General features: G+C 65.1%; 59 protein-coding genes and 1 tRNA gene (2 of these 60 cut by a window edge). 15 read left to right on the forward strand and 45 right to left on the reverse strand.

Annotated elements, in window-relative coordinates; all coding sequences use genetic code 11:
- From OEJ37_RS15805 to OEJ37_RS15880, 16 genes are all read right to left on the reverse strand, one after another.
- Nucleotides 1-193, reverse strand: partial view of an MFS family transporter gene (locus tag OEJ37_RS15805; protein WP_072441484.1) — the 5' end (the start) only. Its footprint begins 1,112 nt before the window's first position; only the first 193 of its 1,305 coding nucleotides appear in the window; it begins with the start codon at nucleotides 191-193; its stop codon lies beyond the left edge, outside the window.
- A gap of 234 nt (nucleotides 194-427) precedes the next feature.
- Entirely contained in the window at nucleotides 428-2,107 is a 1,680-nt protein-coding gene (locus tag OEJ37_RS15810; protein ID WP_174418767.1) for a SpoVR family protein, read from the reverse strand.
- On the reverse strand, nucleotides 2,104-3,372 hold the full coding sequence (locus OEJ37_RS15815) for a YeaH/YhbH family protein (RefSeq protein ID WP_034184124.1): 1,269 nt from the start codon (nucleotides 3,370-3,372) through the stop codon (nucleotides 2,104-2,106). Before OEJ37_RS15815 ends, OEJ37_RS15810 begins: the two co-directional genes overlap by 4 nt.
- Nucleotides 3,373-3,497: 125 nt before the next feature.
- Entirely contained in the window at nucleotides 3,498-5,420 is a 1,923-nt protein-coding gene (locus OEJ37_RS15820) for a PrkA family serine protein kinase (protein ID WP_034184123.1), read from the reverse strand.
- A gap of 553 nt (nucleotides 5,421-5,973) precedes the next feature.
- Complete coding sequence (locus tag OEJ37_RS15825; protein ID WP_263344811.1) at nucleotides 5,974-7,749, reverse strand: methyl-accepting chemotaxis protein; 1,776 nt, start codon at nucleotides 7,747-7,749, stop codon at nucleotides 5,974-5,976.
- A 292-nt stretch (nucleotides 7,750-8,041) separates the two neighbouring features.
- Nucleotides 8,042-8,971 (reverse strand): ribokinase, encoded by a 930-nt coding sequence (rbsK, locus tag OEJ37_RS15830; protein WP_174418769.1) that lies wholly within the window; start codon nucleotides 8,969-8,971, stop codon nucleotides 8,042-8,044.
- Complete coding sequence (locus tag OEJ37_RS15835) at nucleotides 8,968-9,999, reverse strand: LacI family DNA-binding transcriptional regulator (protein ID WP_174418770.1); 1,032 nt, start codon at nucleotides 9,997-9,999, stop codon at nucleotides 8,968-8,970. The genes rbsK and OEJ37_RS15835 overlap by 4 nt, the downstream gene beginning before the upstream one ends.
- 34 nt (nucleotides 10,000-10,033) lie before the next feature.
- Nucleotides 10,034-11,053 (reverse strand): ABC transporter permease, encoded by a 1,020-nt coding sequence (locus OEJ37_RS15840; RefSeq protein WP_152863816.1) that lies wholly within the window; start codon nucleotides 11,051-11,053, stop codon nucleotides 10,034-10,036.
- On the reverse strand, nucleotides 11,050-12,663 hold the full coding sequence (locus tag OEJ37_RS15845; RefSeq protein WP_263344812.1) for a sugar ABC transporter ATP-binding protein: 1,614 nt from the start codon (nucleotides 12,661-12,663) through the stop codon (nucleotides 11,050-11,052). The genes OEJ37_RS15840 and OEJ37_RS15845 overlap by 4 nt, the downstream gene beginning before the upstream one ends.
- A gap of 145 nt (nucleotides 12,664-12,808) precedes the next feature.
- Nucleotides 12,809-13,759: a sugar ABC transporter substrate-binding protein gene (locus OEJ37_RS15850; RefSeq protein ID WP_263344813.1), complete on the reverse strand. Its 951-nt coding sequence runs from the start codon at nucleotides 13,757-13,759 to the stop codon at nucleotides 12,809-12,811.
- A 326-nt stretch (nucleotides 13,760-14,085) separates the two neighbouring features.
- On the reverse strand, nucleotides 14,086-14,472 hold the full coding sequence (locus tag OEJ37_RS15855; RefSeq protein ID WP_263344814.1) for a DUF805 domain-containing protein: 387 nt from the start codon (nucleotides 14,470-14,472) through the stop codon (nucleotides 14,086-14,088).
- 494 nt (nucleotides 14,473-14,966) lie between these two features.
- Nucleotides 14,967-15,893, reverse strand: a complete 927-nt coding sequence (locus OEJ37_RS15860; RefSeq protein ID WP_089500129.1) for a CysB family HTH-type transcriptional regulator — start codon at nucleotides 15,891-15,893, stop codon at nucleotides 14,967-14,969.
- Between the two features lie 75 nt (nucleotides 15,894-15,968).
- Complete coding sequence (locus tag OEJ37_RS15865) at nucleotides 15,969-17,027, reverse strand: sulfate/molybdate ABC transporter ATP-binding protein (RefSeq protein WP_175944593.1); 1,059 nt, start codon at nucleotides 17,025-17,027, stop codon at nucleotides 15,969-15,971.
- 13 nt (nucleotides 17,028-17,040) lie between these two features.
- On the reverse strand, nucleotides 17,041-17,991 hold the full coding sequence (gene cysW / locus OEJ37_RS15870) for a sulfate ABC transporter permease subunit CysW (protein ID WP_174418774.1): 951 nt from the start codon (nucleotides 17,989-17,991) through the stop codon (nucleotides 17,041-17,043).
- Entirely contained in the window at nucleotides 17,988-18,881 is an 894-nt protein-coding gene (gene cysT / locus OEJ37_RS15875) for a sulfate ABC transporter permease subunit CysT (protein ID WP_174418775.1), read from the reverse strand. The genes cysW and cysT overlap by 4 nt, the downstream gene beginning before the upstream one ends.
- 122 nt (nucleotides 18,882-19,003) lie before the next feature.
- On the reverse strand, nucleotides 19,004-20,041 hold the full coding sequence (locus tag OEJ37_RS15880; RefSeq protein WP_263344815.1) for a sulfate ABC transporter substrate-binding protein: 1,038 nt from the start codon (nucleotides 20,039-20,041) through the stop codon (nucleotides 19,004-19,006).
- Nucleotides 20,042-20,305: 264 nt separating this feature from the next.
- On the opposite strand from OEJ37_RS15880, the gene lexA reads away from it, so the two are divergent.
- From lexA to OEJ37_RS15895, 3 genes are read left to right on the forward strand one after another with little or no spacing between them, the layout of a single operon-like run.
- Nucleotides 20,306-20,953, forward strand: coding sequence for a transcriptional repressor LexA (lexA, locus tag OEJ37_RS15885; protein WP_009689103.1), 648 nt, complete (start codon nucleotides 20,306-20,308; stop codon nucleotides 20,951-20,953).
- 26 nt (nucleotides 20,954-20,979) lie between these two features.
- Nucleotides 20,980-21,315 carry a hypothetical protein gene (locus tag OEJ37_RS15890; RefSeq protein ID WP_034184111.1) on the forward strand — a complete coding sequence of 112 codons (336 nt, stop codon included), beginning with the start codon at nucleotides 20,980-20,982 and terminating at the stop codon, nucleotides 21,313-21,315.
- A 29-nt stretch (nucleotides 21,316-21,344) separates the two neighbouring features.
- The gene (locus OEJ37_RS15895) at nucleotides 21,345-22,061 is read left to right on the forward strand and encodes a DUF2939 domain-containing protein (RefSeq protein ID WP_263344816.1); all 717 of its coding nucleotides are present in this window, start codon (nucleotides 21,345-21,347) and stop codon (nucleotides 22,059-22,061) included.
- Between the two features lie 87 nt (nucleotides 22,062-22,148).
- On the opposite strand, the gene OEJ37_RS15900 is transcribed toward OEJ37_RS15895, so the two are convergent.
- Nucleotides 22,149-22,646 carry a universal stress protein gene (locus tag OEJ37_RS15900; RefSeq protein ID WP_034184109.1) on the reverse strand — a complete coding sequence of 166 codons (498 nt, stop codon included), beginning with the start codon at nucleotides 22,644-22,646 and terminating at the stop codon, nucleotides 22,149-22,151.
- Between the two features lie 330 nt (nucleotides 22,647-22,976).
- Between OEJ37_RS15900 and nodI the strand changes: the two genes are divergently transcribed.
- Both nodI and OEJ37_RS15910 read left to right on the forward strand, forming a co-directional pair.
- Nucleotides 22,977-23,891: a nodulation factor ABC transporter ATP-binding protein NodI gene (nodI, locus tag OEJ37_RS15905; RefSeq protein WP_174418778.1), complete on the forward strand. Its 915-nt coding sequence runs from the start codon at nucleotides 22,977-22,979 to the stop codon at nucleotides 23,889-23,891.
- 6 nt (nucleotides 23,892-23,897) lie between these two features.
- Entirely contained in the window at nucleotides 23,898-24,731 is an 834-nt protein-coding gene (locus tag OEJ37_RS15910; RefSeq protein ID WP_174418779.1) for an ABC transporter permease, read from the forward strand.
- A 36-nt stretch (nucleotides 24,732-24,767) separates the two neighbouring features.
- On the opposite strand, the gene OEJ37_RS15915 is transcribed toward OEJ37_RS15910, so the two are convergent.
- The 4 genes from OEJ37_RS15915 to OEJ37_RS15930 all read right to left on the reverse strand — a co-directional run bounded on the left by OEJ37_RS15915 (nucleotide 24,768) and on the right by OEJ37_RS15930 (nucleotide 28,492).
- Entirely contained in the window at nucleotides 24,768-25,190 is a 423-nt protein-coding gene (locus OEJ37_RS15915) for a hypothetical protein (protein WP_152863840.1), read from the reverse strand.
- 101 nt (nucleotides 25,191-25,291) lie between these two features.
- On the reverse strand, nucleotides 25,292-26,350 hold the full coding sequence (locus tag OEJ37_RS15920; protein WP_175944595.1) for a permease: 1,059 nt from the start codon (nucleotides 26,348-26,350) through the stop codon (nucleotides 25,292-25,294).
- Nucleotides 26,347-27,474 (reverse strand): tRNA 2-selenouridine(34) synthase MnmH, encoded by a 1,128-nt coding sequence (gene mnmH, locus OEJ37_RS15925; RefSeq protein ID WP_263344820.1) that lies wholly within the window; start codon nucleotides 27,472-27,474, stop codon nucleotides 26,347-26,349. The genes OEJ37_RS15920 and mnmH overlap by 4 nt, the downstream gene beginning before the upstream one ends.
- Before the next feature lie 64 nt (nucleotides 27,475-27,538).
- On the reverse strand, nucleotides 27,539-28,492 hold the full coding sequence (locus OEJ37_RS15930; RefSeq protein ID WP_174418782.1) for a LysR family transcriptional regulator: 954 nt from the start codon (nucleotides 28,490-28,492) through the stop codon (nucleotides 27,539-27,541).
- 165 nt (nucleotides 28,493-28,657) lie between these two features.
- On the opposite strand from OEJ37_RS15930, the gene OEJ37_RS15935 reads away from it, so the two are divergent.
- Entirely contained in the window at nucleotides 28,658-30,079 is a 1,422-nt protein-coding gene (locus OEJ37_RS15935) for a M20 family metallopeptidase (RefSeq protein ID WP_174418783.1), read from the forward strand.
- Nucleotides 30,080-30,114: 35 nt separating this feature from the next.
- Nucleotides 30,115-31,401: an MFS transporter gene (locus tag OEJ37_RS15940; RefSeq protein ID WP_263344822.1), complete on the forward strand. Its 1,287-nt coding sequence runs from the start codon at nucleotides 30,115-30,117 to the stop codon at nucleotides 31,399-31,401.
- A 77-nt stretch (nucleotides 31,402-31,478) separates the two neighbouring features.
- Here the strand turns inward: OEJ37_RS15940 and OEJ37_RS15945 are convergent, their stop codons facing one another.
- Nucleotides 31,479-32,531, reverse strand: coding sequence for an NADP(H)-dependent aldo-keto reductase (locus tag OEJ37_RS15945; RefSeq protein ID WP_263344823.1), 1,053 nt, complete (start codon nucleotides 32,529-32,531; stop codon nucleotides 31,479-31,481).
- Nucleotides 32,532-32,720: 189 nt separating this feature from the next.
- Nucleotides 32,721-33,158 (reverse strand): PaaI family thioesterase, encoded by a 438-nt coding sequence (locus OEJ37_RS15950; protein ID WP_152863854.1) that lies wholly within the window; start codon nucleotides 33,156-33,158, stop codon nucleotides 32,721-32,723.
- A 176-nt stretch (nucleotides 33,159-33,334) separates the two neighbouring features.
- Here OEJ37_RS15950 and OEJ37_RS15955 point away from each other — a divergent pair, with 176 nt between their 5' ends.
- A complete protein-coding gene (locus tag OEJ37_RS15955; RefSeq protein WP_263344824.1) occupies nucleotides 33,335-33,823 on the forward strand; it encodes a winged helix-turn-helix transcriptional regulator in 489 nt (162 codons plus the stop codon).
- A gap of 299 nt (nucleotides 33,824-34,122) precedes the next feature.
- Nucleotides 34,123-34,746: a phospholipase D family protein gene (locus OEJ37_RS15960; protein ID WP_174421891.1), complete on the forward strand. Its 624-nt coding sequence runs from the start codon at nucleotides 34,123-34,125 to the stop codon at nucleotides 34,744-34,746.
- Nucleotides 34,747-34,896: 150 nt separating this feature from the next.
- Here the strand turns inward: OEJ37_RS15960 and OEJ37_RS15965 are convergent, their stop codons facing one another.
- Complete coding sequence (locus OEJ37_RS15965) at nucleotides 34,897-35,124, reverse strand: hypothetical protein (protein WP_152863858.1); 228 nt, start codon at nucleotides 35,122-35,124, stop codon at nucleotides 34,897-34,899.
- A gap of 108 nt (nucleotides 35,125-35,232) precedes the next feature.
- On the opposite strand from OEJ37_RS15965, the gene OEJ37_RS15970 reads away from it, so the two are divergent.
- The gene (locus OEJ37_RS15970; protein WP_254624719.1) at nucleotides 35,233-35,472 is read left to right on the forward strand and encodes a diguanylate cyclase domain-containing protein; all 240 of its coding nucleotides are present in this window, start codon (nucleotides 35,233-35,235) and stop codon (nucleotides 35,470-35,472) included.
- A gap of 64 nt (nucleotides 35,473-35,536) precedes the next feature.
- Here OEJ37_RS15970 and OEJ37_RS15975 read toward each other — a convergent pair whose 3' ends face one another.
- From OEJ37_RS15975 to OEJ37_RS15995, 5 genes are all read right to left on the reverse strand, one after another.
- Complete coding sequence (locus tag OEJ37_RS15975; protein WP_152863860.1) at nucleotides 35,537-36,010, reverse strand: VOC family protein; 474 nt, start codon at nucleotides 36,008-36,010, stop codon at nucleotides 35,537-35,539.
- 165 nt (nucleotides 36,011-36,175) lie between these two features.
- On the reverse strand, nucleotides 36,176-36,715 hold the full coding sequence (locus OEJ37_RS15980) for an aspartyl-tRNA synthetase (RefSeq protein WP_174421888.1): 540 nt from the start codon (nucleotides 36,713-36,715) through the stop codon (nucleotides 36,176-36,178).
- 188 nt (nucleotides 36,716-36,903) lie between these two features.
- Complete coding sequence (locus tag OEJ37_RS15985) at nucleotides 36,904-37,137, reverse strand: hypothetical protein (RefSeq protein WP_175920417.1); 234 nt, start codon at nucleotides 37,135-37,137, stop codon at nucleotides 36,904-36,906.
- Nucleotides 37,138-37,339: 202 nt separating this feature from the next.
- Complete coding sequence (locus OEJ37_RS15990) at nucleotides 37,340-37,648, reverse strand: phosphatidylserine/phosphatidylglycerophosphate/cardiolipin synthase (protein ID WP_175920416.1); 309 nt, start codon at nucleotides 37,646-37,648, stop codon at nucleotides 37,340-37,342.
- 62 nt (nucleotides 37,649-37,710) lie between these two features.
- Nucleotides 37,711-38,094, reverse strand: a complete 384-nt coding sequence (locus OEJ37_RS15995; protein WP_175920415.1) for a VOC family protein — start codon at nucleotides 38,092-38,094, stop codon at nucleotides 37,711-37,713.
- 86 nt (nucleotides 38,095-38,180) lie between these two features.
- Here OEJ37_RS15995 and OEJ37_RS16000 point away from each other — a divergent pair, with 86 nt between their 5' ends.
- On the forward strand, nucleotides 38,181-38,924 hold the full coding sequence (locus tag OEJ37_RS16000) for a DUF695 domain-containing protein (protein ID WP_174421884.1): 744 nt from the start codon (nucleotides 38,181-38,183) through the stop codon (nucleotides 38,922-38,924).
- A 320-nt stretch (nucleotides 38,925-39,244) separates the two neighbouring features.
- Here OEJ37_RS16000 and OEJ37_RS16005 read toward each other — a convergent pair whose 3' ends face one another.
- Together OEJ37_RS16005 and OEJ37_RS16010 are read right to left on the reverse strand one after the other, a co-directional pair.
- A complete protein-coding gene (locus OEJ37_RS16005; RefSeq protein ID WP_263344826.1) occupies nucleotides 39,245-39,667 on the reverse strand; it encodes a hypothetical protein in 423 nt (140 codons plus the stop codon).
- Between the two features lie 486 nt (nucleotides 39,668-40,153).
- Nucleotides 40,154-40,552 (reverse strand): hypothetical protein, encoded by a 399-nt coding sequence (locus tag OEJ37_RS16010; RefSeq protein WP_263344827.1) that lies wholly within the window; start codon nucleotides 40,550-40,552, stop codon nucleotides 40,154-40,156.
- A 310-nt stretch (nucleotides 40,553-40,862) separates the two neighbouring features.
- Here OEJ37_RS16010 and OEJ37_RS16015 point away from each other — a divergent pair, with 310 nt between their 5' ends.
- Nucleotides 40,863-41,327, forward strand: coding sequence for a plasmid fertility inhibition factor family protein (locus OEJ37_RS16015; RefSeq protein WP_174421882.1), 465 nt, complete (start codon nucleotides 40,863-40,865; stop codon nucleotides 41,325-41,327).
- A 95-nt stretch (nucleotides 41,328-41,422) separates the two neighbouring features.
- Here the strand turns inward: OEJ37_RS16015 and OEJ37_RS16020 are convergent, their stop codons facing one another.
- From OEJ37_RS16020 to OEJ37_RS16030, 3 genes are all read right to left on the reverse strand, one after another.
- Nucleotides 41,423-41,938 carry a GNAT family N-acetyltransferase gene (locus tag OEJ37_RS16020; RefSeq protein ID WP_263344828.1) on the reverse strand — a complete coding sequence of 172 codons (516 nt, stop codon included), beginning with the start codon at nucleotides 41,936-41,938 and terminating at the stop codon, nucleotides 41,423-41,425.
- 795 nt (nucleotides 41,939-42,733) lie between these two features.
- The gene (locus OEJ37_RS16025; protein ID WP_263344829.1) at nucleotides 42,734-44,809 is read right to left on the reverse strand and encodes a hypothetical protein; all 2,076 of its coding nucleotides are present in this window, start codon (nucleotides 44,807-44,809) and stop codon (nucleotides 42,734-42,736) included.
- A 451-nt stretch (nucleotides 44,810-45,260) separates the two neighbouring features.
- Nucleotides 45,261-45,488: a phage baseplate protein gene (locus OEJ37_RS16030; protein WP_174421878.1), complete on the reverse strand. Its 228-nt coding sequence runs from the start codon at nucleotides 45,486-45,488 to the stop codon at nucleotides 45,261-45,263.
- Between the two features lie 190 nt (nucleotides 45,489-45,678).
- Here OEJ37_RS16030 and OEJ37_RS16035 point away from each other — a divergent pair, with 190 nt between their 5' ends.
- The gene (locus tag OEJ37_RS16035) at nucleotides 45,679-45,837 is read left to right on the forward strand and encodes an Arm DNA-binding domain-containing protein (RefSeq protein WP_263344830.1); all 159 of its coding nucleotides are present in this window, start codon (nucleotides 45,679-45,681) and stop codon (nucleotides 45,835-45,837) included.
- Between the two features lie 138 nt (nucleotides 45,838-45,975).
- Nucleotides 45,976-46,527: a tyrosine-type recombinase/integrase gene (locus OEJ37_RS16040; RefSeq protein WP_263344831.1), complete on the forward strand. Its 552-nt coding sequence runs from the start codon at nucleotides 45,976-45,978 to the stop codon at nucleotides 46,525-46,527.
- Between the two features lie 264 nt (nucleotides 46,528-46,791).
- On the opposite strand, the gene OEJ37_RS16045 is transcribed toward OEJ37_RS16040, so the two are convergent.
- From OEJ37_RS16045 to ssuD, 8 genes are all read right to left on the reverse strand, one after another.
- Nucleotides 46,792-46,867 (reverse strand) — tRNA-His (locus OEJ37_RS16045).
- A gap of 55 nt (nucleotides 46,868-46,922) precedes the next feature.
- Complete coding sequence (gene dusA, locus OEJ37_RS16050) at nucleotides 46,923-47,909, reverse strand: tRNA dihydrouridine(20/20a) synthase DusA (RefSeq protein WP_244130861.1); 987 nt, start codon at nucleotides 47,907-47,909, stop codon at nucleotides 46,923-46,925.
- 130 nt (nucleotides 47,910-48,039) lie between these two features.
- Nucleotides 48,040-48,285 carry a hypothetical protein gene (locus OEJ37_RS16055; protein ID WP_174421876.1) on the reverse strand — a complete coding sequence of 82 codons (246 nt, stop codon included), beginning with the start codon at nucleotides 48,283-48,285 and terminating at the stop codon, nucleotides 48,040-48,042.
- Nucleotides 48,286-48,340: 55 nt separating this feature from the next.
- Nucleotides 48,341-48,538 carry a hypothetical protein gene (locus OEJ37_RS16060; RefSeq protein WP_263344832.1) on the reverse strand — a complete coding sequence of 66 codons (198 nt, stop codon included), beginning with the start codon at nucleotides 48,536-48,538 and terminating at the stop codon, nucleotides 48,341-48,343.
- 144 nt (nucleotides 48,539-48,682) lie between these two features.
- Nucleotides 48,683-48,898 (reverse strand): molybdopterin-binding protein, encoded by a 216-nt coding sequence (locus tag OEJ37_RS16065; protein ID WP_006400187.1) that lies wholly within the window; start codon nucleotides 48,896-48,898, stop codon nucleotides 48,683-48,685.
- A 56-nt stretch (nucleotides 48,899-48,954) separates the two neighbouring features.
- Nucleotides 48,955-49,914 (reverse strand): ATP-binding cassette domain-containing protein, encoded by a 960-nt coding sequence (locus OEJ37_RS16070; protein ID WP_263344833.1) that lies wholly within the window; start codon nucleotides 49,912-49,914, stop codon nucleotides 48,955-48,957.
- Entirely contained in the window at nucleotides 49,911-50,723 is an 813-nt protein-coding gene (ssuC, locus tag OEJ37_RS16075; RefSeq protein ID WP_174421874.1) for an aliphatic sulfonate ABC transporter permease SsuC, read from the reverse strand. Before ssuC ends, OEJ37_RS16070 begins: the two co-directional genes overlap by 4 nt.
- Before the next feature lie 17 nt (nucleotides 50,724-50,740).
- Nucleotides 50,741-51,898, reverse strand: a complete 1,158-nt coding sequence (ssuD, locus tag OEJ37_RS16080) for an FMNH2-dependent alkanesulfonate monooxygenase (protein WP_174421873.1) — start codon at nucleotides 51,896-51,898, stop codon at nucleotides 50,741-50,743.
- Between the two features lie 341 nt (nucleotides 51,899-52,239).
- Between ssuD and OEJ37_RS16085 the strand changes: the two genes are divergently transcribed.
- Nucleotides 52,240-52,668, forward strand: coding sequence for a hypothetical protein (locus OEJ37_RS16085; protein ID WP_263344835.1), 429 nt, complete (start codon nucleotides 52,240-52,242; stop codon nucleotides 52,666-52,668).
- Nucleotides 52,669-52,776: 108 nt separating this feature from the next.
- On the opposite strand, the gene OEJ37_RS16090 is transcribed toward OEJ37_RS16085, so the two are convergent.
- The 3 genes in view from OEJ37_RS16090 to OEJ37_RS16100 are tightly spaced (at most 31 nt apart) and all read right to left on the reverse strand, a layout consistent with a single transcriptional unit that may run on beyond the window.
- Nucleotides 52,777-53,931, reverse strand: coding sequence for an enoyl-CoA hydratase/isomerase family protein (locus OEJ37_RS16090; protein ID WP_263344836.1), 1,155 nt, complete (start codon nucleotides 53,929-53,931; stop codon nucleotides 52,777-52,779).
- Nucleotides 53,932-53,962: 31 nt separating this feature from the next.
- The gene (locus OEJ37_RS16095; protein ID WP_011656759.1) at nucleotides 53,963-54,301 is read right to left on the reverse strand and encodes a DMT family transporter; all 339 of its coding nucleotides are present in this window, start codon (nucleotides 54,299-54,301) and stop codon (nucleotides 53,963-53,965) included.
- 3 nt (nucleotides 54,302-54,304) lie between these two features.
- Nucleotides 54,305-54,395, reverse strand: the 3' end of a protein-coding gene (locus tag OEJ37_RS16100) for a heme-degrading domain-containing protein (RefSeq protein WP_034184078.1). Its footprint extends 407 nt past the window's final position; 91 of the gene's 498 nt are visible here — the last part of the coding sequence; the start codon falls outside the window, past its right edge; it ends in the stop codon at nucleotides 54,305-54,307.

Below are 54,395 nucleotides of genomic sequence, written 5' to 3' on the forward strand. Positions count from 1 at the left end.
CGGCCGTGTTCAGCAGCTGCGTCGTCGTGTTGCCGCTCGGGAAGAACGCCGGCGCGAAGTACAGCGCGCAGAACGAGTAGATGTAGAAGTCGAACCACTCGACGAGGTTGCCCGATGAGGCGCCGACGATGGCGAACACGCGCCGCCGGGTGTCGTGCGCGGACAGCGCAGCTTGGTCGGTCTGGACGTCCATGGATTGGTCTGTTCCTTTTAATGCTTTCTGGGCGAGACGGCTTGGGGCCGCCGCGTGCGGTCGCACGTGGCACCGGTTCCGGCGGCACGACGCTACGGGATTTTAGCGAAATGTAAAGTAACAGGCTTTCCGGGTTCGTCCGGATGTAGAAGATTTTTCTCCCGCCGCGCGTTCGTCATATGAAAACGCCAGCCCGCAGGCTGGCGTCCGATGCAAACTATTCGAAAGCGACGCTCACACGCGCACCTCCGGCGGCACGTAGCGGCACTCGTAGCGCTTGCGCACGGTGCCGGCCTCGTCGACGCTTTCCAGGTACACGTCGAACTGCCAGAGCCGCGCCATGTGCTTGAGCACCTCGTCGCTGTCGTTCGACAGGTGGCGGTTGTCGGTCATGAAGTGGCGCAGCGTGAGGCTGCGGTCGCCGCGCGTGTTCACCGCCCAAACCTGGATGTTCGGTTCGCGGTGATGGATGTCGTACTGCCGCGACAACGCCTGCCGCACGTACTGGTAGCCGGAATCGTCGTGGATCGCCGACACCTCGAGCGAATCGCGCATGTCGTCGTCGAGCACCGAGAAGAGCCGCATCTCGCGGATCAGGTTCGGCGACAGGTACTGTGCGATGAAGCTTTCATCCTTGAAGTTGCGCATCGCGTAATGCATCGCCGGCAGCCACGGGGTGCCCGCGATCTCCGGAAACCACTTGTAGTCCTCCTCCGTCGGCGCTTCGCAGATCCGCCGGATGTCGCTCATCATCGAGAAACCGAGCGCATACGGGTTGATCCCGCTGTAGTACGGCTTCGTGACGGGCGGCTGGTAGACCACGTTGCTGTGCGAATGCAGGAACTCCATCATGAAGCTGTCTTCCAGCTTGCCCTGGTTGTACAGCGTGTTCAGCAGCGTGTAGTGCCAGAACGTCGCCCAGCCTTCGTTCATCACCTGCGTCTGCCGCTGCGGGTAGAAATACTGGCCGATCTTGCGCACGATGCGGATCACTTCCCGCTCCCACGGCTCCAGCAGCGGCGCGTTCTTCTCCGCGAAATACAGCAGGTTCTCCTGCGGCTCGGGCGGATAGCGGTCTTCCTGCTCCTCCATCAGCTCGGGTTTCTTGCCCGGCAGCGTGCGCCACAGTTCGTTCACCTGCGACTGCAGGTACGCTTCCCGCTCGCGCCGCAGCGCCGCTTCCTTCGACAGCGACGGCTTCTGCGGCCGCTTGTAGCGGTCGACGCCGTAGTTCATCAGCGCATGGCACGAATCGAGCAGTTCCTCGACGCGATCGAGCCCGTAGCGCTCCTCGCATTCCGCGACGTAGTTCTTCGCGTACACGAGATAGTCGATGATCGCGTGCGCGTCGGTCCACAGCCGGAACAGGTAGTTGCCCTTGAAGAACGAGTTGTGCCCGTACGCCGCGTGCGCGATGACGAGCGCCTGCATCGTCATCGTGTTCTCTTCCATCAGATACGCGATGCACGGATTCGAATTGATGACGATTTCGTACGCGAGGCCCATCTGGCCTCGGCGGTAGCTCTTCTCGGTGGAAAGGAAGTGCTTGCCGAACGACCAGTGGCGGTAGTTGACGGGCATCCCGACCGACGCATACGCGTCCATCATCTGTTCGGCGCTGATCAGTTCGAGCTGGATCGGGTAGATGTCGAGCTCGTATTGTTCGGCGACCTGCGAGATGTGCGTGTCGTATTCCTCGAGCAGTTCGAACGTCCAGTCGGACGGGCACGGCAGCGGCTTGCGTTCGGCAACGTTCATACGCGCTTCCTTTTGCCCGGAACCGGGCAAGTCGGCGGCCGGCGGCGGCGGTTCGGCCTGCGCGCGTTGCTGCGATGCGGCAGGGCCGGCCGTGTCGTCGCCGGAGGGGCGCGGCTCGTAGCCGCGCGACTCGTTGTGCAGATGGCGGGTCGTCATGACGTTTCCACCTGCTTTTCGAACAATTCGCGAAACACCGGGTAAATGTCGGCAGCCGATTCCACTTTTTTCATCGCGAGATGCGGTTGCGACAGTGCCAGTTGCGCGTATTCCAGCCACAAATTCTGCTCTTCCGGCGCGACCTGGATATACGCGAAGTAACGCGTCTTCGTGAGGATATCCTCTTCCAGGATTTTGCGACACTTGGGCGAATCGTCGGTCCAGTTGTCGCCGTCGGACGCCTGAGCGCCGTAGATGTTCCATTCGGTCGGCGAGTAGCGCTCGTTCTGCACCTTGCGCATCAGTTCGAGCGCGCTCGACACGACCGTGCCGCCGCTCTCGGTCGAATGGAAGAAGGTATCCTCGTCGACTTCCTCGGCGCGCGTATGGTGACGGATGAACACGACCTCGATGCGCTCGTAGTTGCGCTTGAGGAACAGGTAAAGCAGGATGAAGAAGCGCTTCGCGAGATCCTTGCGCTGCTCGTCCATCGAGCCCGACACGTCCATCAGGCAGAACATCACGGCCTGGCTCGACGGCTGCGGCTGCTTCACGCGGTTGATGTAGCGCAGGTCGAACGGATCGATGAACGGAATCCGCCAGATGCGCCCCTTCAGGTGATGGATCTCGGCCTCGAGCGTCGCGATTTCCGCGCGGCGGTCTTCCGGATCGCTCTTCATCGCCTCGAGCTGGGCCTCGAGTTCGCGCAACTCGTTGACGAGCGGCGAGCCGAGCGCGATGCGCCGGCCGAGCGCGCTGCGCAGCGAGCGCACGACGTCGATGTTGTTCGGCGTGCCTTCCGCCGACCAGCCCGCGCGCACGTTCTTCCAGCTCGGCACCGTCAGCAGGTGCGTCTTCACGAGGCGCGGCAGTTCGAGATCGTCGAAGAAATACTGCATGAACTCGTCGCGCGACAGCTCGAACACGAAGTCGTCCTGCCCTTCGCCCTCGTTGCTCGCCTGACTGCCGCCGCCGCCCGAACCGCCCTGCGGACGCGGGATCTTGTCGCCGCGCACGTAGTCCTCGTTGCCGGGATGCACGTATTCACGACGCCCGCCCGGCCCGTGCCGGAAATTCGGCTCCGCGATGTCCTTGCGCGGAATCGTGATGCTCTGCGTGCTCTGGATATCCTTGATGCTACGGTCGCGCACCGCGTCGGACACGGCACGACGAATGTAGTTCTTGACGCGACGCAGAAAGCGTTCGCGGTTGGCGATGCTCTTGTTCTTGCCGGCCAGCCTGCGGTCGATGATTTGATGAAGCACTGCCGGTCTCCCGCTCGAAAGTCGATATGCCGGGACGCTCGCCGCACATGCCGTCTCCCGTCATGCGGGCGGCGTCCCTGAAAGCGCCCGTGCGGACTCGCCGCACGGGCTCGGTACCGCGCGCGTCATGACGACTTGCGCACGCGCAGGTACCAGTCGCAAAGCAGCCTCACCTGCTTCGGCGTATAGCCCTTCGCGACCATCCGGTTTACAAAGTCCTCATGCTTGCGCTGCTCTTCCGCCGACCCCTTTGCGTTGAACGAAATCACCGGCAACAGTTCCTCGGTGTTCGAGAACATCTTCTTCTCGATCACGACGCGCAACTTCTCGTAGCTCGTCCACACGGGATTCTTGCCGGCATTCGCCGCCCGCGCACGCAACACGAAGTTCACGATCTCGTTGCGGTAATCCTTCGGATTGCTGATGCCGGCCGGCTTCTCGATCTTCTCCAGCTCCGCGTTCAGCGCGGCGCGATCGAAGCTCTCGCCCGTGTCGTGATCGCGGAATTCCTGGTCCTGGATCCAGAAGTCGGCATACGTGACATAGCGGTCGAAGATGTTCTGGCCGTACTCCGAATACGACTCGAGGTAGGCGGTCTGGATCTCCTTGCCGATGAAATCCGCGTAGCGCGACGCGAGCACGTCCTTCACGAAGGACAGGTACTTCTGCTCGGTTTCCGGCGGGAACTGCTCGCGTTCGATCTGCTGTTCGAGCACGTACATCAGGTGCACGGGGTTGGCCGCGACCTCGCTCGAATCGAAGTTGAACACGCGCGACAGGATCTTGAACGCGAAGCGTGTAGACACGCCAGTCATCCCTTCGTCGACGCCCGCGTAGTCGCGATATTCCTGGTACGACTTCGCCTTCGGATCGGTGTCCTTCAGGTTTTCGCCGTCGTACACCTGCATCTTCGAGAACAGGCTCGAATTCTCCGGCTCGTGCAGGCGCGACAGCACCGAGAACTGCGACATCATCTTCAGCGTGCCCGGCGCGCATACGGCCTCGGCGAGCGACGAGTTGCGGATCAGCTTCTCGTAGATCTTGGTTTCTTCCGACACGCGCAGGCAGTACGGCACCTTCACGACGAAGATCCGGTCGAGCAGTGCCTCGTTGTTGCGGTTGTTGCGGAACGCCTTCCACTCCGATTCGTTCGAGTGCGCGAGGATGATCCCGTCGAACGGAATCGCGCCGAAGCCCTCGGTGCCCTTGAAGTTGCCTTCCTGCGTGGCGGTCAGCAGCGGGTGCAGCACCTTGATCGGCGCCTTGAACATTTCGACGAACTCGAGCAGGCCCTGGTTCGCGAGGCACAGGCCGCCCGAGTAGCTGTATGCGTCGGCGTCGTCCTGCGCATACTGCTCGAGCTTGCGGATGTCGACCTTGCCGACCAGCGACGAGATGTCCTGGTTGTTCTCGTCACCCGGCTCCGTCTTCGCAATGCCGATCTGCCGCAGGATCGACGGATAACGACGCACGACGCGGAACTGGCGGATGTCGCCGTTGTATTCGTGCAGGCGCTTGACGGCCCACGGACTCAGGATGCTCTTCAGGTAGCGGCGCGGAATGCCGTACTGTTCCTCAAGGATCGGGCCGTCTTCGTCGTAGTCGAACAGCCCGAGCGGCGATTCGTTGACGGGCGAGCCCTTCAGCGCATAGAACGGCACGCGCTCCATCAGTTGCTTCAGACGCTCGGCGATCGACGACTTGCCGCCGCCCACCGGACCGAGCAGGTAGAGGATCTGCTTCTTCTCTTCGAGCCCTTGCGCGGCGTGGCGGAAATACGCGACCACCTGCTCGATCACTTCCTCCATTCCGTAGAACTCACGGAATGCGGGATAGACCTTGATGACCTTGTTCGCGAAGATCCGCGACAGGCGCGGCTCGTTGCGGGTATCGATGTGTTCAGGTTCCCCGATTGCTGCCAGCATGCGTTCACCAGCCGTCGCGTACGCGGATGGATCGTTCTTGCAGAGCGCGAGATACTCCTCCAGCGAGAGCTCTTCCTCTCGCATTTTTTCGAAGCGGTTCGCGAAGCTGCTGTAAATATCCATGCTACCTCCCTCGCCTGAGTCTGAAGACGTGCCTGCCTTCGTACGACTGCGCAGAAGCAAGCGCGTTCGAATTCATCCTAAACCCATTCTAATTTTTTTTCACGAACTCTTCGTATGAAGTTCGTCATTCTCGACAACACCGGTTGGACAACGCATTTCGTCGTTTTACAATCGACCTCCCGCGCCGCAGAAACTGCATCCATCGCGTCTCGTCGAACAACGGAACGTCTTGTGCGTTGGACACGTCCGACGTCGTCGCGCCCCCCTTCATCCCTATACGTTCGAGCCGTCGTTTACGACGACACGCCGCGCGCACCGTTACAAATTTTCTTGCCGTGCCCCTTACGGAGATACCCGTACGACGGATGCGGGAACACGACGCGCACCGTTGCGCGTATTGCGCGCATCCGTCGGTGCGGGTCGCGCGATGCATGCGACGATGCACGACCGTTCATGCACGCTGTCACATTTTGTCTGCCGCCGAAACAACGACGCCCGCAGGTCGCGGGCGTCGTTCGTCACCAAATGGGGATAGATGCGCGGCGCGCGCGAATCAGAAGGTCTCCCAGTCGTCGGCGCCGGCAGCGGCAGCGACCGGTGCCGCTGCCGGCGTTGCAGATGCTGTTGCGGGCTTGCGTGCCGGCATCGCCGCAGCCATGCGCTTCGGCGGTGCATCGCGATCGTCGCGTGCGGCAGCCTGTTGCGCGGGCACGGCAACCGCAGCCGCGGGTGCGCGCGACGCTTGACGCGCCGCGCCCGGCGCAACGGCGCCCGGGCGGGCGCCTTCGTCGTCGAGCTGGAACACCGACGCCGTTTCACGCAGGCGCGCGGCCTGCTCATCGAGCGACTGCGCAGCGGCCGCGGCCTCCTCGACGAGCGCCGCATTCTGCTGCGTGACCTCGTCCATCTGCGCAACCGCGCGCGCCACCTGGTCGATCCCGCCGCTCTGCTCCTCCGACGCCGCGGCGATTTCGCCCATGATGTCCGTCACGCGCTGCACCGCACCGATCACGTCGCTCATCGTGCGCCCGGCTTCGTCGACCAGCGTGGAACCCGACCGGATGCGCTCCACCGACGCGTCGATCAGCGCCTTGATCTCCTTGGCCGCGGCCGACGAACGTTGTGCGAGGCTGCGCACCTCGCCCGCGACGACCGCGAAGCCGCGGCCCTCTTCGCCCGCGCGGGCGGCCTCGACGGCCGCATTCAGCGCAAGAATGTTGGTCTGGAACGCGATTCCCTCGATGATCGCGATAATGTCCGCGATCTTGGCCGAGCTGTCGTTGATCTCGCCCATCGTGCCGACCACCTGGCCGACCACCGTATTGCCCTTGTTTGCAATCTCCGACGCATTCGCGGCCAGCGCACTTGCCTGGCGTGCATTGTCCGCGTTCTGTTTCACGGTGCCGGTCAGCTGTTCCATGCTCGACGCGGTTTCCTGCAGCGCAGCGGCCTGTTCCTCGGTGCGCGACGACAGGTCGATGTTGCCGGCCGCGATCTGGCGGGCCGCCGTTGCGATCGACTCGCTGCCGCCGCGCACGGTGCGAACCGTGTCGACGAGCCCCCGCTGCATCTTCGCGAGACCGTCGAGAAGCTGGCCCATCTCGTCGCGCCGGTGCACGACGATCGGCCGGCGCAGGTCGCCTGCGGAGATCGCGTCGAAATGCGCGAGCGCGTCCGCGATCGGGCGACCGATCGCGCGGCTCAGCGTCAGCCACGACAGCAGCGCGGCGCCGATGCCGGCCGCGAGCGCGACGATCGACAGCACGCGCAGTGTGTCGAACACCGATTGCGCGTGATCGAAGCCCACCTTCGCAGCGGTGAACTGGAAGTTGCGAAGTGCCTCGCTCGCCACCGCGAGGTCGTTGTAGCGTGCCTGGAGCTGCTTCGCGCCGTCGCCGATGCGATCGCGCTGGTCGGACCCGACGATGCTCGCGAACTCGTCGCAATTGCGTTGCAGCGCCTGCCGCTTTGCGGCGACATCCTGCGCCAGGCGATCCTCCTCCGCGTCGCGCGGCAGCGCGAGATACTTCTGCCACCACGCGTCGGACTGCACGCGCATCCCGCGGCTGCGCTCGATGGCCGCCGCCGAGTCGGGCGTGCCGGACAGCAGCGCCGCGCGGTCGAGCGCGAGGCGCTCGCGCGCGGCGAACATTTCCGCGACCGCCACGTCGACCGCGCTCGGCATCTGGTTCGTGAAAATCTCGCCCGTCGAATCGTTCGCACGCGTCATCCCGTACAGCCCGAGCACGCCGGTTACGCCCAGCAGCACCGCCAGAAACGCCATCGTCAAACCGATGCGCGCACGAATCGTCAGATTCCTGAAGACCATTATCCTTCCTGTGTTGCGTCGTCATGAACGGGCCGGGCCCGTTGGCTCGAAGCATTGCTTCACTTGGTGCATTTACGACCGCACGCCGCACAACTTGATGGTTTTCAAGTCATTTTTTCGAATTATTTGTCAGATTATTACAGATGACTAAACAATTGACGCGAAATCCGGTGGGTTCGACAAACAGGAGAGGACCAGGCCTGCGGGGCGCCGGCCAGTGGCAGGAGGCACGGCCGGCCGTCTCGTGCGACGGGCCGGCCGTGATGCGCAATCGGGGATCCGGAATCGGGCCCTATTCGGCCAGTTCCGCGAGCGTCGGAATCGACGGCTGCGCGCCCGCTCGCGTGACCGACAGCGCCGCCGCGCGTTGCGCGAAGCGGATGGCCGTGTCGACGTCCGCGCCGGCCGCGATCCGCGCGGAAAAACCGCCGATGAAGGTATCGCCGGCCGCCGTCGTGTCGACGGCCTGCACGGCCGGCGCCGGATAATGCCGCGCGATGCCGTCGGCCGTCAGCGCGAGCACGCCGCGCGCACCGAGCGTCACCAGCACGTTGCGCGCGCCGCCGGCTTGCAGCGCACGCGCGGCGGCTTCGGCATCGGCCGGATCGCGCACCGGCAGCGCGGTCAGCGCGGCCGCCTCGACCTCGTTCGGGATCAGGTAATCGACCAGCGGCAGCCAGCCGTCCGGCAGCGGCGCGACGGCCGGGGCCGGATTGAGCACCACCGTGCGGCCGAGCCGCCGCCCGGCCGACAGCGCCGCGAACACCGCGTCGGGCGGTGTCTCAAGCTGGCAGATCAGCACGTCGGCCGACGCCAGCGCGGCTTCGTGCCGCGCGATCGTATCGGTCGTGACCTCGCCGTTGCCGCCCGCGACGATCACGATGGCGTTCTGGCTCGCATCGTCGACGACGATCAGCGCGACCCCGGTCGACGCCGACGCACTCGTCGCGAGCCCCGTGCAGTCGATGCCCTCGGCTTCGAGGCCCGCGCGCAGCGCGGTGCCGTGCGCATCCGCGCCGACGCAGCCGATCATCGCGACCTGTGCGCCGAGCCGAGCGGCGGCGACGGCCTGGTTGCCGCCCTTGCCGCCCGCCGCCTGCGCGAACGCGTGCCCGGCGAGCGTTTCGCCCGGCAGCGGCAGCCGTGGCGCACGCACGACGAGATCCATGTTCAGGCTGCCGACCACCGTCACGCGGCCGGCGCCCACAGCGGGCGCCGTCATGCGCGACCGCCGGATGCAGCCGGCTCGCGGTAGACCGCCGTCGATTCGCGCAGCACGAGGCGCGGCGACACTACGCGACGGCGGCTCGGCACGGCCGTCGAGCCGCCGCCGATCCGCTCGATCAGCGTCTGCGCGGCCATTTCGCCGAGCGCGCGCACCGATTGGCCGACCGTCGACAGCGCCGGATACGTGTAGCGGGAAAATTCGATGTCGTCGAAACCGATGATCGAGCAGTCGTCGGGCACGCGCATTCCGCGCTCGGCCGCCGCGCGCAGTGCGCCGACGCCCATCAGGTCGTTGCCCGCGAAGATCGCGCTCGGCCGCACCGATTCGAACAGCCGCGACGCCGCGTGATAACCGCCGAGGCACGAGAAATCGCTTTCCGCGATCGCACCCGGCACGATGTCGACCCCGCGCTCGGCCATCGCGCGGATGAAGCCATGCACGCGCATCGCGCTGACGGCCGTGTCGGTCGGCCCGGTGATGCAGCCGATCTTCGCGTGCCCGAGTTCGAGCAGGTGGCGCGTCGCCAGGTACGCGCCGCGCTCGTGGTCGATCTGGACGAGATCGGCCGCGAGCCCCTCGATGTTGCGGTCGACGACGACAAGCGGCGCATGCGTGTCCGCGAGCGTCTGCGCCAGCACCGCATCCTCGCCCGCCGACGCGACGATCAACCCGTCGATGCGCTTTTCCTGCAGCACGCGCAGGTAGTTGCGCTGCTTCACGGGATCGTCGTCCGAATTGCAGAAGAACACGCAATAGCCGTTGGCCGCGCACTGATCCTCGATGCCGCGTGCAAGCTCCGCGAAGTACGGATTCGTGCTATTCGGCACGACGAGGCCGATGGTCGCCGTCGACCGCGCCTTCAGCGAGCGCGCCACGGCCGACGGCACGTAGTTCAGCTCGCGGATTGCGCCCTCGACCTTCGCACGCACATCCGCGGACACCGGCCGCGAATTGTTCACCACGTGCGAGACGGTCGTAAACGACACGCCCGCCATGGCCGCCACATCCTTGATCGTCGCCATTTCCCGTTCTCTCTGGTCTGTTCTGTCTGTCTTTCTATCGCGCGCGCGCGCGCCGGCTGCGATACGTATCGAGCACGACCGCCACCACGATCACCGCGCCGGTGATGATCCGTTTCGTCGGCTCGTTCGCGCCGACCTGCGCCAGCCCCGCGGCCAGCACGGAGATGATCAACACGCCGAAGAACGTGCTGATCACCGAGCCGCGCCCGCCCATCAGGCTCGTGCCGCCGATCACGACAGCTGCGATCACCTGCAGTTCGAGGCCCGCGCCGGCGTTCGGATCGGCCGCCTCGAGCCGCGAAATCTGGAACAGCGATGCCAGCCCCGCGAGCGCGCCCATCAATGCGAATACGAGAATTTTATACGGTCGCGGGTTAACCCCTGCAAGTCGGACGGCTTCCTCGTTCGTGCCGATCCCGACGAGATAGCGTCCGAACACGGTGCGCGTGAGCACGAATTGGGCCGCGATCATCACCGCGACCGCAATCAGGAACGCCGGCGAGATGCCGAGCGCGATCGGGTTCGACAGGAAATCGAACGCGTCGCCGATATAGGCCGTGCGTGAATTCGTCAGTTGGTACGCGAGGCCGCGCGCGGCCTCCAGCACGCCGAGCGATACGATGAACGACGGGATTCGCCAGCCGACCGTGACCGCGCCCGTCAACGCGCCCGTGGCGGTCGCGACCGCGATCCCGATCAGCGCGGCCGGCAGCGGCCCCCATTGCCATTTCAGCGCGGCGACGCTGACCATCGACGCGGCGAGCGCGAGCACCGAGCCGACCGACAGGTCGATCCCGGCAATGATCAGCACGAAGGTCATCCCGACCGACATCACGACGAGATCGGGAATCTGGTTCGCGATCGTGCTGAACGTGTCGTAGGTCAGGAAATGCGAGCTCAGCACCGAAAACAGCGCGATCATCGCGGCCAGCGCGCCGGCGAGCCCGAGATAGTTCGACAGGCCGAGCCGCGTGCCGGACAACGTACGCGCGCGGCGCCCCGTCAGGTCCTGCTGTGCGCCTGCATCGGTCGGAGATACGGGAGGCTGGGTCATTGCTGTCGTCCTGTCGTCGAAGTGCCGGGAGCGGCGCCCTGCGCCGGCCCCGCATCCGGATGCTGCGCGCCGCCCGGCGTCGCTTCGCGGCCGAAGCCGGCGAACGCCGCAGCCAGCAGCGCATCCTGGGTCCAGTTGCCGCGCTCGAACACGGCGGTCATGCGCCCGGCCGACATCACGCCGATCCGGTCGCAAATCAGCATCAGCTCGCGCAGATCGCTCGACACGACGACGAGCGCGCGGCCTTCGCGCGCGAGCGCGCCCATCAAAGTGTAGATCTCGAATTTGGCGCCGACGTCGATCCCGCGCGTCGGCTCGTCGAACAGCAGCACACCCATGTCGCGCGCGAGCCAGCGGCCGATCACGACTTTCTGCTGATTGCCGCCCGACAGCTCGCCGACCGCCTGCGCGGCGCCGTGCGTGCGGATTCGCAGCGCGTCGATCTGCCGCTCGGCGAGCGCCGTTTCGCGCGCGGTGTCGACGATGCCGCCGCGCGCGAGCCGGTCGAGCTGGCCGAGCGACACGTTCGCGGTGACCGACTGCGACAGCAGCAGCCCTTCACCCTTGCGATCCTCGGTAATCAGTGCGATGCCGTGCCTCACCGCATCGACGGGCGAACCGATCCGCGCCGGTTTCAGCGGCTGGCCGACCGCGATCATCCCGGCATCGGGCGTATCGGCGCCGTAGATCAGCCGCAACAATTCGGTGCGCCCCGCACCGATCAGCCCCGAAATGCCGAAGATCTCGCCCGCGCGCACCTCGAGCGACACGTCCTGCACGGCCGACCCGCGTGTGAGGCCCGACACCACGAGCCGCGGCGCGCCGATATGACGCTCGCCGAGATCGATGTGCTCGCCGATCTCGCGCCCGACCATCAACGTGACGAGCCCGTCGGACGTCATCGCCGCCATGTCGCCCGCATGCACGAGCCGGCCGTCGCGCAGCACCGCGACGCGCTCGGCGACGCGCGCGAGCTCCTCGAGACGATGCGAGATGTAGACGATCGCGACACCGCGCGCCTTCAGCCGGTCGATCTGCTCGAACAGCAGCGCGACTTCGCGCGCGGTCAGCATCGCGGTCGGCTCGTCGAGAATCAGCACGCGGCAATCGCCGATCAGGTTGCGCGCGATTTCGACCATCTGCTGATGGCCGATGCCGAGCGCGCCGACGGGCGTATCGGGATCGACAGTGTCGAGCCCGACCTGCGCCATCGCGACACGCGCGTCGTCGCGCAGCCGCGCGCGATCGATGATCCCGAAGCGCCGCGGCAGACGGTTCAGGAACAGGTTTTCGGCAATAGTCAGCGTCGGCAGCAGGTTCAGCTCCTGCATCACCATGCGCACGCCGAGCGCCTCGGCCTGCGTGCGGCTCGCCGGCGCATATGCTTGGCCGCCGAGCTGCATCGTGCCGGTAGTCGGTTCGACGAGCCCGCCGATGATCTTCGACAGCGTGCTCTTGCCGGCGCCGTTCTCGCCCGTCAGCGCGAGCGCCTGTCCCGCCGCGAGCGTCAGCGTGACATCGGCGAGCACGGGTTCGGCATAGGTCTTGCCGATGCCGGAAACGGACAGCACCGGGCTAGCTGAACGGGAGGGTTGGAAGGTCGGTTCCATCGCGATCCTGGTTGCGGCCGCGCGCACGCGGCGCGCGGGGGTGACGCTCACAAGTGCATGTGCATGCAGTGGCCGTGATCGCGCTCACACCGGATAACGGCCGCCGCGCCGGATTCTTGAGGACGGCGGCCGCGCCGGCGCGGCGTCACTTCGTCACGAGATCCACCGGCGTCTCGACCACGCCGGACATGTCGGCCTGCTTACGATGCTCGGAGATCGCCTTGAGCGCCGTGTCGATGCCGAACACGGCCTGCTTCGCCGCGTATTGATCGGCGGTCGCGAGCACGCGGCCGTCCTTCAGCATCGGCTTGATCGCGTTGATGTTGTCGTAGCCGACCACGGTCACCTTGCCCTGCTTGCCGGCCGCGCGCACGGCCGACACGGCGCCGATCGCCATGTTGTCGTTGCCGCACAGCAGCGCCTTCAGGTTCGGGTATTCATTGAGCATCGCGGCAGCCACCGCATTGCCCTTGTCGATCTCCCATTCGCCTGACTGCACCGACACGACCTTCATCCCGCCCGCCTTCATCGCGTCCTGGAAGCCGGCCGTACGCTGCTGCGCATTGGTCGTCGTCGACACGCCCTCGACGATGCCGACCTGGTCGCCCGCCTTCAGCTTCTTCGCGAGGTAGTCGCCGATCTTGCGCGCGCCCTTGCGGTTGTCGGGGCCGACGAATGGCACGTTCAGGTTCTTCGACTTCAGTACGTCGGGATCGAGCCGGTTGTCGATGTTCACGACGACGATGCCCGCGTCGACGGCCTTCTTCACGACCGGCACGAGCGCCTTCGAATCGGCCGGCGCGAGCACGATCGCGTCGACCTTCGATACGATCATCTGCTCGACGATGCGGATCTGGTTCGCGGTGTCGGTCTCGTCCTTGATGCCATTGGTGATCAGGTCGAACTGATTCGCGTTGTGTTTCTGGTATTCCTTCGCGCCGGTTTCCATGGTCAGGAAGAACTCGTTGGCGAGCGACTTCATCACGAGCGCGACCTTCGGCTTGGCCGAAGATTGAGCGTGGACGGCCGGTGCGGCGGCGACCGCGACGGCGGCGAGCGCGGCGGTCAGGAAGCGACGGCGAAAGCGGACATTCATACACATCTCCTGGCGACTGGCCCGAAGGGCCGGACTGTTGTTCGACTGTTGTTTTAATGTGAGCAAACGTTTGCGCCACACTACCCGGGCAATGGCCATCGATGCTGCTATCGGTACCACGGAATGGAAGCGAGGCAGACGGCCGACTGCCTGGCGCGTGCTGTCGTTTACGCGCCGCCGCCGGCTGGAAGCCGGCGGAGTGAAAGCTATGCTGTACCGATTCGCTTCGACGCGCAACCTGTCTGATCAATATTTAAGGGTTTGTTCGGAGTGCGCGATAGTGCGTCGCGACGCGCAAAAACCACACTTGCGGAAGCCGCCGCGCGTCACGCCGGGTCCCGCGGCGCCGGTTGGTCTTCATCGGCCGACGGCGGCTCGCCGAAACGGTTCGCATGCGGTGTGCCGGCGATGAAGCCGTTCATCACGAACAACGCGATCGCGCCGACGATCGGCACGAAGAGCAGCAGCATCCACCACCCCGACTTGTCGATGTCGTGCAGCCGCTTCACGCCGACGGCAATCGACGACCACACTGCGACGACCGCGATCGCGAGCAGCACGAGCATCGCCAGCAGCGGCAGATCGTCGTCCAACGAACCGTGGGAGCCCGCGTCGAAAATCGCGCTGACCAAGGCGGAAACCAGTGCGTAGATCCACCACGGCATACGCCCGATCCGGCCTTCGAAGGAAAAGAGAAACCATTTGAGATTCATTGTTTACCTCTTCTTCGTGCGTGTTGCGCGCTGCGCGAGCTGTCGTCGAATGTGTCGGACCCGGCCGGCCTTGCGCGCGTTTTTCCGAATGCGGATTGCCGGCCGGCGACGCTTTCCGCGCGTCGTCTCCGCGCTGCGCGTTGCACCGCAGGTGCTGGGGCCGACCAGTCGGGAAGGCTGCCGTTCAACGGCCCGCCCGTCAGCCGGCATTCATGCGCATTGAATCATATCTTCCGACGAGTGGCCCGTTCGATATGGCGGCAGCGAAGCGTTCGAACGTGCCGTCTTGTTTTTCTGGCGGCAGGCGAACGCATGCCGGTCGCCGTCCGCGGCGAATCGGATTCGAAAGATGGAAACCGCGACTGCGGTCGATGGTTCGATGAGTCGACCAACCATGACGGTGGCACACCCGCCGCTGCCCCGCGCATCGCCTCCGGCGAGCGCATGCCGCGCCGCCCAGGGCAACAGCCCGGACGGCGCGCGAAGCGCTGCCGTCAGACGGCTTCGCGCAACTGCCCCGCGATTTCCGCTTCGTTCAGGTGCGGCGCGAACATCTCGATCAGCCGGTATGCATACGCGCGCAGGAACGCGCCCTTGCGCAGCCCGACCCGCGTCGTGCTCGCCTCGAACAGGTGCTGCGTATCGAGCGCGACGAGGCCCGTGTCACGCTGCGGATCGTAAGCCATCGCCGCGACGACCCCGATCCCCATCCCGAGCTCGACATAAGTCTTGATCACGTCCGCATCGATCGCGGTCAGCACGACGTCGGGCACGGCGCCTGCCTGCGCGAACGCCTGGTCGATGTGCGAGCGACCCGTGAAATCCTGGTCGTACGTGATGATCGGGTACTCGGCGATTTCCTCGAGCGTCAGGTTCTCGCGGCCGACGAGCGGATGGCCCTTCGGCACGACGACCGTGTGGTGCCACGAATAGCACGGGAACGTGACGATGTCCGGATAGCGGTCGAGCGCCTCGGTCGAGATGCCGAGATCGGCCTCGCCGTTCAGGATCATCTGCGCGATCTGCTGCGGGCTGCCCTGACGCAGCGCGAGATGCACCTTCGGGAACACGTCGGTGAACTGCCGGATCACCTTCGGCAACGCGTAGCGCGCCTGCGTGTGAGTGGTCGCGACGACGAGGTGGCCGCTGTCCTGGTCCGCGAACTGGCGTGCGACGCGGCGCAGGTTCTCGGCGTCGAGCAGCATCCGCTCGATCAACTGGTGCACGGCCTTGCCGGGCTCCGTGAGGCCCGTCAGCCGCTTGCCGCGCCGAATGAAGATGTCGACGCCCAGCTCATCCTCGAGATCCTTGATCTGTTTCGACACGCCCGACTGCGACGTGTACAGCACGTTCGCGACTTCCGTCAGGTTCATGTTCTGGCGCACCGCTTCGCGCACGAACCGCAATTGCTGAAAATTCATGGGTATGCCTCTTAGGCTGTCGTTGTTTGATTGTCGAATCGGAGCGAATTCCGCCCCCTGCCCTGTATTCTCGCTTCAACGCGCGGGAAACACGCGCACCGCGCGCGGCACGGCCGTCGCGCCGTCGCCGACCCGCAGCGAAAGCGCACGCCATGCATCGCGATCGAGTTCCGCCTCGAGTGCGCCGCCCGCCCGCGCCTCGAGCTCGACGCGCACCGAACCGCCCAGCGGGATCACGCGGCGCACGTCCACGGCGATGCCGTCCCGGTGCCCTTCGCCTGTCGGCCAAAGCTGCAGGTCGTGCGGCCGCACGTAAGCGTTCGCGGGGCCCGCGAAGTCGGCGTCGACCTCGATCGGCGCAGCCGCACCCTCGGCGACGAAGCCGCGCCCGGCGACCGTACCCGGCAGCCGGTTCGCCGCGCCGAGGAACTCGTACACGAACGCGCTCTGCGGATGATCGTAGACGTCCTGCGGGCTGCCGACCTGCTCGACGTGGCCGCGGTTCAGCACGACGATTCGATCCGCCACCTCCAGCGCCTCCTCCTGGTCGTGCGTGACGAAGATCGTCGAGATGTGCAGGTCGTCGTGCAGACGGCGCAGCCAGCCGCGCAGTTCCTTGCGAACCTTCGCATCGAGCGCGCCGAACGGTTCGTCGAGCAGCAGCACCTTCGGCTCGACCGCGAGCGCACGGGCGAGCGCGATGCGCTGGCGCTGGCCGCCCGACAGCTCGGACGGGTAGCGCTGCGCGAGCCAGTCGAGCTGCACGAGCTTCAGCAGCTCGTGCACCTTGTCGCGAATCGCGGCTTCCGACGGCCGCTCGCGGCGCGGCTTCACGCGCAGCCCGAACGCGACGTTCTCGAACACCGTCATGTGGCGGAACAGCGCGTAGTGCTGGAACACGAAACCGACCTGACGGTCGCGCGCGCCGACCGACGCGACGTCGAGCCCCTGCAGCACGACCTGGCCGGCGTCCGCGTGCTCGAGGCCCGCGATCACGCGCAGCAGCGTGGTCTTGCCGCAGCCGGACGGCCCGAGCAGCGCGACCAGCTCGCCGGCAGGGAAGTCGAGCGACACGTTGTCGAGCGCCGTGAAATCGCCGAAGCGCTTCTGAAGGTTACGGACGGTGATACCCATTCTGGTTGCCTCTTTACGATTTCGACGAAACGGCGGCAGCAGGGCCGACATGTGCGGGAACGGCGTCGCGCGCGCCGGCCAGTTCGGCGGCGAGATGACGCTCGGCGAGCAGCTTCAGCGCGAGCGTGACGAGCGCGAGCAGCGCCAGCATCGACGCCACCGCGAACGCCGCCGCGAAGTTGTATTCGTTGTACAGAATCTCGACGTGCAGCGGCATCGTGTCGGTCACGCCGCGGATGTGGCCCGACACGACCGATACCGCGCCGAATTCGCCCATCGCGCGCGCGTTGCACAGGATCACGCCGTACAGCAGGCCCCACCTCACGTTCGGCAGCGTCACGCGGCGGAAGATCTGCCAGCCCGACGCACCGAGCACGCGCGCGGCTTCCTCTTCGTCGGTGCCTTGCGCCTGCATCAGCGGAATCAGTTCGCGCGCGACGAACGGGAACGTGACGAAGATCGTCGCGAGCACGATGCCCGGCACCGCGAAGATGATCTGCACGTCGTGATCCTGCAGCCACGGCCCGAGCCAGCCCTGCGCGCCGAACAGCAGCACGTATACGAGGCCCGAGATCACCGGCGACACGGAGAACGGCAGGTCGATCAGCGTCGTCAGCAGCGCCTTGCCGCGGAATTCGAACTTCGCGATCGCCCACGATGCGCACACGCCGAACACGAGGTTCAGCGGCACGGCGATCGCGGCGACGGTCAGCGTCAGCTTGATCGCCGCCCATGCGTCGGGATCGGCCAGCGATTCGAGATAGAAGCCGACGCCCTTTCTCAGCGCCTCGACGAACACCGCGGCGAGCGGCACGACGAGGAAGAACGCGAGGAACACCAGCGCGATGCCCGTGAGCAGCCAGCGCACGACGCGCGACTCGCTGACGGGGTCGAGCCGGTTCGCGGCGCGCCCTTGCGCGGCCGACGGCGGGGTTTTCAGCACGACGGTGGCCTCCTGGCTCATTGCTGGCCTCCTGCTGCGGTTGCGGTGACGGTCGAGGGCGCGGGGCCGCTTGCGCCCTTGCTCGTACGGCGCTGCAAATACCATTGCAGCGTGTTGATCAGCAGCAGCATCAGGAACGACACGACCAGCATCACGACCGCGAGCGCGGTCGCGCCCGCGTAGTCGTATTGCTCGAGCTTCGTGATGATGAGCAGCGACGTGATCTCGGATTTCATCGGCACGTTGCCGGCGATGAAGATCACCGATCCGTATTCGCCGAGCGCGCGCGCGAACGCCAGCGCGAAACCGGTCAGCAGCGCCGGCAGCACGGCCGGCAGCACGACGCGGCGGAACGTCAGCCAGCGCGACGCGCCGAGGCACGCGGCGGCCTCTTCCTGCTCTCGCTCGAAATCCTCGAGCACCGGCTGCACGGTGCGCACGACGAACGGCAGCCCGATGAAGGTCAGCGCGACCAGCACGCCGGCTGGCGTGAACGCGATCTTGATGCCGAGCGGCGCGAGATACTGGCCGACCCAGCCGTTGGTCGCGTAAACGGCCGCGAGCGAGATGCCGGCGACCGACGTCGGCAGCGCGAACGGCAGGTCGACGATCGCATCGACGAGGCGCTTGAACGGGAACGTGTAGCGCACGAGCACCCACGCGACCAGGAAGCCGAACACGGCGTTGATCAGCGCGCCGCCGAGCGCGGCCGAGAACGTCAGCCGGTACGACGCGAGCACGCGCGGCGACGTGACGGCGGTGACGAACTGGTCCCACGACAGCGTCGCGGTCTTCAGGAACGTGGCTGCGAGCGGAATCAGCACCACGAGGCTCAAATAGGCCACCGTGATGCCGAGCGTCACGCCGAAACCGGGCAGCGCGCTCGGCTTGCGAAAGGTGTACGTCGTCATCGGATGCTCTTGCTGGGTCGATGCTGCTCATGGGCCCGACGCAAACGCCGGCGCGATGAATTGCGCCGGCGGCCCGTCGGGGATGCGGCGCGCTCTCGTGGCGCGCCGCTGTCGTTATGGCGTTACTGCGGCTTGTAGATCGAGTCGAACACGCCGCCGTCCGCGAAATGCGTCTTCTGCGCATTCGTCCAGCCGCCGAACGTGTCGTCGACCGTGTACAGCTTCAGCTTCGGGAACTGCTTCGTCAGTTCCGCCGGCACGTTCTTCGAACGCGGCCGGTAGTAGTTGCGTGCCGCGATCTCCTGGGCCTGCGGGCTGTACAGGAAGTTCAGGTACGCGTCGGCCAGCTTGCGCGTGCCCTTCTTGTCGACCACCTTGTCGACCACCGCGACGGGCGGCTCGGCCAGGATGCTCACCGACGGCACGACGATCTCGAACTTGTCGGTACCGAACTCCTTGACCGACAGGAATGCCTCGTTTTCCCACGCGATCAGCACGTCGCCGATCCCGCGCTGCACGAAGCTCGTGGTCGCGCCGCGCGCGCCCGAATCGAGCACGCCCGCGTTCCTGTACAGCTTCGTGACGAACTCCTTCGCCGTCTGCTCGTTGCCGCCCGGCTTGTGCACCGCATACGCCCACGCGGCCAGGTAGTTCCAGCGCGCGCCGCCCGACGTCTTCGGGTTCGGCGTGACGATCGAGATGCCCGGCTTGGTCAGGTCGTCCCAGTCCTTGATCCCCTTCGGATTGCCCTTGCGCACGAGGAACACGATCGTCGACGTGTACGGCGACGCGTTGTCGGGCAGGCGCTTCTGCCAGTCCTTGTTGACGAGCCCCTTGTTCGCGAGCGCGTCGATGTCGTACGCGAGCGCCAGCGTGACGACGTCGGCCTGCAGGCCGTCGAGCACCGAGCGCGCCTGCGCGCCCGAGCCGCCGTGCGACTGCTTGAAGTTGACCGTCTCGCCCGTCTTCGCCTTCCACTCCTTGCCGAACGCCTGGTTGAAGTCCTGATACAGCTCGCGCGTCGGGTCGTACGACACGTTCAGGAAGGTCGTATCGGCCTGGGCGTGCGTCGCGACGCCCAGCGCCGCCGCCACGCCCAGCGCGAGTGTTGCGATCAGGCGGCCCACTCCGCCCGCCAGCCCCGTATTGCGCTTCGCCATCATTGGTTCTCCAGTGTTGTCGGTATTGCGATGTCGGGCCAGTCTAACGAACGGGTTACATGATTAAAAATAATCGTTCTTCATTTTTTAATACTCAAAAGTGCTAACGCATACGGGATGGACGGTTGCGGCGGATGAACCGGCGTTCGGACGTCGCGAAATCGCGCCGGAACCGGCGTGATCGCGTCGAACTTCAAGTAACGCTTGAAATTCGCGAAGTACTGTATAAAAATACAGCTCACTGTCTATCCATACAGTTGAGCCATGACCAAACTCACCGCCCGTCAGCAGCAAGTTTTCGACTTGATCCGTCGCGCGATCGAGCGCTCCGGATTCCCGCCCACCCGTGCCGAAATCGCGGCCGAACTGGGCTTCAGCTCGCCGAATGCGGCCGAGGAACACCTGCGCGCACTGGCGCGCAAGGGCGTGATCGAGCTGGCCGCCGGCGCATCGCGCGGCATCCGCCTGCTCGGCATCGACGACGCCCCGCACCAGTTCACGCTGCCGCACGCCGGCCTGATGCAACTGTCGCTGCCGCTCGTCGGCCGCGTCGCGGCCGGTAGCCCGATCCTCGCGCAGGAGCACATCTCGCAGCATTACGCGTGCGATCCCGCGCTGTTCTCCAGCAAGCCTGACTACCTTCTGAAGGTGCGCGGCCTGTCGATGCGCGACGCCGGCATTCTCGACGGCGACCTCCTCGCCGTGCAGAAGCGCACGGAAGCGAAGGACGGCCAGATCATCGTCGCGCGTCTCGGCGACGACGTCACGGTCAAGCGCCTGATGCGCCGGCCGGGTGGTCTCGAGCTGATCGCGGAGAACCCGGATTACGAAAACATCTTCGTCAAGGCCGGCAGCGCGGAATTCGCGCTGGAAGGCATCGCCGTCGGGCTGATCCGCTCGGGCGAACTCTGACATTCCGTCTCGCTGAGGAGAACACCATGGAACGCCTTGCCCGCCTGCTGCCTTTCCGTCAATTCGGTCGCCTGCGTCATCTGCGCGGCCGCACGCCTTGCGCACCGCTGTCCGCGGCAGCGCCCGTGAAAGAAGAAGTCGCAGTCGAACGGCAGGCGTCCCTGCTGCCGTCGGCGCTCCCCGCTTTCGCGCGGGTATCGCTGAACGCCGGCCTGAATCATGCGGAACCCGCGCGCCGCGCGCCGGTGCGCGTCTATCACGGCCGGTCGCGCCTGATCATGGTCGGTACGATCGATGCCGTGTGCCGGATGATCGATCGCTGCATCGCGGAGGAACGATCGGCCGCGCAAGGCGGTCTCTGATTGCGGAACATTCCCGCACCGGAGGCAACGTGACTGGATCTTCGGGCCGCACATGGCGGCCCAGCCCCCTGCTGATCGTCCTGCTGGCCATCGCCGTCGTTGCGGCGATCGGCTACGCATACGCATCGCCATACGTCGCGCTCGGTCGCCTCAAATCGGCGATCGATGCGCGCGACGCACCGGCCATCAGTGAATATGTCGATTTTCCGTCGCTACGCATCAGCCTGAAGCAGCAGGTCACGGAAGAGTTGATGCGCCGGATCGACGCGGTGAAGAAGGACAATCCGTTCGCGGTGATCGGTGCGCTGATCGGGTCCGCGCTGATCGGCCCGCTGGTCGATGCGTACGCGACCCCGGAGGGCGTGGCTGCGCTGATGAGCGGATTGCCGCCGCGCGGCAATCCGGGCGAGCGTCCGCCCGAATGGTCGAATCCGCCGCAAGGCAATGCACCGGCCGACACGCCGGCCGCACCGCCGGCCAATCCGGCTCCGGCGAGTGCAGCCGTTCCAGCCAGCAACGCGGCCGCAACGGCTGCGCCATCGCCGGCATCGGCCGCTGCCGCACCGGCCAACGTGAACGATGCAACGCACACGCCGAATCAGCGGCAAACCAGCGCCGGCTACCGGAATGTCGACGAATTCGTCGTGACCTACCAGCGCAACGCCGACGGCACGCGCTATGCGGCAATATTTCACCGCTTCGGGCTGTTTTCGTGGAAATTGTCCGCGATCGACCTGCATGCGTAGCCGGTCACGCGCGACGCCCGCGCCGCGGATGCGGTGCGGCGCCTGACCGGCGCGAATCGCCGGTCAGGCAATCATCGCGTCATTGAATCATTTGCCGCTCGCCGTGGCCGCTTCACGCTCGCGCGCGATTTCGGCCTTCTGCTCCTCCGCCGACGAACACGCAACCAGAATGCTGCAGTTCACGCGATCGAGCAGTTGCGTATTGCCCGACCCCATCCACCATCTCGACAGCCCGCTGCGGCACCGGTGGCCGACGACGACGAGGTCGACCTTCAGCTCCGACGCGAGATTCGCGATTTCGTCGATCGGATAGCCGAATGCGAAATGGCCTTCGGCCTGCACGCCGCGCTCGCGCAGCCAGTTCACACCTTCCTGCAGGATTTCGCGCGCGGTTTCTTCGAAGCGGCCGCACGCGACGTCGGTCAGCAGACCCGCGCTTTGCGCAATGCTCGAACGCATGTCGACGACCGACAGCAAGTGCGTTTCGGCCTTCAGGTCCATTGCGAGATTGGCGCCGCAACGCAGTGCCTTGCGCCCTTCGAGCGAGCCGTCATAACACAGCAAAATCTTGTTGTAGCTAGCCATGAAACCTCCCTATCGCGACAACGAGCCTACGCATTCATCATGGTGCGCCGCAATTCAGGACGCAAGGGATGGAAAACGCTGATTCGCGCCGCTCGGCGCGTGCGCGATGATGCGGTGCACGATCGGTGCGCACATGCATCGCACCGTGCAGGCCTGCCCTGAAGAGACGCAGCCGATGCACTAGAATGGCTCGTTCGCATTCCAGCAGGCCATAACGTGCCGGCGTCGCGCACTTCGGTCATGCCCTGTGACACGCATTCGCCCGATCCGTTCGCCAACCGGCCACGCATCAGGCGGCGGAACGCACCCGCTTACAACGACAACATGCCCATGTCCGTCGCACCGATCGATCTCCGCAACGTCGAAAAGCGCTATGGCGACAAGCTCGTCGTCAACGGCCTGTCCTTCAACGTGCAGGCAGGCGAATGCTACGGCCTGCTCGGGCCGAACGGCGCGGGCAAGACCACCACGCTGAAGATGCTGCTCGGCCTCGCGTACCCCGATGCGGGCACCATTTCTCTGTGCGGCGAACCGGTTCCATCGCGTGCACGGCTTGCGCGCCAGCGCGTCGGTGTCGTGCCGCAGTTCGACAATCTCGACCCCGATTTCACCGTGCGCGAGAACCTGCTCGTGTTCAGCCGCTATTTCGGGATATCGGCTCACGCTGCGCGCGCGCTCGTACAGCCGCTACTCGAATTCGCGAAGCTCGAGAACAAGGCCGACGCGAAGGTCGGCGAGCTGTCGGGCGGCATGAAGCGCCGCCTCACGCTCGCCCGCGCGCTCGTCAACGATCCCGACGTGCTGGTGCTCGACGAGCCGACGACGGGCCTCGATCCGCAGGCGCGGCACCTGATGTGGGAGCGGCTGCGCTCGCTGCTCGCGCGCGGCAAGACGATCCTGATCACCACGCATTTCATGGAAGAAGCCGAACGCCTGTGCGACCGCCTGTGCGTGATCGAGGAAGGCCGCAAGATTGCCGAAGGCGCGCCGCACGCGCTGATCGAATCGGAGATCGGCTGCGATGTGATCGAGATCTACGGGCCCGACCCGGCCGCGCTGCGCGACGAGTTGTCGGCGTTCGCGAAGCACACCGAGATCAGCGGCGAGACGCTGTTCTGCTACGTGACCGACCCGGAGCCGCTTCGAGCACGGATCAAGGGTCGTACGGGGTTGCGCTATCTGCATCGCCCGGCCAATCTGGAGGATGTGTTCCTGCGGCTCACGGGCCGCGAAATGCAGGACTGATCGATCATGGATGTCCGCAACTATTCCGCCGCCGCACCTTCGGCACCGCCGCGCGAGTCACGCTTCGCGATCGCGATGCCGGCGAACGCGACCAACTGGGTCGCCGTATGGCGGCGCAACTATCTCGTCTGGCGCAAGCTCGCGCTCGCGTCGATGTTCGGCAATCTTGCCGATCCGATGATCTATCTGTTCGGGCTCGGTTTCGGGCTCGGCCTGATGCTCGGCCATGTCGACGGTGTGTCGTATATCGCGTTCCTCGCGGCCGGCACCGCCGGGTCGAGCGTGATGATGTCCGCGAGCTTCGAATCGATGTATTCGGGCTTCTCGCGGATGCACGTGCAGCGCACCTGGGAGGCGATCATGCATACGCCGCTCGCGCTCGGCGACATCGTGCTCGGCGAGATCGTCTGGGGGGCCAGCAAGGCCATGCTGTCGGGTGTCGCGATCATGCTCGTCGCGGGCGCGCTCGGCTATGCGCAGTTTCCGTCGATGCTCGTGGCGCTGCCCGTGATCGCGCTCGCGGGCCTCGCGTTCGCCAGCGTCGCGATGATCGTCACGGCGCTCGCGCCGTCCTACGATTTCTTCATGTTCTATCAGACGCTCGTGCTGACGCCGATGCTGCTGCTGTCGGGCGTGTTTTTCCCGATCACGCAGTTGCCGCCGGTCGCGCAGCACGCCGCGCAGGCGCTGCCGCTCGCGAACGCAGTCGAGTTGATCCGGCCCGCGATGCTCGGCCGGCCGGCGACGGACGTCGCGTTGCACGTTGCGGTGCTCGCCGGCTACGCGGTCGGCGGATTCCTGCTGTCCGCCTGGCTGTTCCGGCGGCGGATGATGCGCTGACGCGCCGGCGCGCACGGCGCCGGCTTCATGACGACGTTACTCGTCGTCATCGCTCCACGGAATCTCGACGTCGGTCAGGAACGCGACGGTCGCGAGCGGGCCGCCTTCCTGGCGGCCGAGCTTGCCGTCCGCGCGATGCCATTCGACGCGGAACTGCGTGCCCGGATCGTCGGCGACCAGATAGACCGAGCGCAGCTCTTCCTTATCGGCTTCGTCCACCGGCCCGTCGAACGACACCAGCATCTTCTGCGGCCACAGGCCGTTGACGGGATCGTAAATGCGGTCGCCCTGCGGAATGTCGATGCTGGCGTCTACGCCGATCGTTGCTGAGGCCTCGATGATCATCGTGCCGAGCGCATGCAGCACGGCAGTCGCCCGCGCGGAATTGGCCTGGCGGATCGCGAGATCGCCGCGCGTCAGCGCCTTTTCGAGTCGAGGATGGATCTTCGGTTGGGTCATGCGTTTTCCTGTTTGCTTCTTGTAAAGGGCGCCGCACGCGTGAAGCCGCGGCGCCGGATGAATACGACGATCGCGCCCGCCCGGCGCGCCGCTCGCGCCCGTCAGAACCCGAACGCGACCGCGAGCAGACCGCTCACGATCCCGAACACGACGACGAGGGTCGAGACGATCGCCAGCATGTAGGGCTTGAACGAACGCGCGAGCATCGCGAGCGACGGCACGCTGATCGGCGGCAGCGTCATCAGCAGCGCGGCGGCCGGGCCGACGCCCATGCCGAGCGACAGCATCGCCTGGATGATCGGCACCTCGCCGGCCGTCGGGATCACGAACAGCATGCCCGCGACCGCGAACGCGACGATCCAGCCGAGATGATTGCCGATGTCCGGGCCGATATGCGGGAACAGCCATGCACGCGCGGCGCCGAGCAGCAGCACGAGCACGATGTATTCGGGCACGAGCCGCACGGCCATGCGGGCAAGCAGCTTCATCCAGCGGACGAACGGATTGCCGGCCGCGGCCTGCTCGGCCGCCAGCGCGGCAAGCTGCGCATCGTCGATGCTGCGGTCTTCAGGGCGAGCAATGCGGTTCAGCAGATAGCCGACTCCGAACACCATCGCGATGCCGAGCACGAGGCGCAGCGCGCTCCAGTGCCAGCCGAGCACGAAGCCCATGAAGACCAGCGCTGCCGGGTTCAGCACCGTGTTGCCAAGCCAGAATGCGACCGCGCCGCCCGGCGACGCATGGCGCGCACGCAGCCCCGCGACGACCGGCGCCGCGCAGCACGTGCACATCATCCCGGGCAGCGACAGCAGGCCGCCCGCGGCGACGCTGCCGAAGCCCGTGCGGCCAAGCACGCGCGCGACCCAGTGCGCGGGCAGCAGCGCCTGCACGGCCGAACCGAGCAGCAGGCCGAGCACCATCGCCTGCCAGATCGCCTTGCCATACGCCCACGCGTAGTCGAGCGCGGCCTTCAGCGACGGCTCGGGCGCAGCCGCCGACGTGCCCATCAGGATGGACTGGCCGATCGAATGGTGCTCGGCGGCAACGAACGCCTTGTTGTAGTACGGGAACCATTTCACATAGAACAGTCCCGCGATCGCGATCAGCAGGAAAGTCATCCAGCCGAGGGCCGGATTGGGTTGGGTGCGTGTGGTCGTCATCGTGTGGTCGTGGTTTGGTCTTTATCGGATGCAGATCCCGAGCCCGCCGCAAGCGCGGCCGATGCGGGCAGCCCGGCCTGCGCAAGCTCGGCCAGCAACATGCGCGCCTGGTCGCGTGCGTCGGCCGCGTTGGGCCGGAACGCGAACGTCAGTACCCGGTTCGGCTTGTTGTATGCCGCGCGATAAGTGCGCGCATAGGCGGGATCGTAATGCTCGTCGATCAGCGTGGTGAACAGTTCGGCCCGTGCGTTCGCATCGATCAATGCCTTCCAGTGCGTCACCTCTTCGCGGCTGTGCAGCCCGATCAGCCGATGGAGCTGCGCCTTGAACGCGGCCGGATCGTCGAACAGGTGGCCGTAGTCGTCGAGGAGGAACGCGATGCGCTCGTCGTGCGCCGCGTCGACCTGCACCCACGGCCCCGCGTGAAACGCTTCGACCAGCGCGATCGGCAACTGGACGAGCCCGATCCTGCGGCTTTCCGATTCGACGAATACCGGCCATTCGGGGTCGAAACGTCCGAGCGTTTCGACGAGCCCCGAATCGAACCCCTTCTGCGACGGCTGCGGCGTGCCCGGCAGCGCACCGAGCAGCGAGCCGCGATGGCACGCGAGCGCCTCGAGATCGAGCGTCTGCGCGCCCGCGTCGCGCAGCGCGTTCAGCAGGCGCGTCTTGCCGCAGCCCGTGTGGCCGACCAGCGCGATATAGCGAAAACGCGTCGGCAGCGTCTCGAGCGTCGCGCACACCGAGCGCCGGTACGCCTTGTACCCGCCATCGAGCTGGCGCGCCTGCCAGCCGATCAGGTTGAACCAGGCCGTCATCGAGCCCGAACGCTTGCCGCCGCGCCAGCAGTAGATCAGCGGCCGCCAGTTGCGCGGACGGTCGGCGAACGTCGTGTCGAGATGCCGAGCGATGTTGCGCGCGACGATCGCCGCGCCGACGCGGGTCGCCTCGTAAGGCGACACCTGGCGGTACATCGTGCCGACGAGCACGCGCTCCTCGTTGCTGAGCACGGGCGCGTTCAGCGCGCCGGGAATATGGTCCTCGGCGAACTCGAGCGGCGTGCGCACGTCGATGATCTCGTCGAACTCGCCGGCGCGATCGAGGGTGACAATCAGGTTTTTCAATTTGGCGTCGAACAGGGGCGATGCGGCTCGGTGAGTCGCATGGGCGCGGAAGGCGGATTGACGATTATCTCACGGGCCGGCGTCTCGGGCCGCGCGCGGCGGCCGGCGGCGACGATGCGACCTGCATCGCACCAATCAGATGATCGCGAAACGCCCGTACCGACGCGGGCAGATCGCGCCCCGCCATCGTCTGCACCTGGATGCTGCGCTCGCGCAGCTGCGGGTTCGTCACGGGCACGACGACGAAGCCGTCCGCATCGAAGCGGTCGCGCACCGACAGCAGCCCCGTGAACATCACCGCGCCCGTGCGCCGCGCGTAGCCGTACATTGCCGCCGTGTTGTTGCTCGTCAGTTCCGGCTCGAGCAGCAGCCCGTCGAGCGCGCACGCGATGTCGATCAACTGGCGCACCGTCGTGCCGGCCTCGGGCAGCACGTGCGGATGCCGCGCGACATCGGCGAGCGACACCGCGTCGCGCGTCGCGAGCGGATGGTCGTGCCGCACCAGCGCGAAGATCGGTGCGCGCTCGGTGTGCTCGACGCGCACGCCCTTCTCCGGCGCGAGGCTGAAGGTCAGCGCGATGTCCACATCGCCGTCGCGCACGCGCCGCGTCGCGTCTGCCGGCGACACGACCCACACGGAGAAATCGACACCCGGGTGGCGCGCCTTGAAGCTCGCGAGCGCGCCGGGCAGGAAATCGATCGCGAACCCCTCCGAGCACGCGATCTTCAGCAGGCTGCCGTGCAGCGCGTCGAGCCCGCCGATGTCCTTCATCACATGCTCGGCCTCCAGCAGGCTGCGCTGCGCGAAGGCCAGCAGCCGCTCGCCGGCCTCCGACAGCGCCATCCCGCGCGGCCGTCGCTCGAACAGCGGCGCACCGAGCTCGCTCTCGAGCTTCGCGATCTGGCGGCTGATCGCCGACACGGCCACGTGCAGCCGCGCGGATGCGTCGCTGATCGAGCCGGTGCGCGCCACCTCGACGAAATATCGCAACGCGAGGCCATGCAGGAATGCCGCCATCGTTCTGTCTCCGTGCCGTTCTCGGCCACGCTGCTTTGCTTTTTCGGCAAAGGAAGGTTCGAAATTCGATCATTGTGACAAAAAAAACGGCTTTCTAGAATCGATCGCACTTCACGCTGCACATGCGATCCGCGCACGCCGTCAGCCCGACAGAGGAGACCCGACTTGAGCCGTACCGCCGCCATCCAGCATGCGCTGAACCAGTTCGAATCCGGTGCGTTCTTCACGACCCTGAGCCGCCGCGTCGGCCTGCGCACCGAAAGCCAGGAAAGCGGCACCGAAGCCGCTCTGCGCGCCTACCTGACCGACGAAATCGCGCCCGAAGCCGCGCGCCTCGGCTTTACGTCGCGGATCGTCGACAATCCCGTCGACGGCGGCGGCCCGTTCCTGCTCGCGTCGCGCCACGAAGACGATGCGCTGCCGACCGTGCTGATCTACGGTCACGGCGACGTCGTGCGCGGCTATGACGCGCAGTGGCGCGCGCCGTTGTCGCCGTGGACGCTGACGGCTGACGGTGATCGCTGGTACGGCCGCGGCAGCGCCGACAACAAGGGCCAGCACACGATCAACCTGGCCGCGCTGGCGAGCGTGCTCGACGCGCGCGGCGGCCGGCTCGGCTTCAATGCGAAGCTGCTGATCGAGATGGGCGAGGAAACAGGTTCGCCGGGCCTCGACGCGCTGTGCCGCCAGGAGTGCGACGCGCTCGCGGCCGACGTGCTGATCGCGTCCGACGGCCCGCGTATCGCGGCCGCGCGCCCGACCGTGTTCCTCGGCTCGCGCGGCTCGGTCAACTTCAAGCTGAGCCTGCGCGCCCGCGACGGCGCGCACCACTCCGGCAACTGGGGCGGACTGCTGCGCAATCCGGCGATCGTGCTCGCGCACGCGCTCGCGAGCCTCGTCGATGCGCGCGGCGCGATTCGCGTCGCGGGGCTGCGCCCGCCGCCGATCCCGGCCGTCGTGCGCGATGCGCTCGCCGATCTTTCCGTCGGCGGCGGCCCCGGCGATCCGGCGCTCGACGCCGGCTGGGGCGAGCCCGGCCTGTCCGCGGCCGAGCGCGTGTTCGGCTGGAACACGTTCGAGATCCTCGCGTTCAAGGCCGGCAACCCGGAGCACCCCGTCAATGCGATCCCGCCCGTCGCGTATGCGCACTGCCAGTTGCGCTTCGTCGTCGGCACCGACTGGGAAGCGCTGCACGCGCATCTGCGCGCGCACCTCGATGCGCACGGTTTCGGCGACATCGAGATCGACATCGAGCGCGGCGCACCGGCGACGCGCGTGCCGCCGGACGATCCGTGGGTCCGCTGGGCCGTCGCGTCGCTCGCGCGGACCACCGGCAAGAAGCCCGCGATCCTGCCGAACCTCGGCGGCACGCTGCCGAACGAAGTGTTCGCCGACACGCTCGGGCTGCCGACGCTGTGGGTGCCGCACTCGTACCCGGCGTGCTCGCAGCATGCGCCCGACGAGCACCTGCTCGCGAGCGTCGTCAGCGAGGGGCTGCAGATGATGGCCGGCCTCTTCTGGGATCTCGGCGACGACGCGCCGCCCGTTCGCCGCGCGGCACCCGCCGCGGCCGGCGCCGCCCTGTAACGCGCTTCGCCCCTTTCTCGGGACCTGCACACACGATGAATACGACCACCCTGACCTCGCAGGAAGCCGCCCGCCCCAGCGCCGCGAAGATCCGGCGCATCATCTTCGCGGCGTCGATCGGCAACGCACTCGAATGGTTCGACTTGATCGTCTACGGCTTCTTCGCGGTGACGATCGCCAAGCTGTTCTTTCCCGCGACGAGCGAAGCGACGTCGCTGATGCTGACGCTCGGCACGTTCGGGCTGTCCTACCTGATCCGGCCGATCGGCGGCTTCGTGCTCGGTGCGTACGCGGACCGCGCGGGCCGCAAGGCGTCGCTGCTGCTGTCGATCTCGATGATGATGGCCGGCACGCTGCTGATCGCGCTGATGCCGACCTACGCATCGATCGGCATTCTCGCGCCGCTCGGGATCATGCTGTCGCGACTGATGCAGGGCTTTTCCGCGGGCGGCGAATTCGCAAGCTCGACCGCGTTCCTCGTCGAGCACGCACCGCAGCGGCGCGGTTTCATGTCGAGCTGGCAGTTTGCGAGCCAGGGCCTCGCGACGCTGCTCGCTTCGGGCTTCGGCGCGCTGCTGACGTCCACGCTGACATCCGCGCAACTCGAAAGCTGGGGCTGGCGCGTGCCGTTCCTGTTCGGTCTCGCGATCGGCCCGGTCGGGCTGTACATCCGCCGCTATGTCGACGAAGGCGTCGAGTTCAAGACGCAGGCACGCTCCGAAGCGCCGGTGCGCGAGCTGTTCGCGGACCAGAAATTGCGGCTGCTGCTGTCGATCGGCGCGCTGGTGATCTCGACCGCGATCAACTACATGGTGCTGTACATGCCGACCTATGCGATCAAGCAGCTCGGGCTGCCCGCGTCGACGGGCTTCGCGGCGACGCTCGCGACCGGCTTCGTGCTGACGCTCGTGACGCCGGTCGTCGGCCATCTGTCCGATCGCACCGGGCGGATCCGCATGATGGCGGTCGCGGCCGTCCTGATGCTCGTCACCGTGTGGCCGACGTTCGCGTGGCTCACGCGCCACGCGTCGTTTGCGACGATGCTCGCCGCGCTGGTCTGGATCGGTGCGATGAAAGCGATGTACTGCGGCGCGCTGCCGGCGCTGATGGCCGAGCTGTTTCCGTCGCAGACGCGCGCGACGGGCCTCGCGGTCAGCTACAACACGGGTGTCACGCTGTTCGGCGGCTTCGCGCCGTTCGTCATCACCTGGCTGATCAGCACGACCGGCAACCGGCTGTCGCCGGCGCTCTACCTGATGGGCTGCGCGCTGCTGAGCCTCGTCGCGCTGTTCGTTGCGCGCACACGGCTCAAGATGCGGTAACGTAACCGACGACGGCGCAGCATTGCGCCGCCGATGCGGCCCGTTACGGCATCGCTGCCGCGCGGGCCGCATGCCGTTTACGGCGCCGGGTTCGGCTGCAGTTCGTGCAGCGCGTCGATCTCGGCGAGGATCTCGTCGGACAACTTCACGTCGATGCTGCCGATGTTCTCCTTCAACTGCTCGAGCGACGTTGCACCGACCAGGTTGCTGCGCACGAACGGCCGGCTGCTGACGAACGCGAGCGCAAACTGCGCGGGCGACAGCCCGTGACGCTTCGCGAGCGCGACGTAGCGCGACGTCGCCTCGACGGCCTGCGGCTTGCTGTAGCGCTGGAAGCGCTCGAACAGCGTGATGCGCGCGCCGGCCGGACGCGCGCCGTTCTCGTACTTGCCGGACAGCCAGCCGAATGCGAGCGGCGAATACGCGAGCAGGCCGACACCGTCGCGATGCGTGAATTCCGACAGCCCGTTCTCGAACGTGCGGTTCAGCAGGCTGTACGGATTCTGGATGCTCGCGATGCGCGGCAGCCCGAGCTTCTCGGCCGCGCGCAGGAACTGCGCGACGCCCCACGGCGTTTCATTCGACACGCCGACTGCGCGCACCTTGCCGGCTTTCACGAATTCCGCGAGCACGCCGAGAGTTTCCTCGATCGGCACCGTGTACGCATCGTCGACCCACGGATACGCGGGTCGGCCGAACGTCGTCGTGCTGCGATCGGGCCAGTGCAGCTGGTAGAGATCGACGTAGTCGGTCTGCAGCCGCTTGAGGCTGCCGTCGAGCGCCTCGGTCAGGTTCTTGCGGTCGAACTGGTTGCCCTCGCCGCGAATATGGCGCGGGTTGTGCGGCTGCCGGGCCGGGCCCGCGATCTTCGTCGCAAGCACGATCCGGTCGCGCTGCGCGCGATGCTGCGCGAGCCAGGTGCCGATGTACTGCTCGGTGCGCCCCTGCGTATCGGGCTTCGGCGGCACCGGATACATCTCCGCGGCATCGATCAGCGTCACGCCCTGCTCGATCGCGTAGTCGATCTGCTCGTGCGCGTCGCGCTCCGAATTCTGTTCTCCCCACGTCATCGTGCCGAGACCGACCAGGCTGACCTCGATGCCCGAATCGCCGAGTGTGCGGTATTCCATGCTGTTCCTGTCGCGTCGGTGGAAAGCAGGAACGCTATCACATTGAAGCGAGCGCTTCAGACGCGCGCCGCGTGCGCTTACAGGCGGCCTTCGGCGCTGCCATGAATGCCCGGGCGCGGACGACGACCTTGCAACCTGCGTCGCACGACGCGGCCCCCTCCTGCAGCCGGCCCCGCCGGCCGCCGTTCGTTACTGAGGCCGTTGAATGAAGCAGGTCGCCGACGCATGCGCGACGATCTTGTCGTCCGGCGTCTTCAGCGTGCCCTCCGCGACGCCCAGCGAACGCGACAGGTGAATCACGCGCCCTTCCGCGACCAGGTCGACATCGCGCGGCACCGGCCGCAGCATCTTCACGTGCAGATCGACCGTGCCGTAGCCGACACCCGCGTCGAGCATCGAATGCACCGCGCAACCCGTGACCGAATCGAGCACCGTCGCGGCGAACCCGCCGTGCACGCCGCCGAGCGGATTCAGGTGCCGACCATCCGCCCGCGCCGAAAACTTCACATAACCGAGCTCGACATCCAGCGGACGCATCGGAATCGTCTCGGAAATCGACGCGAGTGGCGCGTCGCCCGCCATTGCGGCGCGCAGCAGATCGAGACCAGACAGGGAAAGCGGATTCATCGGGTTGTCTCCGGGTTGAAAGCGCGTCGCCGCGCGAGTAAGTTCTAAATTGGAACTCATTATCAACAACGATACCTTCCGTTGTCAACGCGGCCGCGCCCGTTGCAACCGAAGGCGGGTTCTATAATCGAACCCGCTATTTCGCTGAACCGCCGCAAGACGCACGAGACTCGACGATGAAATGGGATGACATCGGCACACTGAACTGTTCGGTCGCACGCACGCTCGCCGTGCTCGGCGACCGCTGGACCATGCTGATCCTCCGCAACGCGTTCCTCGGCTGCCGCCGCTTCGACGCGTTCCAGGCACAGCTTGGCCTCACCCGCCATATACTGGCCGAACGCCTCGCGCGGCTCGTCGACGAAGGTGTGCTGGTAAAGCGCGCGTATCAGGAGCGCCCGCCGCGCTTCGAATACCGGCTGACGGAAAAAGGCCTCGACCTGTACCCCGCCCTGCTCGCGCTGATGGCATGGGGCGACCGCTGGAAGGACGACGGCCAGGGGCCGCCGGTGCAGTTGCGTCACCGTGCCTGCGGCCAGTTGATGCATGCGGTTACCGTATGCTCTGCCTGCGGTGAACCGCTCGACGCACGCGACGTGCAGCCGGAGCCTGGGCCCGGATGGATCGCGCCCGACGAAGCCGGGGCGCCTGCAGTCGACGACTGACGCGCGGCGCGCGCATGCCTGCGTGACGCACACGAGCCGCACCAAGCCCGCTCGACTGCACTCGTGCCTTGCCTGCACGCCGATGTCCCGCAACGGCACGCGCAATCGCACTGCGTCGTCGGCGACATCCATCGATCGACCTGATCGCACACGCAGATACCTCGCAACGCAACTTTGCGTCATCGCCTCCACCGCCAGCGATCGTCGCGCGGGCAATCCATTCGCATCCGCGCGTGACCGCGCCGCCGCGTCTGCGTTACACTCACGGCCCGCTGTCTCGAAATTGTTCGCTGTCCAAGATGTTGTCGCGCAATCGCCTCGCCGCTGCCTGCCTCGCCGCCTCCCTGCTCGCCACACCGTACGCCGCCTTCGGCAAGACGCAAAGTGAATCGCTGCTTCAGCAAGCGATCGACCTTGTGTCGCGATGGCTGCCGGCGCCTACCCACGAAGCACCCGCGACGCAGGTTGTCGAATCGGCGTTCTCGCCCGACGGCGGCGCCGAGGCACTCGTGCTGAAAGCGATCGGCGCCGCGCGCAGCTCGATTCGCGTCGCCGCCTATTCGTTCACGTCGCCGCCCGTCACGCGCGCGCTGCTCGCCGCAAAGCGACGCGGCGTCAATGTCGCCGTGGTCGTCGACGACAAGGGCAACCGCGCGAAGAGCAGCAAGCAGGCACTGAATCTGCTCATCAATGCAGGCATCCCGACGCGTACGATCGACGCCTATGCGATCCATCACGACAAGTACCTCGTGATCGACGCCGAACACGTCGAAACCGGTTCGTTCAACTACAGCGCGTCGGCGGCCAGCCGCAATTCCGAGAACGTCGTCGTGGTGTGGAACAATCCGCAACTCGCGTCACGCTACCTCACGCACTGGCAAAGCCGCTTCGACCAGGGCACGCCGTACCGCTCCAGCTACTGACGCACGCCGCGCTTTCGCCCGGCTCTCGACACCTCGCATTCGATCCGCCGCACTGCAGATGATCGTCGAGCGTGGCGCGAGTATCAATTCGGCCGAATGGCCAGCACACCGCGCCACGCATCGAACGACACGCGCGACGGTCCGCCGCGCTCAATGGATTTCGGGCAGCCGCCCGGTCGCCGCACCGGCCTGCGTGGTCGGCGCACAGCGGTTCGCATGCCCGTCCACGCCGCTTGCCGACGACGTCGACATGCCGTGGGCGCCGCCCGGCAGCGCGTTGCTCACGCAATCCGTGCTGAATGCCAGTGTGTTCTGAACCATCGGGTAAAGGAGATACAGCGCAAACGCGAGATACCCCGCGTACAGGATTCGAACCATGGTGCGATGGGATGCGATGAACGATTGTCTTCGCCCTGTTTACGGCACCGCGACGCGCACCTTGAGGCATCGCGCAAACGATTCCGCATCGGGACGCAACGCAGGCCCATGGCGCCCGCTTCTCGCCGCATCCTTATCGATCCGGCCGACGTCGCCGAGCCGGTCGAACGCGTGACGGAAGCGCTTGCGTTGCGCAGCACGGCCGGTGCGCGCGGCTACGCGATCCGGTTCAGCGTCGGGAACGTCGCCTACGATCCCGCGCGGCATCGCACGGTGGCCGACCTGCTCGCATCGGCCGACCACCGGATGTACGAGCACAAGCGGCGCGGCAAGACGTCCGGCGCCTGACCGCGGGCGAACCGGACGGGCGCATGCCACCGCCCCGCCGTTCATCCGCGGTTGCCTGGCCGCGTCAGCTTCCGCACGGCGGTGCGCTGGCCATTGCCTCCGCGATCTGCTCGGGCGTCAGGTCGCGCTGATGCGTCGCGAGCGACCAGCGATGCCCGAACGGATCCTCGACCTGTCCATAACGATCGCCCCAGAACATGTCGGCGGCCGGAATCGTCACCGTCGCGCCGGCCGCGACAGCCTTCGCGATCGCCGCATCGGTATCCGGCACGTACAGGTGCAGGCAGACGGCAGTGCCTTTCAGCGCCTTCGGCCCGAGCGCGCCGTGCTCGGGCATTTCATCCACCAGCATCAGTGTCGAATCGCCAATCGCGAGGCACGCGTGCGCGAGCCTGCCGTCAGGCATCGCCAGGCGAAACTGCTCGCTCGCATCGAATGCGCGCTTGTAGAAATCGATGGCTGCGGCTGCGCCGGCGCAGATCAGGTGCGGCGTCAGCGTGCGCATCCCTTCCGGGATCGGTTTGACGGACGTGGACATGGGTGTCGCTCCTTCAATCGGTTGTCGTATCGGGAAACGGGACGGACGCGCAATGCGCACGCCCCCGATACCACGACGGACGAACCCGACGGAAATCGACACGGCGCCCGACATTTTTTGTTTTCTTGAGTGCCGGGTCGTTCAGGTCACGCTCATCGGGCGCAATCAGCCCGCTCGGTCGGCCCGGTCGTCCTGCCCGCCAAACTGCCGGCGACACGCTTCCAGCAACCCGGCCACCGCGTCGAGCGGAAGATCGGCAAACCGGGCGATCGGCAGCATCACGCCGCCCGGGACCTTGGTGCGCGACGAATGCGCCGAGAACTGGTAGCCGATGTAACGATTTCCGGCGACGCGGATGATCCGGAACTCGGTGACGTCGCGCCATTGCGTGACGGGTTTTTCGCGTGCGGAGCCGATCAGCCTGAAACCCGTTTCGTCGACATGCAGCGCCATCTTGCGTCGCGACGAGACGAAGAAGGCGACACCCGCCAGCGCCAGCAGCACGGCCAGCGCCGCGACCGGCCAGAGCGTCGGGGCGGCCGCATAACCGCACAGGCTCGCCGCGGCCAGCACCGCGCACGCAATTGCCCTTCTTTTCAGGCTCCGGCCGTCGACCGCCAGCGTTACCGGCAACCGGCCGATGACCGTTCCCGCGACGGGATCGACGTGCAGGTCGGAATCGTTCGTTTCGCGTTCGTCGTTCATCGTTCAATTACTCGCATCGACGGCAATCGGCACATCGAGATCGGGCGCCATATCAAGGCTCCGCGTACGAACCGGAAAACAGGGATTGGCGACGGGAAATCGTTGCGGTCGAGAACGTCGTGCGTTTCCGCGCACCCCACCCACAATTTTTCGTTCGCAGGGAACGGACACCGTTCAGTCGGCACCGGTCAATTGCACACCTTGACGGTGCCGTTGATCGTGCATTGACCGACAGCCCGGTGACTCTGCCCTGCCAGCTGAGGCGCCAGGCCGATGCCGCGAACCGGCGCTGCCGGCGACGCCGCCGGAACGGCTGCGGTCTCGGGCGACGGCTGCACCGGCGCCGGCCCGGACGCAGTCTGGCAGGCAGCAAGCACCAGGCAAAGCGCGGATGCCAGCGGGGCGATGACAGGTCTGGACATGGTCTCGTGCGCGTGTGCGCGATTCGCTTTTGGTACCGGGCCGCCGTAAATCCCGCAGCCCGTCAAACCGTTCGGTGCGGCCAGCAATGCAGCACGACGGTTATTCGATATTACTCCTCGCGTTCGACGTTGTGCGAGCAGCCTTTCGGTCAGGTGCCGCAAATGCGGCGGCGCCCGCTACCGCCAGCACGCGTCGTTCCGGTCAGATCTGCGGAAGATCCCGCAACGTGCGCGACTCGCTCGTCGCATCGACGTCGAGCTCGATGCCTTCCGACGCATCGCGGTACAGCACGCGTTTCAGCCTGGGTCCGATCGCGGTGGCATCCGATTCCGAGAAGATCGCGCGGACATCGTTGCCGGACGCGAGTGCGCGCGCCACTTCCGCCACCGGCGCCTCGCTCGGCGCCGCCGCCCACGATCGGTCAGCCGGATTCACGGCCGCCCAGCGCACGTGCGTCACGCGCGCGCTGAGCGGATCGATTCGCACACCATTCACCGCAAACATCGACATCGGAATCTCCTTCGAATTTTTTCGCGGCCCGCTTTTGCAGCCCGTCGCACCTATGCGCCGGGTCACGGACAGCCCCAGATCTCGCATACGTTACCCGCAGGGTCCGCCACGGAAATCGCCACCGTGCCATCGCCGTAGTCCCAGTCGTTCAGGATGCTGACGCGGTGCGATTCGAGTCGCGCAACGGCTTCCGAGACGTGCGCCACTTCGATTGCCAGCGCGATCCCATGGCCGGTCGGACGAAACTCCGGATACGGAAACACACCGCCCCTGCCCGTATGAACCGTCAGCGTCGCGCCGTGCACGACAAAACGATGCCACGGATTGCCCTCGGCCGACACACCGTCGGAATACACCGGAAGCGCAAGCGCCGACCGATAGAAATCAACCACCGCCCGATAGCGATCGTATTCGACCGGCACCAGGATGCTCAGACTCGCGATCATGTGCACCTCTCCGGCGAACGCGATTTTCGATGATACATTGGGACGCTTTGCAACCGTCAACAGACAATCGTGTACGGGAGAAACACATGACCGACGCCTGGGGAACCTTCCCTGCCAGAATGGGCGACCATCAGGCTTTCATCAGCTTCAACCACAGCTTTGCGGAAATCGCGGAAGGCGATCCGCGCACGTCGCTGCTCAGCGTGCGCGTCCCCTTCGCGCATCCGACGCCCGAAGGCCTGCCGACCGGCGACGAGTTCGCCGACCTCACGAAGATCGAGGATCTGCTCGACGCCACGATCGCCGCGAAAGGCGGTGTCCAGGTCGGCCGGATCACCGTCGACGGCAACCGGGATTTCCTTTTCTACGTGCCGTTCGACGAAGCGGAGGCGGCGGAACTCGTCGACTCGCTGGCCGAACAGACAACCTACGCGCTGCAGTACGCACACCAGGACGATCCGGACAAGGAAGCGTACTGGCAGACCCTTTACCCGACCGACGACGACTGGCAGATCATGCGCGACATGCGCGTGCTGGATGCACTGCGGCAGAAAGGCGACGCCAGCGACGTGAGCCGGCGCGTGATGCACTGGGCGTACTTCCCGGACCCGAGCGACGCACACCAGTTCGCGGACTGGGCCGAAGCGAAGGGCTATCCGGTCGAATCGGTCGCGCCGACGGAAGACGGCAAGTCGGCCGTACGTTTCTCGCACGAAGGCACGATGGCGCTTGCCGACATCACGCGCCATACGATCGCGATCAATCGCGAGGTGCGTTCGCTCGGAGGTGAATACGACGGATGGGAAACCGGCGTCGAACAGGCTGGCTGAGCGCGTCGACATGCCCGCTGCGCGCGACGTGATGCAACGCGTTCGGCGCAAAAAACATCCCGGCAGCGCTGCTGCTCGCTGCCGGGATCAAGGCATCGCCAGCCGAAACCGGCGATGGGCCTGAGGGTTCGCTCAGGCACGAGGAAAGCGATTCGTGCGGATCAGGCGAACGGATGGCGGGGTGCGCCTGGTTCGATTGCGCAGCCTGCCGAACGCCTGTCCGGTTCCGCCGACGCAGCTCTGCGGCGTCGGACGGGCAAAAAGCCCCCGCTCCTGCGCGAGCGAGCGGGGAAACGGTTGACCGGGCCGGGGAAGAACGGTCAACCGGCCGAATTGTGATCGCGGGTCGCGCAACGGTCTGTGCGGCAACTTACCCTTTGCCAACAATGTGGCGGCATCCGGCAGGTCCGCATGCCGCCTGGCGTCACGATCCGAGCGCACACCTGCGGCCGGCGCGGGCATCGCCGCGATGCAGGCAACAACACCACCGCCCCGGCCATCATCACGCCGTCGGCAGCGACCGTGACGGGCGTCGCGAGTACGCGAACGGCCTTGCCCGCCGTCGTGATGCTGTCGGTCATCTGAATCGCGTACGCATGGGCAAATGACGACCACGTCTTGCCCTGCGCGAAACCGTCGGCCAGATAGCGCGAACCGTCCAGCGCGCCCTTCATCTTCGGATCGAAGCGTCCGTCCTTCTTGAAGCTGTCCGCCAGCGCGCGATCCCGGTCGTCGTCGGCCATCTCGATGTGGTGAAGTTCGAACTGGGATCTGCCCGAGATCTTGCCGCCCTGTGCGACGAAATCGCAAAGCGACGCCTTTGATCGACTTCCGGTATCACGATGCCAATACGGCGCCGAAATGCTCGGGCATGTCGAAGACGTAGTGATATTTCTTGCCGAACAAATTTCTTGCCGTCCTCGCTAATGAGGAATCGATCGACGGTCGCTTCGTATCTGCGGTTTTCGAACCCTGTCGGACCGGCAGCGGCAATGATCGCGCCAGTCATCAGCAGCACTCTTCCTTTCATGTTTGGAGTTCGATTTTGTTTTTGTTCAGGTGGACGTTTTCGGACCCGGTCCAGTTTCCGGCAAGTCGAGGGCGATGTCAAAGCAGGATTATTCTATTTTTCGAGTGCCGTGATTTCGGCTTCATTTTCTTGTGTCGATTTTCTTGAAACCATGTTTCGCGAACGCAATAACCTGCGTCAGGACAACCCGGTTTCGTCATCAGGGCGAGCCGCTGGAAAACCAATCGACGACCATATCGATCCAGTCGACCTCGCTGACGATTTCAACGACGGTTTCGCCGACGATTTCGGCAGTCGATGGGCCTGTTGCCGCAACGCCTGCCGAGGCAACCGCGTTTGCCTTCGCAATTTCGGCAGACGGGCCGGACCTCGGGTCGGCAAGCCGCTCCAGCCAGTCGACGATATTTGCACGCGCATCCTCTTCATCGGCGAAGTCGTTCCGCTCGAGAAAGCGATCGAACACGATCCACGCAAGCGTCTTGCTCCGCGAATCGGATCCCAGTTTCCAGTCGACAACACCGGTGCGGCCGGACTCCCTGATTTCGAGCGTCGCTGTGAAACAGTAGTCGAGATATTCGATTTCAAGTCTAGACGACATGGTTTTCTGCGATCAATCTGCCCTCTCTGTTCTTATGATGATCCGCGCCTGCACGGTTTCGCAACGCCGTATGAATATTGCATGAATTTCGCGCAGCGAGTCTTTCCGCTGGAAGTATCGCGATATTCTCGAAACCTGTCGATATCGGCCACCGACGCATGATCGCATCCGCTTTGCCAACCGTTCCTGCTGTGCTTCCGGTTCCGCTGTGAATCGTTCCGCTTTCCTGATCCGGTATCGATCTGCTCCGCTGTCGTAATTGCGCTGCTAAACTCCGGCCACCGAGACCGCTTGCGCCACCAGAGGAAAAATGACACTCGCCCGCGCACAACTGAATGGCGTAGACGTCTGGATTATCCAGCTTCCCGGGCACGTCCCCTATGCCTATACGCATCTCAAGCGGGTATTCTCGTCCGACGACTCGCGACATCGGGTCGTGACGATCGACCTGAAGAAGTTGCTGACCTGCGCCGATCGCGACACGACGGACTACGTGCTGCCGTCGGTTCAGTACTGGGCGCCCGGAAAAGCCGCGGGTATTCGCGAATTCCTCGATCCGGACCAGGACAAGATTCCGGACATGCCGCTCATCACGTTTCGCGTGACGAGAACGCGAACGCTGCTCGGCATCCCCGGCCTGTCGAAAGTCGGCGTCGCGTCATTCCGCAACGGCCAGCATCGCGCACGCTATCTCGCCTATGCAGGCGCGACGATCCTGCCCGTCGAGGTGCACGAGACGGAAGCCGATTTGCTCGTGCGGTATTGCGGCGAGTGACGGACGAGCAAATCCGGCTTTTGCGCGGCGCGATTTCGTAGCGGCCGGGAGTAGTTGCACATCGGGTGATCGTTCGTTTGCATGCGGGCGAGCGCCTAAGCCCGTATCGCGTAGATCCGGTCGGTGACCTCCGTCTGGCCGATGCGGCTCGTTTCGATACCCGCCAATTTCCAGCCGTTGTGCTCATAGAAACCGATCGCGCGCGCGTTGCCGTCCAGCACCGACAGATGGACCTTCTCCACGCCGAGCGTTCGGGCCCACGCGCGAACGGCTTCGATCATGCGCCTGCCTGTACCGCTTCCGTGATGCGAAGGATGGACATGCAGGCAGTCAAGCAGCACGCCGCGCTCCGGATCGACCGGGCGTTCGGCACTGACGAAGCCGACAGGTTCGCCGTCGGACTCGGCGATCAGCACGAGGCCCCACTCTGTTTCATTGCGATCGAGATATTTCCGCCACCGGACCGCGTGTTCCGTCGGCACCTCGTCGGACAGATAGGCCGCCGGGAGGATATGGCTGTATGCGGTTTGCCAACTCAGGGTGTGCAGGCGGGCGATGAGGGGCGCGTCGGGCGCTGTCGCGGCACGTAGTACGGTCCGGATTTCCGGCATGGGTGGCTACTCCTTCCGCTGGTTCTCTTGATCGGAATGTCTCGTCGCAAAATATACCGTTCTTTCCGGTATGCGAAGCTCGCCACGAGCCCGGTGCAATAGCGCTGCGTGAGTGCGGCGTATTTACTGAAGCCATCGCATCAATGCGCGTCCGTCAAACTCGGCGATGGCATTGCATTCGGTGGCGACTTGCGGGGACATCGGCGCGCAGGCAAAAAATCCCGACACCTTCGCTGGGCGTCGGGATCGAACGGCCCTGCAAAGCATGAGGGCACGAGGAAGTCGACACATTACATCGATGCAAGACGGTAGCGCTTTGTCGATTCACGCCAAGTCCCTGCTCTATTTCGCCAAGTTTCCGATTCAAGGGCGCCGTAAACGAAAAAAGCCTGCTCGCGCAGAACGCGAGCAGGCAAGAAAACGGATCAGCATTCGAGGCACGAGGGCTGTCCAGGGAAGATAACGGCACACCGCGCGCAAACCGTAGCCGAGCAGGACGCGTCGCTCGCGGATTGGGCGAGCATGTTGTCATGGCGAAACGCCAACGAAGAGCGACGCACATCTGCGTCCCGGTCCGTTGACGGTTTTGCGATCGGCGCCGGCGACGTCGCAGACACGAAAAGAAGCGGTGCTATACCCACCAGTTGATGTCGTGTCCCGTCAGCCACAACCAAAAGTTGCTTCCCACTGCCGGCGCAGCTTTCGCTGCACTTACCGCGAGATCGTTCTTCATCGATTCCCCGTAAACGAAAAAACCGCCCGAAGGCGGCTTCTGTCTTCCAATGGACCGCCGGGCTATTTCGGCGCCAGTTGAACCATCGTTTGAAGCGCGTTCGACCTCACAACGCGGTACGACGGCAGATCGCTTGAAATGTCTATACCCAGATCTGGTGCGCTGCCCCCCTGTCCCACAAACACACAAGCGAATTCGTTGTCCCTCAACTGAGTGATCATCGAATCTCGATCACGGACTGTCAGCGTCTCCGCGTTTCCAGGGCCGATCAGCGGTGAAACCAAATGAAGCGAGGCATAGTAAAGCCCTTGACGCTTGGAAAGGATGACGCACGCCTCACCCTCGCGCGTGTGCAATGAGATGAATTCGATTTCGTCATGAACAACTGGCGATGCCGGCACAGACCTTTCAACAATTGCAGACCTCGCCGAATCTGCGAGCATCGGTATACCTCGAATGAAGGCCACGCAACAAAGTAGCATCACCCCTCCCGAGATAGCCGCAGGCGCCAGAAATGAGCGATTCAATATTCCGGCGGCCGTCGCGCGAATTGCCCGATCCGACATCAGCGACGCCGCCAATAACGCAGGCCACGATACCGTGATGAGATTGAGAATGTGAGACCTCCCCTCGTAGTAAACGAAGAGTCCTGTCCCAAGCATGCATGTGTAGAGCAACACATCGGCCGATCGGTTCCGCGGTGATTTCCGCCAACTCGAAGCAGCAGAAAGAACGCCCAACAAGTAGACGCCCAACACGGCCATCCACGGACTTGCGCTGAGCGGTAAGGGCAGCATCATGAAACCAAGCCCGTAGAACAACTTCTGGTAGTCGACGAGCCACGTCAACTGCAGCGGCCTATCTGCCTTTGTCCATAGGTATAACGCCATGACAGCGATCGCAATCGCAAAGATCGCAAGATGCAGCCACACCTTTAGTACGATCGCATGGCGCTCAACACGCGAACCTTCTTTATCGCGCGAAAACAAGGCTGCCCACTTCGCAACCAGGAATACTCCGAAGGCCGCCTCCACCATCAGCCCTGAATCGGCATTCCATAGACTAGCAACCGCGCCGATCAGGGACATGAAGACTGCACGTCGAAGAGTCGGCATTTGTGCATAGCTGTAAAATGCGAGCAGGGAAAGCGCTGGCCAAAAAAAACGAATAGGCCAATATTGAAAGTACTGTTCCCGAATGCCAACCATGAACAGGCACGTCTCATACGTGACCATCACAAGTGCAATGCCGAATCCGATTTTGAACAACGGATGGCGAAGCAATCGCTGCGCAACTGAGTAGACGGCGACTAAAGATGCGACTTGCATCGCTGCAAATAATACGGAGAAGGTAAATACCGACAGTCCTACGAGCCGAAAGAGGGGGCCGACGAACTCGGGAAAGAGCCCATATTGAGATGGAAGATCAGCGAGAAGCGTACGACCGCCAACCACTTGGCTCACGGAATAAATGACTGCGTCCACGCTCGTCGACCACGTTGGGTTTTCGGTGATCGAGTTCACATTTAGGATACGCCATGCGACTAGTTGGAGCCCGACGCTTGCGACAAACAGCACCAATGCGATCAATGATGCTGATCGCTTCGCGTTGCGCGCCCGCGCGTCAACCGGAATAGCACATACCAGCACAGCAACCACAACTGCACCAAACAGCAGAAGAAGCGGGTGCTCGCCAGTCGGAACCACTCCTGTCAACAGGGAACTGTCGAATCCGAACTGAGCAAATGGCACAAAGAACGCTGCCGCAACGGCTGCGACAACTGTCGTCGATAACGCAACCGACGACCACCGGAACCGGCATCCACATCCCAGCAGCACGAAAAGAAACGCGGAGACCGGTATTGCAGATGCCAGCAATAAGAACGTGAATCGCTCGACAGGCTTGGGGGCCAGGTCCGCTCGATAGACGGGTAACAGAATGGAAGCATCGACTGCATGAACCCCGGCATGCGACCGATACAACGATGCCACGAGCCAAGCTATGGCCGCCGCTGCGATTGCAAAGCCCAGGAAGGTGACGTGGAGCTGGGAGACTGACTCCTCTGCGCGCGTCCGTCGCCGCAATGAATTTGCTTCGATGCCGGTTATATCCATGTCTATCAGCAGCCGTTTTCCCAAACACCGCATTCTACGCGATAGCCTCGGATTGGCACGGATAGCGATCTCACGATGCCGTCGGAGCAGGTATGCCGGATTCCGCACCACCAGCCGCATCGTAAAAGGATTTCCACATTGCATCAGCAGTCGAGACAGTGCCAAGGTTGGCATATATCGATCAATCTTGAGGGCTGGCGAAGTACGCGACGATTGTCGATTTTGTCGAATCGAAAAATTGAACGTTTAATGTGGTTGGCATGCGATTCTCGTTATATCGAATATCCGGACAATTTCATAAAGAACGAAACCGTTCCAGAACTGCCATTGAAGTTATAGTACAACCATTGCGGCGATATCAACGGGATCTGCCTGAACCAAGAATTGAATGACTGGGCTCCGCTGGTAGAAAGAGCGTTATCAGCCCGACCGAATCCGAGCGAGTTGCCTGCTACCTGCATGCCCGCATTTGCCGCTACGGAAGTAGAGACTGGAAGCGGCGGCTCGTCGTCACGCCGAACGGCGTACGCGCCTCCTGAAGCGCGAGCAGCTGCGAGTAGATCGCGTTCACGTACTGCGCCGATAGCATTCCGCCACCCTCGAACGTCGCTTCCGCGGCGCCGAGCAGCGCCTCGTAGTCGGCGTTGCTCCAGCCGCATCGCATCGCGACATCCGGCTGGCGCTTGAACGCGTGATCGGTCATCTGCGCACCCTGCTCGACCGGATGCTCCGTGATCGTCAGCTCGTCATTACCGGCGGTCGCCTGACGGCGGCATCTTCATTTCCATCAAAGGGTATCAACTATGGATAGAACAAGCGGTGGCGTAGAGATTCGCACGTCATCCATCCGTCTGAACTTCACACTGCACGGCAAAAGAGAGCGGTAAACGCTGATGCTGAACGGCAAACCGATGCCGCCCATTCCAGCGAACGTCAAGTACGCCCACCGCCAGATCGCCGAGATCGTCGATCGGTTCAGGCTTGGAACCTTCAGTTTGGTCGAGTATTTTCCGAGCAGCGGTGCGCCGAGCACACTTACTGTCGGCGGCTAGCTCGATATATGGCTCGCCGCACAGCGCATCGAGCCGTCGACGAAAGACGGGTACGAAAGTGCTATCCGATTTTGGAAGGCCGCGGCCTGCGATAAAAATCAGAATGTATTAGGTCCGACGCCACTTCGAAAACTCAAGTTGAGCCACGTCTTGACGGCGATCGCAGGCCGGCCGGACCTAAGCGGCAAGACGATCAACAACTACGTTTCGGTGCTGAGAAAGGCTCTCGAGCTAGCCGTGTCCGACAACGTGCTGACGAACAACCCCGCCGCGGATGTTCCCCGCGCCAAGCATCGGAAGCCCCTACCCGATCCATTTTCTCGCGACGAGTCGGAACGAGTCATCGGTGAAGCTGAACGCGCCTATCCGGGACAAGTCCACAACCTCATCGAATTCTGGTTCTGGACCGGTCTACGTACGTCCGAGCTTTTTGGATTGCAGCGGTTGAACGTGGATTTGCAGAACGGGACAATTCTGGTCGCAGAAGCGCTCGTACGTGGCGAACACAAGGATCGAACGAAAACGGCAGTTGCCCGCACGATTCGCCTCATCAGCCGGGCACTCGCCGCGTTGATTCGTCAGCGATCTTTACCCAGATCTCCGGCGCCGCAGTATTTCACGACCCACGGTACGGCACCCGATGGGAAGACGAACGAGCATTCCGAAGAAGCTTCTGGACGCCGCTTCTGAAGCGGCCGGGAATTCGCTACCGCCGGCCGTACAACATGCGGCATAGCTACGCGACGGCAATGCTGATGGCCGGAATGATCCCAGCCTTTTGCGCGAAACAGCTCGGGCACAGCATCGAGATGTTCCTGACAACGTACGCGAAATGGATGGGTGGCGAGCAGAACGCTCTAGAGATGGCGAGGCTCGAATCGACGCTATTGTCCCCGAGTTGTCCCCCGCAAAGCAAAACAGGCGCCTAAGCGCCTGTTTTGTTTATGCATTCTGTGGGGTGGCTGATGGGACTCGAACCCACGACGACAGGAATCACAATCCTGGACTCTACCAACTGAGCTACAGCCACCACTGATACTGCTTTTTGCTCTTCGCTGTTTTTGTTTCAGCAGCGAAGAGCAAGATTATACGAAGTCTTTTGAATCTTGCAAAGCCTTTTTTTCAAAAAAATCTTCGGCTTCGTTCAGATGCGCGCGCGCCTCGTCGAACACGGCCAGATCGCCGCGCGCGAGCTTCTTGTTGTCGGACAGCACGCGACGCCAGCCGCGTGCGCCGGGCACGCCGCGATACAGCCCGAGCGCATGCCGCACGATCGCGCCGAGATAGGTCCCGCGCTTCAGCTCAGCCGCGCAGTATTCGATCAATTGCGCTTCCGCTTCTTCGCGCGTCGGCACCGCGCCCGTCGATCCGTAGAAGCGCGCATCGACTTCCGCGAGCACGTACGGGTTGTGATACGCCTCGCGGCCGAGCATCACGCCGTCGACATGCTCGAGATGCTGAGCGACCTCGTCGAGCGTCTTGATGCCACCGTTGATGACGATCTCCAGCGACGGAAAATCGCGCTTCAACTGATACGCATAGTCGTACTTGAGCGGCGGAATCTCGCGATTCTCCTTCGGCGACAGCCCCTTCAGGATCGCGTTGCGGGCATGCACGACGAACGTTTCGCAGCCGGCCTCAGCCACCGTGCCGACGAAGTCGCGCACGAACGCGTAATCCTCGACCGAGTCCACACCGATCCGGTGCTTGACCGTAACCGGCACCGACACCGCATCGCGCATCGCCTTCACACAATCGGCGACGAGCTGCGGCTCGTTCATCAGGCACGCGCCGAACGCGCCGCGCTGCACACGCTCGGACGGACATCCGCAGTTCAGGTTGATTTCGTCGTAGCCCCACTGCTCGCCGAGCTTCGCGGCGCGCGCGAGATCGTCGCGTTCGCTGCCGCCCAATTGCAGCGCGACCGGCGATTCGTTCGGCGTGAACGCGAGATGCCGCTGGGCATCGCCGAACAGCAGCGCCCCGGTCGTGATCATCTCCGTATACAGCCACGTATCGCGCGTCAGCGTACGGTGGAACGACCGGCAATGGCGGTCGGTCCAGTCGAGCATCGGCGCGACGGATACGCGGCGGGGAGGAAGCGAAGGCGGTACGGGCATGGAATTCGGGCAACAGGCCAGGCGGCGCGGAAACAACCCGGCATTTTACCGCAACACGGGCCTTGCCTGCCCGGCAGCCGCGCTACCCGTCGCCCAGTTCCGCATCGACCGCCCGCCGCGCCTCGTCGAGCACGCGCTCGATCACGCGCCGTTCGGTCAGCAGCAACCCGTCGACCTTGACGAGCCGCCAGTCGATCCGCACGGCGTCGCCCTGCAGCACGCGGTAGTGCGCGTGCTCGCCGTCCCAGACCTGCTCGGTCTTCACCTCGATCTCGAAGCCGCGGTACGGCTCGCTGAAATCGCCGAGGTCGCTGCCTCTCGGTTCCATCGCACGCTCCGTGGCGACGCGGCGCCAAGCCGCCCGTGCAGCCGGCGCCGTGCACTCAGTCGTATTCGTCGGACAAAAAGGATTTGCCGTCGGCCGTCAGGTCGACGCGATCGGCCGCCGCCTGATAGATCAGCCCCTCGTTCAGCAACGCATAGACGACGTCGCCGAACGCGGTAGGAACCGGCCGGCTGTCGCCGAACTGGTCGATCCACTTCAGCGCCTCGATGGCTTCGGGGGAAAGGATGGGGGTCATGCGTTGCCCTCCGGCATCGGTGTCGTTCCATCCTAACACTTCGTCCGGACGCCGAATACCGAGGCAAACGCGCTGCGGGAACGTCGGACGACACCAACGGGCAGGCTTGCCCGCCGGTGCCGCACCGACGCAGGAAACGCGCGCTCAGAGACGCGCGATCGATACTTCGGTCGACTTCACGAGTGCGACGACCTCCGCGCCGACCTTCAGTTCGAGTTCGTCGACCGAGCGGGTCGTGATCACCGACGTGACGATGCCGAACGGCGTCTCGACGTCGACCTCGGACACCACCGGCCCGCGAATGATCTCCTTCACCTTGCCTTTGAACTGGTTACGCACGTTGATTGCAGTGATGCTCATCGGGTTGATCGCTCCGAAGAAAAAGTCTCAGAACGGGCGGCCGGAGCCGCCCGGATTTAAACGGCCCAGCGGATCTGCCCGACCGGTCGAACGTTGTCTGCGTCATGCACCGCGCCATGTTCGGCCACGCCAGGCCCGCCGGCGAGCACGCGCTTCAGCACGCGGTCTTCCAGCGCCGCAAACGCAGCCGATGCGCGAGCACGCGGCCGGTCGAGCGGTACGGGTTGGTCAAGCGCCACGCGCCCCTGCTCGATGAGCAGGATGCGGTCGCCGAGCGCGACAGCCTCCTGCACGTCGTGCGTGACGAGCAGCGCGGTGAACCGATGCTCGCGCCACAAGCGCTCGATCAGCGCATGCATCTCGATGCGGGTCAGCGCGTCGAGTGCGCCGAGCGGCTCGTCGAGCAACAGCAGTTGCGGCCGGTGCACGAGTGCGCGCGCCAGTGCAACACGCTGCCGCTGGCCGCCCGACAGTTGCGCCGGCCAGTCGTTCGCCCGCTCCAGCAGGCCGACTTCATCGAGCACCGCACGCGCGTCGTCGCGCGCGCCGCGCCCGAGGCCGAGCATCACGTTCTGCAGCACGGTCTTCCACGGCAGCAGGCGCGCATCCTGGTACATGATCCGCGTATCGAGCGCGCCGCCGCCGTCGCCGCGCGTCACGAGCGCGCCGCTGCTCGGCTGCTCGAGTCCCGCGACGAGACGCAGCAGCGTCGACTTGCCGCAGCCGCTGCGGCCGACGATCGCGACGAAGCTGCCGCGCGCGATGCCGAGTTCGACGTTGTCGAGCACCGTGCGCGCGCCGAAGCGCTTGCTGACACCCGACAGCGTGACCGCATCGTCGGGTGCCGGGCTCGCCGCCCGCCGCCGCGCGAGCGGAACAACGGATGCGCTACCGTCACGATCGAGGATCGCCGCGTCTCGCGCGTCGCCGTCCGCGACGCGCGCCTGGGCAAGCTCGACCTCCAGGTCTGCGCCGGCGAGCGGTCCGTAGGCGGCCGCCGAAGTCGTCGCATTCATGCCTTTGCTCCTGATTGGTAAGCGGGGTGCCAGCGCAGCGTCACGCGCTCGAGCCATTTCGCCAGCACGTCGGCCAGCTTGCCGAGCACCGCGTACAACAGGATGCCGACCACCACCACATCGGTCTGCAGGAATTCACGCGCGTTCATCGTCATGTAGCCGATGCCCGACTGCGCGGAGATGGTTTCCGCGACGATCAGCATCACCCACATCAGCCCGAGCGCGAAACGCACGCCGACGAGGATCGACGGCAACGCACCGGGAAGGATCACGTCGCGATACAGCGCGAAGCCGCGCACGCCGTAACTCTTCGCCATCTCGATCAGGTTCGCGTCGACCGAGCGGATCCCGTGATACGTGTTGATGTAAACCGGGAAGAACACACCGAGCGCGACGAGGAACAGCTTCGCCTTCTCGTCGATGCCGAACCACAGGATCACGAGCGGAATCATCGCGAGCGCCGGGATGTTGCGGATCATCTGGATCGTCGAATCGAGCGCGACCTCGGCGGCCTTCGACAGGCCGGTCGCGAGCCCCAGTGCGAGACCGACGCCGCCGCCGATCGCAAAACCGAACAGCGCGCGCCACGTGCTGACCTTCACGTTCGCCCACATTTCGCCCGACGTCACGAGCGACCACGCTGCACGCACGACCGCAACCGGCTCGGGCAGCACGCGGGTCGACAGCCAGCCGGTGCGCGCGCCGACTTCCCACACAACCAGCAGCGCGAGGGGCACGAGCCACGGCGCGACGCCGCGCCATGCGCGGGCGGCCACGGCGGCACCCGTCATCGACGTTTTCGTTGTCATCGCAGGCCTCTCCTCGCTCAACTCTGGCTTGCCTTCGGCAGATAGCTGTTGCCGACGATCTCGCCGAACGGCCCCGACAGCGGGCCGGCCGGCCGCTGCGCGCCCTTGCCCTTGATCAGCGGGAACACGAGTTCGGCAAAGCGATACGACTCCTCGAGGTGCGGATAACCGGACAGGATGAACGTCTCGATGCCGAGGTCCGCGTATTCGCGCATGCGTTCGGCGACCTGCTCGGGATTGCCGACGAGCGCCGTGCCCGCCCCGCCGCGCACGAGACCGACGCCGGCCCACAGGTTCGGATACACCTCGAGCGCCTCGCGGCCGCCGCGCTTGCCGCCGTGCAGCGCGGCCATCCGGCGCTGGCCTTCCGAGTCCATGTTCGCGAATGCCTTCTGAGCACGCGCGATCGTGTCGTCGTCGAGGCGGCTGATCAGGCGCTCGGCGTCACGCCATGCTTCGTCCTCGGTCTCGCGCACGATCACGTGCAGGCGAATACCGAACTTGATCTTGCGGCCGCGCGCCTCCGCGCGGGCACGGATGTCGGCGATCTTCTTCGCGACGGCCTCGGGCGGCTCGCCCCAGGTCAGATAGGTATCGATATGATCGGCGGCAATCGCGTGCGCGGCGGGCGACGAGCCGCCGAACCACAGCGGCGGATGCGGACGCTGCACGGGCGGATAAAGCGCCTTGCCGCCCTTCGACTGCAAGTGCTTGCCGATGTAGTCGAAGCCGCCGTTGTCGTGCGACGCGGCAAGCAGCCCGCGCCAGATATTCAGGAAGTCGTCGGTGATCTCGTAACGCGTATCGTGATCGGCGAACAGGCCGTCGCCTTCGAGTTCGGCCGCATCGCCGCCCGTCACGACGTTGATCAGCAGGCGGCCGCCCGACAGGCGGTCGAACGTCGCGGCCATGCGCGCCGACAGCCCCGGCGACGCGATGCCGGGACGAATTGCAACCAGGAACTTCAGGCGCTGCGTGGCCGGAATGAGGCTCGACGCAACGACCCACGCATCCTCGCAGGAACGACCGGTCGGCAGCAGCACGCCTTCGTACCCAAGCGTGTCCGCCGCGACGGCGACCTGCTTGAAATAATCGTAATCCGCGGCGCGCGCGCCTTCGGCCGTGCCGAGGTAGCGGCTGTCGCCATGCGTGGGGATAAACCAGAACACATTCATCTGCTGCTCCTGCTTGACTGTTCTTGCCGAAATTTGGAAAAGACGTCGCCCTGCTCGCGTCGCGGATGAGCGGCGCATGCATGGTGTGCGTTCGAATCGGGATGGTTCGCCGGTCAGGCCGTGCCGCGGGCGAATACGCGATTGCACGGCTGTTTCTGGGAAATCAGTCTAGGGATCGGTGCAGGGCTTTGGAACGATTTTTTTGAGCTTAGGTTTTCCGCTTTCGTGATTAGCGCGACGCTGGAGCGAATATCGCGGCGGCCCGGCCCTATAATGACGCAACTATCCGAATAACTCCGCGCGAACGGCCCCGGCCGGGCGCGCCTGCGGTGCACTCATCGATGCAGAAAGTCATTTTGCCGTTCCTGTCCGGCTTCCTTGCCGCCCTGTTCTTCCGCGAGGCCACGCTCGCACTCCTTCACACAGCGGACCTGATCGCCGCGGCCGGCTTCTCCACGCAGCCGTTCGCGCCGCTCGGCATTCCTGAATTTGTCGCGAACGCGCTGATCAGCGCGTGCTGCGCGATTCCGATGGCGTGGCTGTTGCGCGTGTCGCCGGAACGCGAGGCGTCGTGGATCGGCGCACTCATGTTCGGCGGCATCGTGCTGACTGCAGCACGCGTGTTCGCGATCGATCCGCTGCGCGGCATCTGGCCGGCGGGCAACATGATGCCCGTGCTCGCGGCCGGCTTCGCGGCGAATGCGGTGTGGGGATTCGGTGCACTCGTGTTCATGCGCGCGTTCATGTCGGACGACGCGGGCAACGAGTAACGCGGGCCCGGGCTCCGCGCCCTTCGACCGCAGATCGATCGACGGTCGATAAACAAAAAGGCCGCCTGCATGTGCAGGCGGCCTTTTCGTTTCTGTCTCGCACGCGGGTCAGTCCTTCAGGTTCCGCAACGGATGCGTATCGGGCGTCCACGGGCTGCCGAACATCGCGAGCACCTCTGCCCGATCGATGTCGGCGGCCGACTTGAAGCGCCAGGCCGGCTGTTGATCCTTGTCGACGATCAGCGCGCGCACGCCCTCGATCACATCGCCGCGCGCGAACGTCGAGCGCGTGAGATCGAGATCGCGCCGCAGGCATTCGGCCATCGTCGCGCCGCGTGCGCGCTCGACGACTTCGAGCGACACGGCCATCGACAGCGGCGACAGTTGGCCGCGCATCGCGTGAGTCGCCTTCTCGATCCACCCGTCGACGGCCGCGCAATCCGGTTCGGCATCGAGCGACGCGAGGATCGCGTTGATGTCGGGCTGCGCGAAATGGCGGTCGATCCCGGCGCGCGCATCGGCCAGCGCCGACGTGTCCGGCGTCGGCACGACCTTGTGCGCGGCAGCCGCGTCGGCCACGCAGGCGACGGCCAGTGCACCGCTGTCGATGCGCGCGCTGCGCAGCGTGTCGAGCAGCGCCGGCAGCGCGGCATCGGGCAGATAGACGTCGGCGAGCTGCGCGTACAGTGCACCGGCCGCGTCGAGCGTCGCGCCCGTCACGGCGAGATAACGACCGATCGCACCGGGCGTGCGCGCGAGAAACCAGCTCATCCCGACGTCCGGGAACAGGCCGATGCGCGTTTCGGGCATCGCCATCTTCGTCGAATCGGTCACGACGCGCAGGCCGCCCGTATGCCGCGCCGCCTGCGAAATACCCATGCCGCCGCCCATCACGACGCCGTGCATCAGCGCGATATAAGGCTTCGGATACGTGAAGATCGTATGGTTCAGCGTGTATTCGTCGATGAAGAACGCGTCGATCGCATCGCGGTCGCCGCGCTGCCATGCGTCGTGGAAAAAGCGCACGTCGCCGCCCGCGCAGAACGCGCGCGGATGCGGACTGTGCACGACGACCGCAACCACCTCCGGATCGTCGCGCCACGCGTCGAGCGCCTGCTGCATCAGCCGGATCATGCCGACCGACAGCGCGTTCAATGCCTTCGGCCGGTTCAGTTCGAGAAAACCGATGCGGTTCGCGACATAGGCGCGCACGTCAGGCTGGGCGGATTCGGCGGAAACGGCAGCGGAAGTGGAATCGGTCATGAGGGCCATCCGGCAAACGGCAGTCGCACGTTCAGTGCGCCTGCATCTTCGAGAACAGGTTCAGCACCACGACGCCCGCGACGATCAGCCCGAGGCCGATCACCGCCGGCACGTCCGGCACCTGACGATAGAGCAGCATCGCGACGAGCGTGATCAGCACGATGCCGGCGCCCGACCAGACTGCATAGATGATGCCGACGGGCATCGTGCGCAGCGTCAGCGACAGGCAGTAGAACGCGATGCCGTAACCGGCGACGACGAGCGCCGACGGCCAGAAGCGCGTGAAGCCGTCCGCCGCGCGCAGCGCGGACGTGCCGACCACTTCCGCGACGATCGCGATCGCGAGCCATGCGTATCCGGGAAGTTGCATCGCTCAGCTCCTTGCGAGGGCCAGCACGGCGTAGTCCTGGCCGAGCTCCGCACACAGCGCCTCGACGACGAATTCGTGGTCCGCGCGCTGCGGC

Origin of the sequence: Burkholderia sp. BKH01, assembly GCF_025685725.1 — a bacterium.
Classification (GTDB): Bacteria; Pseudomonadota; Gammaproteobacteria; order Burkholderiales; family Burkholderiaceae; genus Burkholderia; species Burkholderia pyrrocinia_C.

What these genes read in the sequence shown, in the direction of transcription:
- OEJ37_RS15810 (WP_174418767.1), bottom strand. Translation starts at nt 2,107, where the DNA reads ATGACGACCCGCCATCTGCACAACGAGTCGCGCGGCTACGAGCCGCGC.
- OEJ37_RS15820 (WP_034184123.1), bottom strand. Translation starts at nt 5,420, where the DNA reads ATGGATATTTACAGCAGCTTCGCGAACCGCTTCGAAAAAATGCGAGAG.
- OEJ37_RS15825 (WP_263344811.1), bottom strand. Translation starts at nt 7,749, where the DNA reads ATGGTCTTCAGGAATCTGACGATTCGTGCGCGCATCGGTTTGACGATG.
- rbsK (WP_174418769.1), bottom strand. Translation starts at nt 8,971, where the DNA reads ATGACGGCGCCCGCTGTGGGCGCCGGCCGCGTGACGGTGGTCGGCAGC.
- OEJ37_RS15835 (WP_174418770.1), bottom strand. Translation starts at nt 9,999, where the DNA reads ATGGCGACGATCAAGGATGTGGCGGCCATGGCGGGCGTGTCGTTTACG.
- OEJ37_RS15840 (WP_152863816.1), bottom strand. Translation starts at nt 11,053, where the DNA reads ATGACCCAGCCTCCCGTATCTCCGACCGATGCAGGCGCACAGCAGGAC.
- OEJ37_RS15845 (WP_263344812.1), bottom strand. Translation starts at nt 12,663, where the DNA reads ATGGAACCGACCTTCCAACCCTCCCGTTCAGCTAGCCCGGTGCTGTCC.
- OEJ37_RS15850 (WP_263344813.1), bottom strand. Translation starts at nt 13,759, where the DNA reads ATGAATGTCCGCTTTCGCCGTCGCTTCCTGACCGCCGCGCTCGCCGCC.
- OEJ37_RS15855 (WP_263344814.1), bottom strand. Translation starts at nt 14,472, where the DNA reads ATGAATCTCAAATGGTTTCTCTTTTCCTTCGAAGGCCGGATCGGGCGT.
- OEJ37_RS15860 (WP_089500129.1), bottom strand. Translation starts at nt 15,893, where the DNA reads ATGAATTTTCAGCAATTGCGGTTCGTGCGCGAAGCGGTGCGCCAGAAC.
- OEJ37_RS15865 (WP_175944593.1), bottom strand. Translation starts at nt 17,027, where the DNA reads ATGGGTATCACCGTCCGTAACCTTCAGAAGCGCTTCGGCGATTTCACG.
- cysW (WP_174418774.1), bottom strand. Translation starts at nt 17,991, where the DNA reads ATGAGCCAGGAGGCCACCGTCGTGCTGAAAACCCCGCCGTCGGCCGCG.
- cysT (WP_174418775.1), bottom strand. Translation starts at nt 18,881, where the DNA reads ATGACGACGTACACCTTTCGCAAGCCGAGCGCGCTGCCCGGTTTCGGC.
- OEJ37_RS15880 (WP_263344815.1), bottom strand. Translation starts at nt 20,041, where the DNA reads ATGGCGAAGCGCAATACGGGGCTGGCGGGCGGAGTGGGCCGCCTGATC.
- lexA (WP_009689103.1), top strand. Translation starts at nt 20,306, where the DNA reads ATGACCAAACTCACCGCCCGTCAGCAGCAAGTTTTCGACTTGATCCGT.
- OEJ37_RS15890 (WP_034184111.1), top strand. Translation starts at nt 20,980, where the DNA reads ATGGAACGCCTTGCCCGCCTGCTGCCTTTCCGTCAATTCGGTCGCCTG.
- OEJ37_RS15900 (WP_034184109.1), bottom strand. Translation starts at nt 22,646, where the DNA reads ATGGCTAGCTACAACAAGATTTTGCTGTGTTATGACGGCTCGCTCGAA.
- nodI (WP_174418778.1), top strand. Translation starts at nt 22,977, where the DNA reads ATGTCCGTCGCACCGATCGATCTCCGCAACGTCGAAAAGCGCTATGGC.
- OEJ37_RS15910 (WP_174418779.1), top strand. Translation starts at nt 23,898, where the DNA reads ATGGATGTCCGCAACTATTCCGCCGCCGCACCTTCGGCACCGCCGCGC.
- OEJ37_RS15915 (WP_152863840.1), bottom strand. Translation starts at nt 25,190, where the DNA reads ATGACCCAACCGAAGATCCATCCTCGACTCGAAAAGGCGCTGACGCGC.
- OEJ37_RS15920 (WP_175944595.1), bottom strand. Translation starts at nt 26,350, where the DNA reads ATGACGACCACACGCACCCAACCCAATCCGGCCCTCGGCTGGATGACT.
- OEJ37_RS15930 (WP_174418782.1), bottom strand. Translation starts at nt 28,492, where the DNA reads ATGGCGGCATTCCTGCATGGCCTCGCGTTGCGATATTTCGTCGAGGTG.
- OEJ37_RS15940 (WP_263344822.1), top strand. Translation starts at nt 30,115, where the DNA reads ATGAATACGACCACCCTGACCTCGCAGGAAGCCGCCCGCCCCAGCGCC.
- OEJ37_RS15945 (WP_263344823.1), bottom strand. Translation starts at nt 32,531, where the DNA reads ATGGAATACCGCACACTCGGCGATTCGGGCATCGAGGTCAGCCTGGTC.
- OEJ37_RS15950 (WP_152863854.1), bottom strand. Translation starts at nt 33,158, where the DNA reads ATGAATCCGCTTTCCCTGTCTGGTCTCGATCTGCTGCGCGCCGCAATG.
- OEJ37_RS15955 (WP_263344824.1), top strand. Translation starts at nt 33,335, where the DNA reads ATGAAATGGGATGACATCGGCACACTGAACTGTTCGGTCGCACGCACG.
- OEJ37_RS15960 (WP_174421891.1), top strand. Translation starts at nt 34,123, where the DNA reads ATGTTGTCGCGCAATCGCCTCGCCGCTGCCTGCCTCGCCGCCTCCCTG.
- OEJ37_RS15965 (WP_152863858.1), bottom strand. Translation starts at nt 35,124, where the DNA reads ATGGTTCGAATCCTGTACGCGGGGTATCTCGCGTTTGCGCTGTATCTC.
- OEJ37_RS15970 (WP_254624719.1), top strand. Translation starts at nt 35,233, where the DNA reads ATGGCGCCCGCTTCTCGCCGCATCCTTATCGATCCGGCCGACGTCGCC.
- OEJ37_RS15975 (WP_152863860.1), bottom strand. Translation starts at nt 36,010, where the DNA reads ATGTCCACGTCCGTCAAACCGATCCCGGAAGGGATGCGCACGCTGACG.
- OEJ37_RS15980 (WP_174421888.1), bottom strand. Translation starts at nt 36,715, where the DNA reads ATGAACGACGAACGCGAAACGAACGATTCCGACCTGCACGTCGATCCC.
- OEJ37_RS15985 (WP_175920417.1), bottom strand. Translation starts at nt 37,137, where the DNA reads ATGTCCAGACCTGTCATCGCCCCGCTGGCATCCGCGCTTTGCCTGGTG.
- OEJ37_RS15990 (WP_175920416.1), bottom strand. Translation starts at nt 37,648, where the DNA reads ATGTCGATGTTTGCGGTGAATGGTGTGCGAATCGATCCGCTCAGCGCG.
- OEJ37_RS15995 (WP_175920415.1), bottom strand. Translation starts at nt 38,094, where the DNA reads ATGATCGCGAGTCTGAGCATCCTGGTGCCGGTCGAATACGATCGCTAT.
- OEJ37_RS16000 (WP_174421884.1), top strand. Translation starts at nt 38,181, where the DNA reads ATGACCGACGCCTGGGGAACCTTCCCTGCCAGAATGGGCGACCATCAG.
- OEJ37_RS16005 (WP_263344826.1), bottom strand. Translation starts at nt 39,667, where the DNA reads ATGGCCGACGACGACCGGGATCGCGCGCTGGCGGACAGCTTCAAGAAG.
- OEJ37_RS16010 (WP_263344827.1), bottom strand. Translation starts at nt 40,552, where the DNA reads ATGTCGTCTAGACTTGAAATCGAATATCTCGACTACTGTTTCACAGCG.
- OEJ37_RS16015 (WP_174421882.1), top strand. Translation starts at nt 40,863, where the DNA reads ATGACACTCGCCCGCGCACAACTGAATGGCGTAGACGTCTGGATTATC.
- OEJ37_RS16020 (WP_263344828.1), bottom strand. Translation starts at nt 41,938, where the DNA reads ATGCCGGAAATCCGGACCGTACTACGTGCCGCGACAGCGCCCGACGCG.
- OEJ37_RS16030 (WP_174421878.1), bottom strand. Translation starts at nt 45,488, where the DNA reads ATGACCGATCACGCGTTCAAGCGCCAGCCGGATGTCGCGATGCGATGC.
- OEJ37_RS16035 (WP_263344830.1), top strand. Translation starts at nt 45,679, where the DNA reads ATGCTGAACGGCAAACCGATGCCGCCCATTCCAGCGAACGTCAAGTAC.
- dusA (WP_244130861.1), bottom strand. Translation starts at nt 47,909, where the DNA reads ATGCTCGACTGGACCGACCGCCATTGCCGGTCGTTCCACCGTACGCTG.
- OEJ37_RS16055 (WP_174421876.1), bottom strand. Translation starts at nt 48,285, where the DNA reads ATGGAACCGAGAGGCAGCGACCTCGGCGATTTCAGCGAGCCGTACCGC.
- OEJ37_RS16060 (WP_263344832.1), bottom strand. Translation starts at nt 48,538, where the DNA reads ATGACCCCCATCCTTTCCCCCGAAGCCATCGAGGCGCTGAAGTGGATC.
- OEJ37_RS16065 (WP_006400187.1), bottom strand. Translation starts at nt 48,898, where the DNA reads ATGAGCATCACTGCAATCAACGTGCGTAACCAGTTCAAAGGCAAGGTG.
- OEJ37_RS16070 (WP_263344833.1), bottom strand. Translation starts at nt 49,914, where the DNA reads ATGAATGCGACGACTTCGGCGGCCGCCTACGGACCGCTCGCCGGCGCA.
- ssuC (WP_174421874.1), bottom strand. Translation starts at nt 50,723, where the DNA reads ATGACAACGAAAACGTCGATGACGGGTGCCGCCGTGGCCGCCCGCGCA.
- ssuD (WP_174421873.1), bottom strand. Translation starts at nt 51,898, where the DNA reads ATGAATGTGTTCTGGTTTATCCCCACGCATGGCGACAGCCGCTACCTC.
- OEJ37_RS16085 (WP_263344835.1), top strand. Translation starts at nt 52,240, where the DNA reads ATGCAGAAAGTCATTTTGCCGTTCCTGTCCGGCTTCCTTGCCGCCCTG.
- OEJ37_RS16090 (WP_263344836.1), bottom strand. Translation starts at nt 53,931, where the DNA reads ATGACCGATTCCACTTCCGCTGCCGTTTCCGCCGAATCCGCCCAGCCT.
- OEJ37_RS16095 (WP_011656759.1), bottom strand. Translation starts at nt 54,301, where the DNA reads ATGCAACTTCCCGGATACGCATGGCTCGCGATCGCGATCGTCGCGGAA.